The following is a 55,993-nucleotide window of genomic DNA, read 5'->3' as shown; positions in this document are numbered from 1 at the left end:
CGGAATGCCCGCCTCCAGCGCCAGCTCGCCCAGACGGTCGGCGGTCAGCGGCGAGAGTTCAGACATCTTCAGTACCGCGGTATTGCCCAGCGCCAGGCACGGCGCGACCTTCCAGGTGGCGGTCATAAACGGCACGTTCCACGGCGACACCAGCGCGCAGACGCCCACCGGCTGCACCAGCGTGTAGTTGAGCATTTTGTCGTCGACCGGGTAAGTTTTGCCGTTCATCTGCTGGCACACCTCGGCGAAGAACTCGAAGTTGTGCGAGGCGCGCGGGATGAGCACATTTTTGGTCTGGTGGATCGGCAGGCCGGTGTCGGCGGTTTCCATGGCGGCGATCTCGGGCACGTTCTGGTCGATCAGATCCCCCAGGCGACGCATCAGGCGCGCGCGCTCCTTCATCGGCAGGTTGGCCCATTTCGGGAACGCCTCTTTAGCGGCGGCAACGGCCTGATGAATTTCCGCTTCACCGCCGGAGGCGACTTCCGCTAATACCTCGCCGGAGGCCGGGTTAGTGGTATGGAAGTACTCGCTTCCGGCGACGTTTTTACCGTTGATCCAGTGGTTAATCTTTTTCATTTTGCAGTCTCCTCGCTGACAATCCGGTTCACCAGGCGGCCCACGCCTTCCACTTCCACCACCACTTCATCGCCCGGCACCACGTCGGACAGCCCCTTCGGCGTGCCGGTGGCGATCATGTCGCCCGGCTGTAGGGTCATAAAATCGCTCAGATACGCAATCAGGTTAGGAATGCTGAAAATGAGATCGGCGGTGGTGCCTTCCTGACGCAGTTCGCCGTTGACGAAGGTGCGCAGGGTTAAGTTATGCGGATCAGGAATGGCTTCTTTCGGCACGATGTTCGGGCTGATGGGGGTTAATCCGTCGCGGCTTTTGACCCGCAGGTTCGGGCGGTAGTAATTTTCCAGGTAGTCGCGGATGGCGTAGTCGTTGCAGACCGTGTAGCCCGCGACATACTCCATCGCCTCGGCTTCGCTCACCTTACGCGCGGTTTTACCGATGACCACCACCAGCTCCGCCTCGTAGTGCATGTATTCGATATTGTTCGGGCGCACCGAGGTCTGGTTGTCGCCATTGAAGGTGTTCGGCGCTTTGATAAACACCAGCGGCTCGGTGGGCGGCTTGAAGTCCAGCTCGCTGGCATGATCGGCGTAGTTAAGACCGAGGGCGAACAGCGTGGCGTGTTCAGGCGTGTGGTGGTAAAGGGCAACGTCGCGCTCGTTCACCACCGGGTTTTCCAGCGGCGGGAAACCTTCCGCCAGAATCCGCACGCGATCGCCCGGGCGGACCTCCACGCGGCTTTGCGGCGTGCCGAGCAGGATCGCATCGCCGGGATTGAGGGTGGCGAATTCGCTCAGGGCGCTCAGCAGTTCGGCGGCGCTGCGCTGCAGATCGGCGGTGTTCCAGTGGTCCGCTTCGCGGCCGTTGATCTCGGTGATGATGGTCAGGTTGTCGACGTTATCAACGGCGGCCAGCTCGCCAAGCGGGCAAAAGCCGTCCCGGCATTTGGCCTTAATGGCCGGGCGGTAGAAGCTCTCTTCCGGCAGGCTCACCTCGTTGGCCAGCGCGTACCCGGCGATGTAGGCCGCGGCGTCCTCTACGCGCACCCTGCTGGCGGTTTTACCCACAACCAGCGCCACCGTCGCGCCGCTTAACACCGTTTCCCCCTGCGGGAAAGGAATGGGCTCGCCCGCGCGAATCACCGTGTTGTGCGGTTTGATAAACCACACCGGCGTTTTTGGCGGCGTGTTGTAAGGGGCTTTTTCAAACGCCTCAGCCCAGGCTTCTTGCTGACTCTGGTGGTTCAGCGCGACGGCAAATACGGTACCTTTCATTCACCAACTCCTCATCCCGACGGTCCGGGTTATGATTTCATTAATATGTTAATGATCTGTTTTTATGCTTTTGCTGTTTATTTCGCAATCAGAAGTGAAGAATTTGTGATATGAATAACAATAAATTTACATGTTGGATTTCAATGCTATGTAAATCAGTTGCTTAATAAAACAGAATGGTTTCTGTTAGACTTTCTGGCAGGAAACGTGTTGTTTATAAAAACATCTTTTATGAATCGTTTACTTGTTAATGATGTGAAGGGGAGAGGCTATGCATGATTCATTAACCATCGCGCTTTTGCAGGCGCGGGAAGCGGCGATGTCGTACTTCCGTCCGATTGTGAAGCGGCATAACCTCACCGAGCAGCAGTGGCGCATCGTGCGCGTGCTGGCTGAACATCCGTCGATGGATTTTCACGATCTGGCGTTTCGCACCTGTATTCTGCGCCCGAGCCTGACCGGCATTCTGACGCGCATGGAGCGCGACGGCCTGGTGCTGCGCTTAAAGCCGGTAAACGACCAGCGCAAGCTGTACGTGTCGCTGACCAAAGAGGGAAATGCGCTGTACGAGCACGCCCAGGCGCAGGTGGAAGAGGCGTATCAGCAGATTGAGGCGGAATACACCCCGGAGAAGATGAAGCAGCTGACGGCGCTGCTGGAAGAGTTTATTGAACTCGGAAACCGGCATAACGCAGCGCGGGAAGAAGAGTAAAAACCACAAATTCCAGGATGATTTTCGTAAAGTTTTCCCTTTCCAGGCCGAAAATTCTGTATCTGTCTGAGGAAAGAGAAAACATGTTAAACCGTATCAAGATTGTCACCAGCTTAATGCTGGTTTTAGCGATATTTGGCCTTTTACAACTCACATCCGGTGGTCTTTTCTTTAATGCTCTGAAGAATGACAAAGAGAATTTCACCGTACTGCAAACCATTCGTCAGCAACAATCCACCCTTAACGGGAGCTGGGTTGCGCTGCTGCAAACCCGTAATACCCTGAACCGCGCGGGCATCCGCTACATGATGGATCAGAACAATATCGGCAGCGGCGCGACCGTTAACGATCTGATGCAGATTGCGTCTGCCTCGCTGAAACAGGCGGAAAAAAACTGGGCTGACTATGAAGCCCTGCCGCGCGACCCGCGTCAGAGCGACGCCGCTGCGCTGGAAATTAAACGTAACTACGATATCTACCACGGTGCGCTGGCTGAGCTGATTCAACTGCTGGGGGCGGGCAAAATCAACGCCTTCTTCGACCAGCCGACCCAGAGCTACCAGGATGGCTTCGAGAAGCAGTACGTGAGCTACCTGCAGCAGAACGACAAGCTGTACCAGATGGCGGTTGAAGACAGCAACAGCTCTTACACTCAGGCTATCTGGGTGCTGATCAGCGTGCTGGTTGCCGTGCTGGTGGTGATTGTGGCCGTCTGGCTGGGTATCAAGCAGGCGCTGATCTCTCCGCTGACGCGTCTCATTGACAATATCCGCCACATCGCCAGCGGCGACCTGGTGAAGCGCATCGACGTGGAAGGCTCTAACGAGATGGGCGAACTGGCCGACTCGCTGCGTCATATGCAGGGCGAGCTGGTGCGTACCGTGGGCGACGTGCGTAACGGCGCGAACGCTATCTATAGCGGCGCGAGCGAAATCGCGATGGGCAATAACGACCTCTCTTCCCGTACTGAACAGCAGGCCGCTTCCCTGGAAGAGACCGCTGCCAGCATGGAGCAGCTGACGGCGACCGTTAAGCAGAACGCCGAGAACGCCCGTCAGGCGAGCCACCTGGCGCTAAGCGCGTCTGAAACCGCGCAGAAGGGCGGCAAGGTGGTGGACAACGTGGTGCAAACCATGCGTGACATCGCGGGCAGTTCGCAGAAAATTGCCGATATCATCAGCGTGATCGACGGCATTGCCTTCCAGACCAACATCCTGGCGCTGAACGCGGCGGTAGAAGCGGCGCGTGCGGGCGAACAGGGTCGTGGATTTGCGGTGGTGGCAGGGGAAGTGCGTAACCTGGCCCAGCGCAGCGCTCAGGCAGCACGTGAAATCAAGAGCCTGATTGAAGACTCCGTGGGACGCGTGGAAGTGGGGTCAACGCTGGTGGAAAGCGCCGGTGAAACCATGGGTGAGATCGTGAACGCGGTGACCCGCGTGACCGATATCATGGGCGAGATTGCCTCTGCGTCCGACGAGCAGAGCCGCGGTATCGACCAGGTGGGCCTGGCGGTGGCAGAGATGGACCGCGTGACCCAGCAGAACGCCTCGCTGGTGGAAGAGTCAGCCGCAGCGGCGGCGGCGCTGGAAGAGCAGGCGAGCCGTCTGACGCAGGCCGTGGCAGTGTTCCGCATTCAGCAGGAGCAGATGAAGGCGCGCGAGTTCGCTTCGGCGAAAGCCGTTGCCGCACCGGTAATGACGCGTAAAACCGCGACTGCCGATGCAGGTGATAACTGGGAAACGTTCTAACGCCGTGCGTTGTGCCGGGTGGCGGCTGCGCCTTACCCGGCCCACTGTTCAGGGTTTTGTAGGCCCGGTAAGCGCAGCGCCACCGGGCGATATCAAAGCTGCAGGCGCATGGCGCAGCGGGAGTCATACGCTAAACCGTGCGCTGTCTCTTCTTCCCTTTTCCGACGCAGTTCAGGCGTCAGCGTCGTCATTTTTTCAAACCCCAGCCGCGCATAGAAGGGCGCATTCCACGGCACGTCCCGGAACGTCGTCAGAGTCAGCGCGGTCAGCCCCCTTTTACGGGCGCAATCTGCCACGCAGGCGATGAGCTGTCTGCCAATCCCTTTTCCCTGCCAGTCCAGATCAACCGAGAGTTCGACAATAAACAGTGATGACGGGTGGGCTTCGGCAAGGACAAACCCGACGGGCTGGTCGTTTGCCAGCGCCAGCCAGCTGAGCCCGCGTTCGGCATAGTCGAGGTGTTGCTCAGCGGGAATGACCTCGCCGTCGGCAAGCCAGGCGAGTTCCGGGATGTCGCGGAATCGCCCGGCCGCCGCGCGTTCAATGGCGGACAGGGCGGCAACGTCGCTGAGGGTGGTGGGGCGAATGCGAATAGTCATGGCGGCAAGTATAGCCTGACCCGTCGACATTATTCCGAGCAGATCAGCACCGGCGAATAAAAATTGCTGATCACCAGCGCGTCTTCCGGCGTGCGCTCTATCGTCAGAAGCCTTTTATTGCCCAGCGTCAGGCCGGCAACGTATTTTTCAAAGACCCCGGGCGGCATCGCGTCATGGCTAAAGCGCTCCACTTTTTGAATGACGATCTCATACAGTTCGTCCTCCACGTGACGCCATTTAAACATCTCCTGGCGAGAAACCTCCCAGCTGCGCGGGGCATTCACCACGTTGCCGTTAACCGTGATGTACCCCGTTTTGTCGGGGTGAAAGCGCATAATGACCTCACCGTCAAAGGTGAAATTGTGGCTGTCGCGCTCGTCGGTAAACGTCAGGTTTCCGTCGCAGGTTACCGACAGCGGAGGCGTGTGAAAATACCACGCCAGCGCGGTGCCCAGCAGCAGCAGGTTGAGGATCAGGATTAGCCAAACTTTTTTTTGTCTCATATCACCACTCGTAATAGTAAAGCGTACGACAGGCGCTGGCTTTACCCCGCGTGAGGGAGCATTGGGAGAGCACCAGCCGCCCTTCGTGGCCGTAGAAAAGCGTTCTCTGAATGTGCATGTAGAAAATCGAATTTTTCAGACACGGAAGGTGACCGTCCTTTTGAAGCGTTTGCGCGAGCGTAATCGCTTTCCCGTGAAACACGTCCGCCAGCGGCGTAAAGGTGTAAACCGGACAGGTGCCGATATGCGTCAGCAGATGGATCTCCCGCTGCGGGGCGTCTGGCTTGATGAGCACGATCCAGATGCTTAGCGCAACGACGACCAGCGTGAGCGCGCCGCAGAACAGCCATTCCGGGCGAACGCGCCATGCAGGTTTCACCGTTTTGGCGATCGGGGGGGCCTCCTCCAGCGGAGTGACCGTGACGTCTGCGCTGAGCATAAAGCCCGTTTTCGGTACGGTAACGATAAACAGCGCGTCGGGAAGCAGGGTCGCCAGCATCTTGCGCAGAATGCTGATGTACTGGTTTAAGGAGTTGTTAGACCCCTGGAGCCTTCGCCGATCCCAGACTTCCTGGAGAAAGGTTTCCCGTTCGACCACGTTCCCGTGATGCTGAACCAGCAGCCTCATGATGGTATTGGCCGTGCAGGTGAGGAGCTGCGCATCCTCATCCGGCGCATTGATAAGAGAAACAGAGCCGTCCTCGTCGTTATAGACGATGGCGTCAGCAAGCAGGTATTTCATAAGTTGTTGTAATAAAAACAGAGATAATGAATGAAAAAAGGCTTACGCCCTCAAGGCTGCATTGCTGGCTATTTTAACGCCACTGTTACCGATAACATTGATCCAGACAGGTTTTTGGGTGATTTAATAAGTCAGCGTGATAATCACGTCATCAATAAACTCCCCGGTACCGGTTAGCGGCTGTGCCGGGACCTCGCCGTAAACGGTGTAGTTCTGGGTGCCGCCTGCAGGGTTGGTGACCTGCAGCGCATCGCCGCTGCTTTGATCTCCCCAGCGTTGCGTGGCCGCCTCATCCTGCCAGAGACCGTAGCGCAGGCAATGACCCTCGCTGTTGCAGAGCTGCCGCTGGTTACCGCTGGCATGGTTGCCTTTTCCCATGGCAAGGGTGAACGCGGTTCCGGCTGGACAGCGCGTGGTGAGGGTGGCGGAGGATCGCGTCGGGCTCAGGGTAGCGGTGCTGGTCAGCGTGCCGAAGTTAAGCGGCGTCACGCGCTCGATGTAACACCCCTGGCTGATTTCGGCCTGCGCGCTGGTGCCGCCCTGCACCTGCTGCCCCTCTGCGGAACCGTCCGAGCAGTTTTGCAGCGCGTCCTGGCGCAGGGCGCTGTGCCAGGCGATGCGCAGATTCATGTTGTAGTTGTAATAGTGGTAGGCCGGAAGCTGGCTTTGCCCTGGCGGAATGGTAGCGATAAGCGGAAAGGTACCGCTGACGTTGGCATTGCTTTCCGCGGCGAGGGTCTGCTGAATCAGGTTCCCGTTGCTGGCAGGCCCCAGCTCCTGAGAGCGCGCTGCGCCGTTAAGCAGGCGGAAGAGAAGGGTGTACTGTTTCCCCTCCTGATCTCCCTGGGAGATCATCTCAAAGGGCGGGGCGTCTACGCTGCTCAGGCAGACGTTAATATATTCCGTCCTGCCCTCGTTGTCGGCCTGGCAGCTAAATTTGACCTCGGTGTTGACGGAGGTGGTATTGCCCGCCACGACGTTGCCAAAGTTAATGGCGGGCATGGAGGTTATCCAGCAGGCTGCCGCCATCGCCTTCACGGACAGGACGAGCAGCAATAATAACGGCGCTCTTAATGACACAGTTGTTCTCCGATATTCTGTATAGATGACGCGGTACGGGGCGCCGGAAGCGTGACCCGGCACTCTCCCTCACCGGTCTTCACCACCAGTTCGCCCGGCAGGGGCGGATCTTCAAGCCAGATAAAGCCGTCGCGTCCTACGATGGTGGCACCCTGCGGCGTTGACACGACGCTGCCCAGCGGGAGCGGCCTGCGGCGGCTGTCGACCAGCCGGGCCTGAACCGTGACGGCGTGATGGACGTTAAACTCGACTTTCACCGCGCTGCTGTTGCCCGGTCTGGCATGCATGTCGGTAACAGGGGCGATCACATCGGCGGGAAGATCGAGCGGGTTAATGCTGACTTTGCTGTTGTGGTAGCGCGGCAGGTCGGTCAGCAGGAGATAACCGTCTTCATCCGTTTCACCGGCCGGGCGGTTTTCCAGCATTACCGGTACGTGCCCAATGCCGTGGGTGGACACCAGCGCCATGCCCTGCTGGATGTAGCGCAGCGGGTACAGGCTGCCGTCCAGCAGCGTCAGGCTGCCTTCGGCGGAGGCGTACTGGTTGCCCTGGTTGGCACCTTGCTGCAGCCCAACGTGCCATTCGCCCGCTCGGCCTAGGTAGCCGAGGTCCGCATATCTTTCACGTCGTTCGCCGAAGCCCTGGCCCAGCTCCCATGACCAGCCGCCGGCCTCATCGTCCGGCTGGTGGCGGTAATCCATGCGCGGCGTATCCCGGCTGACCTGAGCGGAGAGCGTGTCCTCGCGACCCAATGGGACGGAAAGCAGCAACTGAACGTGGCTCGACGCGTCCGTAAACGAGCGGGTGTAGCTCAGCGTGGTGGAGATGTGTGCCGGCAGCGATACCGACCAGGAGGCGTTGAGGTAACGCTCTGTGCTGCCCTCAATGTTCTGCTGTACCCAGCCCGTGCCCACGGTACCGAAGTGGGGGATGGACTGGCTTACCCAGACGTTGTCGCTGCGTCTGACGGGCGCGGCACCGCTCATGCGGGCGTTGTCGGCGAAATCCGCCTCGGTACGGACGGTGCTGGCAGAAATGCTCGTTCCTCTGCCGTTCCACTGCCAGCCGAGGCCCCACTGAACGCCCTGCCCGTAAGGACTGTCGCTCACGGCAACGTGCTGGCTGACCACCCCCAAGGCGGGAGAGACCAGCCAGTCAGTGCCCATACCCACGTTGCGCAGCCTGCGCTGCTGTTCCGTATGCAGCGCTAGCGTCAGGCTATTATTCACCCCATAGCGCCAGCCCGCGTCCAGCAGCGGCGAGGCGGCATAGTCGTCGGAGCGCAGGGCGTAGTTTTCGCGCATCCAGCCGATGTCCAGCGAACCGCTGCTGAACCCTTCCGCCAGCATGCCCGGCGCGCCGTAGAGATCGAGCTGTACGGTGCGACGCTGGCCGTTGATATCGGTAATGACCACCTCCGCCTGTCCGCTTCCGGTGAAGGAGGGCAGGGTATCCAGCAGGAAGTCTCCCGGCGTGACGCGCTGGCTGCTCTGCTTAAGGCCGTCGATATACAAATCGACCGTGGAAGGCAGCACGGCCGTGTCGCTGTAGCGGCTGCGCGGTTCGGTATTGAGCTGGGGATTGAGCTCAAAGTTACGTGCCCAGTGCAGCCCGCCAAAGCGTACCTGTCGGCTCCAGCCGGTGCCGGTGGTGACGCTGTCGCCCAGCGCCAGCGTGGTCAGCGAGTCGGTGTTGTCCCACTGCCAGCGGGTTTCGAGACGCGTATGGGTCGGTCGACCGGCGCTGTTTTCCGCCCCGACATGGCTTGAAAAACTGCTGCTGAACGTTCCGGGTAGCCCACCGGACGCGGTCAGCATGGTCTGGGCGTTAAGCTGGCGCTTCCCTTGCACGTCGCTGGCGTAGAGCGCATATCCGAGCGTATAGGCGTTGACGGGCTGCGCATCAGGATAGCGGTACATCGGCGTGGGCCTTGAGACGGTCAGATGCTGCTGGCCCTCGAGCGCGTCTGCCTCTGCGGTAATCGACACCTGCTGGGACAGCACGTCGAGATTGACGTTCAGGCCCGGCAGGGAGGTCAGCTCAACCCACTCTGCGCGATCGTCCGGGGCGTGAAGCCCCAGCTTTTTCATGTCGCTGCGGCTTATCCATAGCGCATTATCCACCACCCGGCAGGCCCATAGCTCGCCTCGCGGGGCGTGGTTCACGGTGATGGCCAGCCATTGCACGGTGTCGGCGGGCTCAGTCCGGGCTGACAGCATGAGCGGTAGCCAAAACAGGAGCGCGAGAAGCGAGCGGGCGCAGGGGTATCTGGCTGGCATGATGGTCATCATTAAGATAGACGCGCAGCGAGCTGAGCGCGTAACGTGTGGGCTGCTTGAGCGATAAAAGGGCGGTTTGTCCCGGGAGCACATAGCCCGCCAGGCCTTTAATCGACCCGACAACCTTCCCATCGGCCGTCAGGGCCTCAAGGTGGCTCAGGCGGATGTGGCGGTTTCCGGCGTTAAAGCAGCGGAGAGTGGCCGGTATGTCTGCCTGCTCACAGCTCAGGGCATCGTGGCTGACGGGCGCGCTCTGGCTCCCGGCAATAAACACCGGAATCGAGTAGCGCAGCAGGAAGTGTACCGCGGAGGGGTTGGCGGCACGGGACGCGGCGTCCGGCAGTTCATCAATAACCAGCCGGTAACTTTGCTCCTGCGCACGGATGCCGGGCTGCATGACGATAATGCGCACCAGTTGCTGCTGGCCCGGCGCCAGTGAAGTCATCGCCGGGCTGGTGACCACCTCCCCGGTGGACACCAGCACATCTTTACCGTTTTTTTGCGTCCATTCGTATACCCGAATCTGCGCATTGATGGCCGCTCTCCCACTGTTTGTGAGATAGACCGCCGCTGCCCGCTGGTCGCTCTGCAGATCGAGCGTTACCGGGGCCACCTGAAGCGTGGCGGCCAGCGCGTAGCGCGACAGCAGCGCCAGCATCATGAGCCACAGAATGAAGCAGGGAAGGTAGCGACGCACGATCAGTACTCCAGGTTTAACGTGATATCGTCGCTGTAGTTCCCTGCCTGGGCGGTTGTCAGCGCCCCGGCGTCAATGACGCCATACAGCGTTTCTTCCTGTTCCGCACCGTTGCCGGTATCGTCCAGACCAGTCGTCTCGTTGATTTGCTTCTGTTTGCCTTCGTCAGCAAAGAGTTTCCACGCAATCTTCTGCGCCCCGGTTTCGCCGTTTTCAGGCTTCAGCCAGAAGGTGCCGCTTTCGCCGTCGGGGCTGGTGGCGGTGAGGGTGAACGGCGTGCCGTTGGTACAGACGATATCGACCTGCGTTTTGGCCAGGATTTCGCTCGACTCATCGGAGCCGTGACGCGAGAAGTTGAGGTCGTTGGCTTTGAGGGTGCACGACTTCACGACCTCAAGTGATACATGCATCGTCGCGCTTGCGGTACTGTCTGCGGCGATCGCAGCAGCAGGAAGCAGGAGAGCGGAACAACATACAGCGGTGGGAATAATTTTCATGATCTTATTTCCTGACGTGAGTAACAGTGCAATTACAAAGCGAATGACTGAGCGTCCAGCAGGCAGCGTTTTTGATGGCATTCTGCCAGGGTATGGCAGCAAAAGGTGGGGCAAGGCCATAAGCAGGCGTTGCCGCGCAGAACGATGACCCGATCGCCAGCATTCAAAATGAAAGGGGTCATTTTCTCCCCCACAGATAGCCCTGGCCGTAATCGGCCGCGCTCGCGCAGGCCAGCGCGAAATCACCCGCGGTTTCGATGCCTTCGATCAGCACCTTGCTGGCGACGCGCTTGCACTCGCGGGTGAGATGCAGAAACTTCGCCTGCTCGGTCCGTCCGTTCCAGAAGGTATGTTTGTCAATTTTGATGCCGCAGAAGCGGATCTGGCTGGTCAGCAGGTCGGGAAGTAGGTCTTCGCAGACATCGTCTGCCCACACTTCTATCCCCCACTGATGGAGCGTCGCGATGCATTTCCTCAGCGCCTGGCTTTGCGTATCGTCGAGTTGGACCATCGTATGGAGATCGGTGATCTCGATAGCAAGTTTCTCCGGGCACGGGGTTTCTTCTTTTAGCCTGTCGAGGAAGTCCGTTTCCAGCAGTAAATCCGATGTTGCATTGAGGTAATACTTGTCGCCATCCTTGCAAAACATGGCGTGACGAAGCTGCGCAAAGAAGTGCGCTTTACGCTGCGTCGCCGACAGCGAGCCAAAGTAATCTTCAAGATTGACGTTGGGCTTTGCCGTGGACAATACCTCCCAGGCAATCACATTTTCACTGCGCAGTGCCCGGATGGATTCGAACTTATAGCCGGTTAGCATGATAAACGTGCGTAACGCTCCGTGGTGATTTCAGGAGCTTGGAATTTTACGGATCTGGATTTTGGCGGGATATTTATAGATAAAAATGGCTTATATAAAGTGTTTTAATCTAATTTATAAGAATATTATAGGATTATTTATTTTCATAAGCGCCCGGCAGAACGCCGGGCGCGACGCGTCTTAACCCGCTTTGCTGACGATTTTGATTTCGACCATGCCGATCCCGAGCTGGCGCGGTGAATGGCCGAGAATATTTCCTTCATTGGTGGACTGCGGGTCCGGCGGTACGATCACCAGGGTATTGCTGCGCGAAGGATTCTCAAAGTGCAGCGTGTGCGTGCTCACGTCGTTTCCAAGCGTTAACGTCTGCTCCCGATCTCCCACGCGAACGGGGACGGGCTTGTTGGCATTGGGTCCATAAGCCCTGGCGGTGATCACCAGGTCGAACTGTTCCGGCAGCGGATGGGTGTACTCGATTTTCACCTCGTTGCCCAGCTGCGCGTTTGACCAGCGTCCCCACGACTCCGGACGGGAGATGCCGCTAAACTGCTTCACCTCTTCGGGCGCGCCGGCCACGTTAAAGATAAAGCTGTCCGCTTTATAGCGGATGTCGTTGTCGACGATTTTCAGCATGTCGATGTTGTGCTGATAGCGAGCCGTATCAATCACCGTATCTTTAAAGGCGGTTTTGCCTTTCCACTGGGCTTTGTCGACATGCTGCACGGTTTGCTCCCCGCCAAGCTGGCCCTGAGAGACGCACCAGTCCGTAGAGAGCGCCAGCGGCTGCGACCAGAGCTGACCCATTTTGTAACACCGGTCAATCCAGACGAAGTTATCGCGAGGGGCGAAATCGGCCAGCTGGAAGCGCAGCGGCGCGGAATACTCGCTTTCCGGCAGCGGTTCGACGCGACTATCCGACACGCGCACCAGCAGCGGCAGGCGGAAATTGCTGCCGGAGAAGGCAACGGTGTTTTTATCCCGATCGACGGTGAAGTCTTTCATCTCTTTCGGGAAATTCCACAGGCGGATGATGTCGGGCTTCCAGGCGAGAATTTTTTCCTTCATGTTGAGGAACACTTCCGACAGGGATTGCCCCGACAGCGTGCTGCGCCCGAGGCCAATAAAGTTGTCGCCCCCCAGAATGTCCAGCACGGTTGCGCCGTTATCCATGGAGTTGCGTTTGGTGGCGATTAACTCCTGCTGCGGCTGGTCGCCGCGCAGCACGAAGAAAAGATTGCTGCGATCCTGCTTGCTGAGCTGGTCCCACGCGCTGTTTTTCATTGCCAGATGGTCAGACGATACGACGATGACGGTGTTTTTAAACCAGGGCGAGGCTTTGATTTTCTCGACCAGCGCGGCGATGTGCTCCTGGCTACAGGTCACGGCGCTGAAAGACTTGTTGTTTTTGCCGTCCACGTCATAGCTTTTTCGCTTACAGGTGCGCGAGACGAACCCGTCCGGATGGTGCGTATCTACCGTCAGCGCAAAGAGAGAAAAACGCTTCCCGGCGCGGGAAAGTTCATCGAATTTCTTCCAGGTTTCGTCCAGCACCGTATCGTCATAGAAGCCCCAGTCGTTGCGGTAGGTGGGATCGGCAACCGTCGTTTTTAACTCTTCTGAGCCATACAGGTGGTCAAAACCGTGGGATTTCAGGAACACATCTTTTCCGGCAAAGCGCAGGTTTGCTCCCTGCATAAAGTAGTTTTCATAGCCGGAGTTTTTCAGGATATCGCCCAGGCAAATATTCTGCGGGAAGAACGTCGACATCGAGGCGGAGGCGTTACCTTCAAAAGGTGCGAACAGCGGGATACCGCACTGGGAGGCCACCATCCCGGCGATAGTGTAATCCGTGCCGGGTAACTGCATGGTGTGGCTGAAATCGAGACCTTCGTTTTTCAGCGCGCCCAGTTCCGGCGTGAGGTTCGGAAACGCATCGTTATCAAAGTAGGTGCGCTCCAGGCTTTCACCGTAGATGTAGACCAGATTGAGCTTCGGGTTGGCGATCGTTTTCGACGGCTCTTTATAGTAGGCCACGAAGTCCGGATCGCCGTCGCGCGACTGGGATTTTACAAGCTCGGTGATCTGATGAAACGCGGGGCTGGCGTCGACGGAGGCCAGCGCCAGGAAAAGCGCCAGCAGGCTGTAGCCATGATGGTGAGGAAGATGGCGACGGCGGCGCAGCACCCAGGCGAGCGCGCCGAAAATCGTCACCAGCGCCACGATCAGTCCCAGCCCCGGAAGGATGTATTTACCTACTCCCGCGCCCGTCAGGCTGTTCGTCAGGGTGTAGAGCACGGCATCGTTAATGCCGTCGCCGGTGAAGTAATCGCTGGCGTATAAGGTAATGTTTAAAACGATAAAAATGCCGAGCACCACCAGCGTGGCGATAAACCACCAGGTGTTACGGCCGGCTTTCCAGGCATAAACGCCGACGGAAGCCAGAAAAAGGATAAGAGAGATGAATTCTGACAACAGCATATCCTCATGACGCCAGGTGCTTCGCTGGCTAACTGTTTATTTTTGGTAAGACAATGTAATGGCGATGTCGTTTAGCTGCAATTTTAGTGTCACGAAAGTGTGCTGTTGTTAGGATTTGGTTTATAAAATCGTTTTTATGAGGATGGTCGCATCCTGACAAACGGACGCTGAGACGGTGGCAGGTAGGAAAAACGCTCGTTTAACGCCGCGATGCAAGCCTATCGCATTAAACGCGGCGTGTTGTGGCAGAAAATGGGGCGGATCAGGAGATGAAATTAACGCCTTGTTTCAGCACCAGATCGCAGGCTTTGGTTTTCACCTGTTTTGCCAGGGCGGAGTTGCCGAGGGTGCTCAGATTCAGCTGTTGGCCGTTTTGCGCGTTAAGCAGGCCCTGAATGCCGTCCATATAGCTGGTATCCGCTTTTTGCTCCTGCGTGTCGAGACCCAGTTTACCCAGCACCTGGTTTTTCACGTTTTGCGCGTCGGTCACCGAGGCCAGCTTTTGCTTAGCGCAATATTCCAGAATCCCCGCCGCGTTGTTCATCGTGCCCGCGCTCAGGCTCTGGGAACTGTTGCTCAGCAGGCTGGTGAGAGAAGAGGCCGAGAGCCCGCCCTGGGCGCTGCTGCTCTCTTTGGTCAGCTCATTCGCGGCGCTTGACAGGGACTCCTGCCACGAAGCCGCTTGTGCTGCGCCGGTAACCAGCAGCGCGCCTAAAAAGGTGCTGATAAGAATCTGTTTTTTCATAATGGCTTTCTCAAAAAGGTCCGTTTTGGGCCGGAAGGGGTTCCAGTATATACCTGCGCCCTGCTGGCGATTCCTGGAACTGTCTTAATACTCTTTGCCGGTGACGCGGCTGCGGTAACTGTCCCAGTCGAAAATGACATACAGACTGTTGCCCAGCTTCATGCGGTCCATGACGCGTTCGCCCAGTAAGCGGGTCATCTCGTCAATGTTGTGGTTCGTCAGCATCCCGGTGGGACGTTTGGACGAAGAGCGGCGATCGACTATCTGGTTAATGATGACCTTTTCATAACGGGATTCCGTCTGAACGCCAATCTCGTCGATGACCAGTAGATCGACATTGCTCAGATCGTTAAGAAGCTGCTCTTCGCTGGTTTCACGGTTACTGAAGGTGTCTTTCATGGCGGACATGATATCGGCCACGGTGATGATGAGGACCGATTTACCGCGCAGAAGCAGTTCGTTGCAGATGGCGGCCGCGAGGTGGTTTTTACCTGTGCCCGGCTTGCCGCTAAAAATGAAGCTGGCGATATTGCCGTCAAATTCATCCACGTACTGACGCGCGGCGGCGAGCGCGTTCATCTGCCCGCTGGTCTCAACTTTATAATTATCGAACGAGCAGTTCTGGTGCAGGGGGCGAATACCGGAGCGGTTAAAGGTGCGCTGCATTTTCATCGCCCGGTTTTCGCGGGCGAGCGCGGCGGCACGAATTTTACCTTGCTCCTTTTGCCACGCCAGCAGCTCTTCACCCGTGGTGAAGGCGGGCTTCACGTTGGCTGGCATCATTTTTTGCAGACGTTTCATCAGGTCGCCGACGTTCTTCATTTCGCACCTCGGAATCCACTCGGGATCTGTTTATCCGGTTCTGAAAACGTGTTGATATCGCGCTTAGGCTGGCCATTGTTACTGGCGCGGGTAATTTGAAGATGACGCGCGAGCTTTTGCTGCCACTGAATGTGGGTGAACACTTTGCCTTCCGCCTGCCACCAGGCGATAAACGCGGCGAGCTCTTCCGCGGTGGCTGGCTGAGTTAACGCAATGCCCCACAATGCTGCCTGCCGCTGAAAATCTGCGTCAGGCTGCCAGCCCGCGTACAGGACAAATTTGCCCATCGGAACGGTTAGCGGGGTATTAACCGGTTCTTCAAAAAACTGGTTATCCAGCGTGACGTCGCTTGCCGGACGTGACATCTGCGCTTCGATCTCCAGAAGCTGCGCCAGACGTTCCGGCGTGATTGCGTAAAACGCCGGCGCGTTGTCGGCAAAAACCGCAATCGTGCCACCTTCGGCGTGGGTCAACACACCGCGTGGGTCGCGCATAAAGGCATCAATGCCAGCAATGCTGGTGGTCAGAATTCTGGAGGACATAACGCTTACTCAACTGATTACTACGGGCGTGATATGGGCTTATGGTAGCACAGAGAGGGGAAGGGATGGAGGGGATTTCCCCGGTGGCGCTGCGCTTACCGGGGCTACAGTCGTAGGCCTGAAAAGCGCAGCGCCATCAGGCAGTTATCACGCGATGATATTCAGCGTCACGTCGATGTTGCCGCGGGTCGCGTTAGAGTACGGGCAAACGATATGCGCCGCATCGACCAGCTTTTTGGCTTCCGCAGGATCCATCCCTTCAACGTGGATATTCAGTTTTGCTTCGATACCAAAACCGGTCGGCAGCGGGCCGATACCCACTTCGCCTTCAATAAACGCCTCTTTTGGCAGGGTAAATTTGTCGCGAGCCGCCACAAACTTCATCGCGCCCAGGAAGCAGGCAGAGTAACCCGCAGCAAACAGCTGCTCAGGGTTCGTGACTTCTCCACCCATACCGCCCATCTCTTTGGGCACGCCCAGTTTAACGTCCAGAACTCCATCGGAAGAGGTCGCGCGGCCGTCACGGCCCCCGGTTGCTTTTGCTTTGGCGGTATAAACAACTTTTTCTAAAGACATGGCAGGTTCCTCATCTTGCTTTAATGTGTGCTATTAAATAGCGTGCGATATATATGGTTAAATAATAACGCGTAAAGTATAGCCTTACGCGCGTTGAATCTGTTGTCGCAAAAGTTCCAACTGCTGCTTGAGCGCCAGCATGGTGTCGGTATCACACTGTGCGGCGCACCCCACCGCGTGTGGGATACCCAGTGCCTGCTGCTGAAGTTCACGTCCGGCTTCAGTCAGCGTGACGGCGACCTGACGCTCATCTTTACGCGAGCGGTGGCGGTTGATTAGCCCTGCGCTTTCCAGACGCTTCAGAAGCGGCGTCAGCGTTGCGGAGTCAAGGAACAGCCGTTCACCGATGTCCGACACCGTCACGTCATCCTGCTCCCACAGCACCAGCATCACCAGATATTGCGGGTAAGTCAGGTTTAGCGGCGCCAGCAGTTGCCGGTACAGCTTATTAAGCGCCAGATTTGCCGAATAGAGGGCAAAACAGAGCTGGTTATCCAGCAGGAGCGCAGCGGTCGTGTCGTTCGTTTTTGCGTTCATGAAATGAATATAGATTGTGCGCGATTTAATTGCAAGCAATTTTAGGGGCAGGTATAACGCAGCGCCACCTGAACGGCCATTTTACGGTAGTGCTGGCGCTGGGCCTGCTCGTCTGCACCCTCTTCAAACAGCAGGGTGAAGGTGTAGCTGTTGGCAACGTAGTGAAAGCTGAAGCTGCTGATCAGACGGTGAAGGTCGCGGGCGTCAACCGTCTGGCTGAAAAGCTGTTTTTCTTTGCCCCGGCGCAGGATGCCTTCCAGCAGGTCGAGCGCGCTGCGGTTGACCTGACGCAGATAGTTTGACTGCTGCATAAAACGGCCGCGCTGCATGTTTTCCATGCAGATAATGCGGATGTAATCCGGGTGGTCGGCATGATAGTCAAAGGTGGCTTCAACCAGATGGACCAGCGCTTCGACCGGGGGCATTCCCGTCAGGCTTAGCGCTTTTTCGCTGGCGCGAATCTGGGTGTAAACATGTTCAAGTACGAGGAGATAGAGGTTCTCTTTATTCTTGAAATGGTAAACCACCATGCGTTTGGTGGTGCCCGCTTTCTCTGCGATCTGCTCCATCCGTGCACCGTTCAATCCATACTCGGCAAAAAGCGCGATGGCGCTCTGAAAGATTTTCTCTTTCAGGCTGGATTCTTCACTGTGCTCGGGGTGTTCGCTGCCAGGGTTAGCCACATCCTTTCCTTATTTTCACCAAACGGACCAGAAAGATTATCTCCACGGTAGCGAAATAACACAAATATCAAACGCGCGGGCGTTTGCGGTAGAGCCATAGCCCGGGTATCGACAGCCCGATAGAGAGCGCACCGACGATGGAGGACGCCTTAAGAAAGTTGCTCAGGAGAAGGATCATCTGCGGCTCGGTGTAGCCAAAATGGCTGATTTTCACCGCGGAAATCATCGCCGTATAGGCAGATATGCCGGGGAACATCGGGATAACGGCGGCGACGGTGAACACTTTCGGATGCGCCAGATACCAGCGCGACCACTGAATACCGATGCTGCCGACCAGCATAGAGGCGATAAACGTCGACCATTCGATGTTAAAGCCCGCCGTCATCATCACCATTCGCGAGCCGTGGCCAATTGCGCCCAGCAGCGCACACCACGGCAGAGCGCGTTGCGGAACGTTAAATACCATCGCAAAGCCGACGGCAGGAATGGCCGCCAGGGCCATGTCCTGTGCCAGCGCCAGCAGAAAATCTATCACGCCCATCCTCGTAACCCCCACAGCGTCATCGCCATCACCACGCCGATGCAGGTTGCCAGCGTCAGCAGGCTGGCGATAGCCCAGCGTGCCAGCCCGGTATTGATGTGCCCTTTAAACATGTCGGCAACGGCGTTAATTAGCGGGAAGCCCGGCACCAGCAGAAGCACGCTGGCGGCCATCGCAATCGTCGGGGTAGCGGCAAACTGCGGCAGGCGCAGCAGCAGGCCAGACACCGTAGTGGCAACAAACGCGGTAATGCAGAAGTTAATTTGTGGGTGCAGCTGCCGGTGCGTCAGCAGCTGGCGCACGTACATGGCGATGCTGCTGGCGAAAAAGGTGACGATCGCGCCGTCCCAGCCGCCTTTATTGAGCTTACAAAAACAGGCGCATGACAGCCCCACCATGAGCACGACCAGCCAGCGTGGATAACGTAATGGCTTGATTTGGTTAAAACGTTTTTCAATCTCCTTGAGATCGAGAAGCTTATGCTCAGCCAGGATGACGATGTGCTGGACCTCGGTTACAACGTGCATATTAATGCCGCGGTCGTGGTTTTTACGGGTGGACGTAAGACACTGCCCGTCTTTAATGGTGGTCAGCACAATGGCGTTGGACGAGATAGCGCTCTCGACGCTGTCCATCCCCAGCGCCAGCCCCAGCCGGGTTGAAAGCTCCTCGACCAGCGCGCTTTCCGCGCCGTGCTGGAGCAGAAAAAGACCGCACTGAATACAGAGCCGCGTGATAGCACGTTGCGTTGACCGATCTGCCTGCATGTATTGTCCCGAAGATAAGGTGAATAGTTGCCGGTTGGCCCGTAATGCCTACTTTTAGCACAAAGTGCAGTGGCTCTTGCTGTGGGTCAGATCAAGGTTTATGCAAACAGTTCCCCCCCTCGTCACGACGACTTACAGGATTAATTTATTAATATGATGAATTATTAATTTGAAATAATAAAATATTTGTATTTAGAAATTCTAATTTTATTTTGTTGTTATTTTAATGTCTGCACAATTAAATTGATTTGCGCTTTGTGAGATATTAGCGCTGTTTTAGGCATTTCCTAAACTAAGAACATATCTCATCTTCTGCTTGTATTAATCTTTTTATACTCAGGGAAGAAAATATTTATACCTTGGTGCGTTTTACATGACGCACCGAAGGAAAATGGACACGGAGGGTCTATGTTGTCGTTGCCTGGTAAGCATGGCGTTGTCATTAGCCGGATACCCGTCATGCAGAATGGGTTAGGGGACGTGATGGCACGTCATTTCCCCGATTTTGAATTGACCTACTGCCGCTCACTGCAGGAGTTAACCCTGCTTCAGTTGCGCCGCGCAGATGTGATTATCGCCGACGTTTCAGGCGAATACAGGAACCCACGGGGTACGCTCGAAGAGTATTACCGCTTACTGAACCAGTACCGGGAAATCCACTGGATCTTTTTGGTCTCCCGGCCGTTTTATCCTATTGCCGTTGAGCTGCTTATGCGGCCGGAAAGCACGCTGCTTTCTGATATGGAACCTATCGAAGGTGTCGTTAACGCTATCCGGGCAGGGAGTGAACGCGCAGAACGGATAAGCCAGACGTTATTAACCCCAGAACCTGAGGAAAGTGAGGATGACGACGAACACTTTATTGCGCTCACGCACTCAGAACGTAAGGTGCTTCGCCTGTTAGGTAAAGGGTGGGGGATTAACCAAATCGCTACGTTGCTTAAAAAGAGCAATAAAACGATCAGTGCGCAGAAAAACAGTGCGATGCGAAGGCTCTCATTGCGGAGTAATGCCGATATGTACGCCTGGATCAACAGTACACAGGGAATGAGAGAGCTGAGTTTAATGTCAGCCTATGGAGAGTTCGAGGAATGGAAAAAACCGATTCAACAAGACATATCGCCATCATCGAAAATTGCTCGATGAGTGCGGTCGGGCTGCAGCATCTTTTTACGCAGCCTGAACTCAGCCAATATCAACTGCACCTGTTTAATGATTTTGATGGCTTTAAGAAAGCACTGCAACACGTGAATTTTTTCTCGCTGATCTATTCGCTTTCCGATGCGCGAGAAGAACGACGTAACTGCCTGGCGCATCTGCGGGATCTCGCGTTTACGCATAGCCTTATTCAGCGCATTATCCTGGTCTCGGATGAGATGGAGGCGAGATTGATTAGCCATCTTTCGCCTTCACGTCTTCACGGTGTGGTCAGTAAATCGGTGACCCTTGAACACCTGCTGAAGGAGTTAGTGGTATTGTTGAGCGAAACGCTGCGCATTAATGACAATATGCTTAACCACTGGTACTGCAGTCAGAACCGGATGTTAAGCCCAACGGAAAGAGCAATTTTACGTTATATGTCATGCGGATATTCCATTCCCGAAATCGCGGCGCAGCTTGAACGCAATATCAAGACTATTCGCGCGCATAAGTTTAATGCGATGGTGAAGCTAGGGGTGAATTCTGACGTAGGATTGCTTGATGCAGCGGATATTCTTACCCATCTTCCGGTTAGAGAACCGCGAACTGTGGGGCTAAGCAAACCGACATTTTTGTAACTTGTGCCTTTTGCGCGCCAGATGTGCTCTGGCGCGTCATTCAGATGCACACATCAACCCACTTTGCTGAAGTCAGCTCTGCCATTCTGTCCGGAGAAATACGTACGGCACTATGGATAGCGCCAGCGGCGGGGAGCACTTCAGCGTATTGTTTTAAAGAGATATCGCAGTAAACCGCAAGTGGGTTTTCAAGCCCAAACGGGCAGACGCCACCAACGGGATGACCCGTCACGGTAACCACTTCATCACTGCTGAGCATGCGTGCTTTCGCGCCAAACGTGTCTTTCAGTTTTTTGTTATCCAGACGCGCATCACCCTTCGCCACCACCAGAATCACCTCATTTTTAACCTTCAACGATAGGGTTTTGGCGATTTGTCCCGGCTCTACACGGTGGGCGGCAGCAGCCAGCGCAACGGTAGCCGTACTCTGGCTAAGTTCTATTACCTCTATTTCCGGCGCGTTGTCGGCAAAAAACTGCTGTACGGACTGCAAACTCATTGTTTCCTCCTGACAAATATCCTGCGTAATCTGTCATAAGAATTTATGCTCTGTAAATATCTCTTAAGTAACAAATATCCAGGATGGCTGATTTCTGGATCCTCTTCACAATCACAGAAACCGGTTACAGTAACCGGTTGCAGAGCGTGATGCGTAGATTAATACTGAGTATGTAACGTCCCCTGTATCCAATAATAAGAGCCAATTATGAAACCATTTCGTCTGAGCAGTACCGCTGGTACGCAAGCCAGCAAGGTTGTGAAGCTGATTTATGGAACAACGTGCGGCGCGAGCGCGCCTGTAATAAACGTCTGACAGGAGATCAACCATGTCTGCCAACCATGCTGCGTTTAATCTGATATTCCGTTTCGTTGAAAATTACGTGAGCCCGATTGCCGGGCGGATCTCGTCCCAGCGTCATGTCATGGCTATCCGTGATGGGTTCATCTCTGCGATGCCGTTCATGATTGTGGGTTCATTTTTATTAGTGTTTGCTTACCCACCGTTTTCGCCTGATACCACCTGGGGTTTCGCGCGCGCCTGGCTGGATATGGCGAAGCAGTTTGAAGGCCAGATCCTGACGCCGTTTGATATGACCATGGGCATTATGTCCATTTATATCTGCGCGGCCATCGCCTATAACCTTGGCAAACATTATGTCAAAACGCACCAGCTGGATCCGTTCATGTGCGCCATGCTGTCGCTGATGGCGTTTCTGCTGGTTGCCGCCCCGAAAACCAAAGGCACGCTTCCCGTCGATAGCCTGGGTGGAACGGGTATTTTTACCGCCATTCTGGTGGCGATTTACTGCGTTGAAATGATGCGTTTCCTGAAGGCGCATAACATCGGTATTCGCCTGCCGGACCAGGTGCCGCCGATGATCAAAAACTCCTTTGACCTGCTGATCCCGGTGCTGGTGGTGGTGTTAACGCTTTATCCGCTGAGCCTGGTGATTCAGTCTCAGTTTGACATGCTGATCCCGCAGGCAATTATGTCCATCTTCAAGCCCCTTGTTTCCGCGGCGGATTCACTGCCCGCGATCCTGCTGGCGGTGTTGATTGGCCACCTGCTGTGGTTCGCCGGGATCCACGGGGCGGCTATTGTCTCCGGGATGCTGCAGATGTTCTGGCTGACTAACCTCGGAGCGAACCAGACCGCGCTGGCCGCCGGCCATCCTCTGCCACATATTTTTATGGAAGCTTTCTGGACGTTCTTCATCGTGATTGGCGGGTCGGGTGCAACGATGGGTCTGGTGATTTGCTATCTGCGCAGCCGTTCAGCGCATTTACGCTCTATTGGCCGATTGAGCGTGGTGCCCAGCTTCTTCAACATCAACGAACCCGTTATCTTCGGTACGCCGATCGTAATGAACCCGGTGTTCTTTATTCCGTTCCTGCTAGCCCCGATGGTTAACGCCGTGCTGGCCTGGGCGGCGATGACGTTTGATCTGATTGGTCGTGTTATTTCAGTGGTTCCCTGGACGGCACCGGCGCCGATAGGCGCAGCATGGGCCCTGGGCTGGGATTTCCGCGCGGCTATCCTGGTTGTGGTTCTCGCCTGCGTGTCGGCAATCATCTACTACCCGTTCTTCAAAGTGTACGAGAAGCAGCTGCTGGAGCAGGAAGCGGAAGAAGCACAGCGTAATGGGGAAGAGGACAATCAGCAGGTGGCTTAAAGACGTTGTGCCGGGTGGTGGCTGCGCCTTACCCGGCCTACGAGTCGAGGTTTTTGTAGGCCCGGTAAGCGAAGCGTCACCGGGCAATTCACTGCACTACTTTAGCGTGCAATCCCCGCACTGCTTAACGTCCGGCAGGCGATAGCGCTGGCAGCAGGTACGACGCACCAGAAGCCCGTCACGGAGCACAACGGTACGGAATAACGGATTATCGCGACCATCGGAAAGCTGTTTGGCAAAGAAGCAGGACTGGCGCAGGGCCTCCACTTTCTCATCGCCAAGCAGCGGCTTCATTTCTGTTAAATACCAGTGAATTAAATACCCGGTATTACTCCAGATAAGCTTCCCGTTGATCTCGCCCGTTGCTTCAAGTGCCTCTACCACTGGGATCAGGGCCTGGATGACAAGCTGTTCCAGACGTTCCTGAGCAGAGAACTGCTCTGCGCCGCGATCTTCGTGCAGATCAATCCAGAAGCAGGCTGCTCGGCCAGTTTCGTGGAACTCGACGTGAAAATGATCCGGGGAGAGCGCCAGCATGCTCTTTTGGGTTAATACCGCCAGCATGAGTGGGGGAACCATCAGCCCGATATACCACTGTGCCCACAGGGAAAGCAGAGGTTTATTTTCCCGCGTTAGGGTCGGCTGATTGCGATAGATATGGTCGGAATAGGTTGCAAGCAGCGACTGCAGCGTAGAGGGCTGCTGCCACTCAGCGAGCGTCATGGCGTGGTGCGGGGGCGCTTCATCAAGCCTGATAAAGTCCAGCAGGTGGGCGCGCGTCTTAGCAATCTTGTCCCGTATGGCATCCGCAAGCGACGCATTCCCGCTGGTGAGGGGCGCTCGCCAGAGGAGTGGTTCAACGATGTGTGCGGTATGCGTAGCCATAGTTAAGATAGAAATCTAAATGATAATGATTGCCAATCCTAACTATTGCTCATACCAATGGCAAGACTTTTGTCCTGATTAACCGAAGACGCGCTTAAGCGGTTTGTAGCTCTTCACTCAGCAGAATGTTATTGCGACCTAAATGCTTTGCTTCATAGAGGGCTCTGTCCGCTCTCTCCAGAGCGCTTTCCACGTCCTCGTTTTCGAAAATGGCAATACCGATGCTGATGGTGACATTGGTGGCGACGCTTTCGTTGAACAGATGGGGGATTTTCAAATCATAGACTTTCTGACGGATCCGCTCTGCCGTATGGCGGGCGTGTTCAAGTGAAATATTCGTCAGCAGCACCATGAACTCTTCCCCACCGAAACGCGCCACAATATCGCGCGAACGGACGGCATCACGAATTGCCGCCGAGACGCGCTTCAGCGCCTGGTCACCCATCATATGGCCATAATGGTCGTTATAGGCTTTGAAGTGGTCGATATCCATCAAAAGAACAAAATGTTCGCCGTTTTCTACCGCCGGCAGGTTCTCCAGACGGCTCTGCAGGCCGCGACGATTATAGAGCCCGGTTAGCGGGTCCATCATACTGAGATCGGTCAGAGTTTCCCGTTCTTCCAGCAGGCGAGAGAGCAGCTCCTGGGCGAAGCGATCGTTGCGCCGTTGCAAAATGTTATGAATAGCAATAGCCACCACAGGAAGTGCGAAAGAATAGGACATTCTTAGCCATATATCCTGGTCACTTAACCACAGGCAGACAATAAAGGCGGGGAGCGAGTGCAGCGTAAATGCTTTGATATTACTGGCGAAGGCCAGCGTTCCGATAAAAAGCACCGTGAGTAAAGCTATTATCAAATACATCGCCTGGTCATGGGTAATTAGCGAAAATTTCGAATCTATTTGCCAGGCCCACAAAATACCAAAGATTGCTGAAACGGCAGGAATATTTATCTTCCGCGCGCGCTTTTTCCAGTGCCAGACGAACAGGCCAGTACTGATCGCGAAAATAGCAATCAGAGGGGCAGAAAACACGCGTACAGAATAGAGCGGGTTTGTTACCGAGAACACGGCTGACGTTGCGTTCAGAAATAAAAATAAACGTAACGATAATTGATATTTTCTTTGAACCAAAGACCGCCAGGATTGTGATGTCATAGTCGTGCGTTTTTATTAAAACTTAATTAAAACAGATGAATAGGTGTGGTTTCGCACTTAATTATGCAAAAAACTCAAAGCGTAATTATAAGAAAAAGTTTATGTGTAGTTAACAGGTGAGCAATTTATCACCTTAGGAAATTTCTGTCATTCTACATAAGGAGAAAGGGCGATTTTTTTTGCTTCACCGCGCTGACAAATGATAATTTTTATCATATGATATTGTTTATCATTATCGTTATGAAAGGGCGATGTATGTTGAACAGGGCGCTGGGAAGTGCATGGGGAGTATTGCTGCCGGGCGTAATCCTTGGCGGTTTGATGTTTGCCGATCTCTCCATCGAAAGCTGGAAGGCCATCATTGTGTCAGGGCTGCTGATGACGTCAGGCATGATCTGGCATAAGCACCTACGCCATTATGTGTTACTGCCATCATGCGTCGCATTAGTCAGCGCAATTCTGGTGATAATGATGAGTTTGAAATAACAGGGAAAATAAGAGGTATTACAGAAGGGAGATAAGATAATTGGTGCGAGGGGGGGGACTCGAACCCCCACATCCGTAAGGACACTAACACCTGAAGCTAGCGCGTCTACCAATTCCGCCACCTTCGCACAGTCATCTTACTATTTTTGATATCGCCTCGTTGGTGCGAGGGGGGGGACTCGAACCCCCACATCCGTAAGGACACTAACACCTGAAGCTAGCGCGTCTACCAATTCCGCCACCTTCGCCCAGTGCGAGCAATATCAACGTGATTTATGGTGCGAGGGGGGGGACTCGAACCCCCACATCCGTAAGGACACTAACACCTGAAGCTAGCGCGTCTACCAATTCCGCCACCTTCGCATACCATCGATACTGTAAAAGTATCGTAACCACGGAGGCGCATTCTAGATGTTTTCAGCTTTACGTCAACAGAAAAGTGCGCGCCTTTTATTGATTGCTGCAAAAATGGACGGAATTGCGACGCCTGCTTGCCGGATGGCGCTGGCGCTTATCCGGCCTGCATTGTATGGCGAATTATTTTTTTGCCTGACGCGTCATCACGGTGCGGTAGACCTTAAAGCGGCCCGTCTGGGCGATCACTTCGTGGAAGCCGAAGGTTTCGTCCAGCACTTTCGGGTACGCCAGGAAGGCGTTCGCCACGATGCGCAGCTCGCCGCCGCTGTTGAGGTGACGAGTCGCGCCACGGATCAGGGTTTGCGCAGCTTCGAGGCTGGTTTCCATCCCGTCGTGGAACGGCGGGTTAGAGATGATCATGTCAAAGCGGCCGGTGACGTCAGAGAAGACGTTGCTGGCAATCACATCGCCTTCAATGCCGTTGGCCGCAAGCGTTGCGCGGCTGGCTTCTACCGCCGGGGCGCTCACGTCACACAGGGTTAAACGCACTTTTGGTGAATGGCTGGCAAGCACTGTTGAAAGCACGCCCGCGCCGCAGCCCACGTCCAGCACTTTTCCTTTGGTGTGCGGCGTCAGGGTGGAGAGCAGCAGCTTGCTGCCCGTATCCAGCGCGTCACGGCTGAAGACACCCGGCAGGGTTTTGATGGTCAGGCCGTCAAGCTGGTACTCGTCCCAGTATGCCTGCGCATCAAAGGTTGTCTGTTTTTCCAGACGGCCATGATACAGACCGCAGCGACGTGCGCTGTCAACTTTGGTCAGCGGCGCGTAGGCTTCCAGCATCTGCTCGGCGCTACGGACACCGCTGCGGTTTTCACCGACCACGAAAATATCGCAGCCAACCGGCAGCAGGGAGAGCAGGTTCATCAGCTGGAACTGGGCTTCCGGCTTGTTCTTCGGCCAGTAGTAGATCAGCGTATCGCAGTCGGCAATATCGCTCTGCTCCGCCACCAGGCTGAAGCGTGCGCGCTCGCCCATCTGGCGGCTCAGCACCTGCCAGTGGTGGTAGTATTGGGTGTGGGCACGGCTTTCAGCACAGTCGAAACGCGCGGGCAGGTCATCCTGCATATCTCCGGCAAACAGAATACGGCTTTCTTCGAAATCATCACTGTGACGCAGCAAGACTTCACTTGCCGGGGTAAATGCAGACATGAATTGTTCCTCAATAAACTCAGGCGGGGATTATAGTAGGTAGATGGCGCACTTTCGACACATTTGCTATATTTGCGCGCCTGAGAGACAGGAGTTATCCCTATGACATCCCGACGAGACTGGCAGTTGCAGCAGCTGGGCATCACCCAGTGGGCTTTGCGTCGCCCGACGGCGTTGCAGGGCGAAATCGCCATCTCCATCCCCGCGCACGTTCGGTTGGTGATGGTGGCGGAAGAACTGCCTGCCCTGAATGAGCCCCTGATCGGTGATGTCCTTCGCAGCCTGAAGCTGACGCCCGACCAGGTCTTACAGCTGACGCCGGAACGGGTTGCCATGCTTCCTCCTGATAGCCGCTGTAACAGCTGGCGCATCGGAGAGACAAACGACATCTCTCTTCAGGGGAGCCAAATCAGCTCACCAGCGCTGGACGAGCTGAAAGCCAATCCAAAGGCGCGCAGCGCGCTATGGCAACAAATCTGCGAATATGAACACGATTTCTTCCCTCACGACGCCTGACCTGACCGCAGCGTTCGCGATTGAAACACGCGCCCACGCCTTTCCGTGGAGCGAAAAAACGTTTGCCAGCAATCAGGGCGAGCGCTATCTGAACTACCGTCTGGACGTTGACGGCACCCTGGCCGCGTTTGCCATCACGCAGGTGGTTCTTGACGAGGCGACGCTGTTTAACATCGCCGTCGACCCGGCGTTTCAGCGCCGTGGGCTGGGCAGAGAACTGCTTGAGCATCTCATTCGTGAGCTCGAAACCCGCGACGTTTTCACCCTGTGGCTGGAGGTGCGCGCGTCGAATGTCGCCGCCATCGCGCTCTATGAAAGCTTAGGCTTTAACGAGGCGACAGTCCGACGTAACTACTACCCCACCGCAGAGGGACGTGAAGACGCCATTATCATGGCTCTGCCAATTGGATAACGAATATAAGGTTGTAACGATGAAATGGGACTGGATTTTCTTTGATGCCGACGAAACGCTGTTTACGTTTGACTCGTTCGGCGGCCTACAGCGGATGTTTCTCGACTATAGCGTGACCTTCACCGCCGAAGATTTTCAGGACTATCAGGCGGTGAACAAGCCGCTGTGGGTGGATTACCAGAACGGTGCCATCACCGCGTTACAGCTTCAGCACCAGCGATTTGACGTCTGGGCGGAACGCTTAAAGGTCAGTCCGGGGACGCTGAACGAGGCTTTCCTTAACGCCATGGCCGATATCTGTGCGCCCCTGCCGGGCGCGGTTTCCCTGCTGAATGCATTGAAAGGCAAGGTGAAACTGGGGATCATCACTAACGGCTTCACCGCGCTGCAGCAAATCCGCCTGGAGCGCACCGGCCTGCGCGATCATTTCGATGCGCTGGTGATCTCCGAAGAGGTCGGCGTGCCGAAACCAGATCCGCGAATTTTCGATTATGCGCTGGCGCAGGCCGGTAATCCCGACCGCGATCGCGTGCTGATGGTGGGTGATACCGCAGAGTCTGATATTCTTGGCGGTATGAAGTCAGGTTTGTCGACCGTCTGGCTGAATGCGCATGGCCGCGTGAAGCCTGAAGGCATCGAGCCAACCTGGACCGTCACGTCATTGACCGAACTGGAGCAACTCCTGTGTAAACAATGATTGCCTGCCCCCCGTTGATGGGTAAAATAGCCGCAATTTTGTATTCCATGATGCGTGGCGTGCTGCCGCGCTTATAAAAGAAGATTTAATTATGACGTTGTCTCCTTATCTGCAAGAGGTGGCCAAGCGCCGTACTTTTGCCATTATCTCGCACCCGGATGCCGGTAAAACGACCATCACCGAGAAGGTGTTGCTGTTCGGACAGGCGATCCAGACTGCGGGTACCGTTAAAGGCCGTGGCTCCAGCCAGCATGCAAAATCCGACTGGATGGAGATGGAAAAGCAGCGTGGTATTTCGATTACCACCTCCGTGATGCAGTTCCCGTATCACGACTGCCTGGTGAACCTGCTGGACACCCCGGGCCACGAAGACTTCTCCGAAGATACCTACCGTACCCTGACGGCAGTGGACTGCTGTCTGATGGTGATCGACGCCGCGAAAGGTGTAGAAGATCGTACCCGTAAGCTGATGGAAGTCACCCGTCTGCGCGATACGCCGATCCTCACCTTTATGAACAAACTCGACCGTGACATCCGTGACCCGATGGAGCTGATGGATGAAGTGGAAAACGAGCTGAAGATCGCCTGTGCGCCAATCACCTGGCCAATTGGCTGCGGTAAGCTGTTCAAAGGGGTTTATCACCTCTATAAAGACGAAACTTACCTGTATCAGACCGGTAAAGGCCACACCATTCAGGAAGTGCGCATTGTGAAAGGTCTGGACAACCCGGATCTCGATGCCGCCGTTGGCGAAGAGCTGGCCGCGCAGCTGCGCGACGAGCTGGAACTGGTGAAGGGTGCGTCTCACGAGTTCGACAAAGAACTGTTCCTGAGCGGCGAAATTACCCCGGTCTTCTTCGGTACCGCGCTGGGTAACTTCGGCGTTGACCACATGCTGGACGGTCTGGTGGAGTGGGCACCTCAGCCGATGCCGCGTAAAACCGACACCCGCGAAGTGGAAGCGAAAGAAGAGAAGTTCACCGGCTTCGTCTTTAAAATTCAGGCCAACATGGACCCGAAACACCGCGACCGCGTGGCCTTCATGCGCGTGGTGTCCGGTAAGTATGAGAAGGGCATGAAGCTGCGCCAGGTGCGCATCGGTAAAGATGTCGTGATTTCCGACGCGCTGACCTTTATGGCGGGCGACCGTTCGCACGTTGAAGAGGCGTATCCGGGCGACATCATCGGTCTGCACAACCACGGTACGATCCAGATCGGCGATACCTTCACCCAGGGCGAGATGATGAAGTTCACGGGTATTCCGAACTTCGCACCGGAGCTGTTCCGTCGCATTCGTCTGCGCGATCCGCTGAAGCAGAAACAGCTGCTGAAAGGCCTTGTTCAGCTCTCTGAAGAGGGCGCCGTGCAGGTGTTCCGTCCAATCGCCAACAACGATCTGATTGTTGGCGCGGTCGGTGTGCTGCAGTTCGACGTGGTGGTTGCGCGCCTGAAGAGCGAATACAACGTGGAAGCGATTTACGAATCGGTCAACGTGGCGACCGCGCGCTGGGTTGAGTGTTCTGACGTGAAGAAATTCGAAGAATTTAAGCGTAAGAACGAAATTCAGCTGGCGCTCGATGGCGGCGACAACCTGACCTATATCGCGCCAACGATGGTCAACCTGAACCTGACGCAGGAACGTTATCCAGACGTTCAGTTCCGCAAAACGCGCGAACACTAATCCCCTCCCGGAGCACGGCAATCGCCGTGCTCTTCTTTTATTCCTGTCTTATTAGTCCCTTGCGGAATGTTCTTAATTCACCGCAAATTCACGCTATTCGCGCGTTTTTTACGCAATTCTGAAAGCGGCATTGTGAGAGTGATCTATATTTAACTCAGTGTTTAGCACCGGGCATGGATGAATTAACTGTTCAATGCATGTCGATTGGTTCTCCATTTCACCCGTGTGTTTATTCGCGATATATAAAACTACTAAGGAAGTATTTAGCCCGAATAACGGGTAAAACACAGGAATACATCGATGAATATGACAAGACTGAAGATTTCTAAAACTCTGCTGGCTGTAACACTGGGTAGCGTTCTGGTTAGCGGTTCCGCCCTGGCGGAAAGCAGCACCATGGATAAAGCACAGTCCACGGCCGACACCGCAGGGCAAAAAATCGATAGCTCTATGAATAAAGTCGGTAATTTCATGGACGACAGCTCTATCACAGCAAAAGTGAAAGCCGCACTGGTGGATGATGAAGCCATCAAGAGCACCGATATTTCCGTTAAGACCGACAAAAAGGTCGTTACCCTGAGTGGCTTTGTTGAAAGCCAGGCCCAAGCCGAACAGGCTGTGAAGGTGGCGAAGGGTGTCGAAGGTGTCGCATCCGTGAGCGATAAACTGCACGTTCGCGACGGTAAAAACGCCTCGGTGAAAGGTTATGCCGGTGATGCCGCTACTACCAGCGAAATCAAAGCTAAACTGTTAGCAGATGACATCGTGCCGTCTCGTAAGGTGAAAGTGGAAACCACCGATGGCGTGGTTCAGCTTTCCGGTACGGTTGATTCACAGGCGCAAAGTGAACGCGCCGAGTCAATTGCGAAAGCCATTGATGGTGTTAAAAGCGTTAAAAACGATCTGAAAACGAAGTAATTCTGGACCATTCGCCCGTAAGGTTTAACCCTGCGGGCGAAATAAGAACGACTCTGGAAAAACGCCGGTGAGTGACCTGAGCGCTCACGTTTAGCGGCCGACATTAACTATGGTAAAGGAGAAGCTTATGTTTCGTTGGGGCATTATATTTCTGGTTATCGCGTTAATTGCCGCCGCATTGGGCTTTGGTGGTCTGGCAGGTACAGCGGCATGGGCAGCTAAAATTGTCTTCGTCGTCGGTATTATTCTGTTCCTGGTCAGCCTGTTTACGGGTCGTAGACGCCCGTAGCAAACGCAATATTCCTTCAACAAAATAAAGCCAGTCACTGCGACTGGCTTTTTCTTATTTGCGTTACAGGTCGGGTGCGTTACTGTGGAGTGATAAAATAATCAAAACAGGAAAGCAGAGGTGGGGCAACGAATTCCCGTTACGCTCGGCAATATTGCGCCGCTGACGTTAAAACCGTTTAGGGCGGGTCAACTCGCACTGGTCTGCGAGGGGGGAGGACAGCGCGGCATTTTCACCGCCGGCGTGCTGGATGAATTTATGCGCGCGCAGTTCAACCCGTTTGACCTCTACTTCGGCACGTCCGCCGGGGCGCAGAATCTCTCTGCGTATGTCTGTAACCAGCCCGGCTACGCGCGAAAAGTGATCATGCGCTTCACCACGGCGAAAGAATTTTTTAACCCGGTGCGCTTCGTGCGCGGCGGCAACCTGATCGATCTCGACTGGCTGCTGGAGTCGACCTCCAGCCAGATGCCGCTGGCCATGGATACCGCTGCCCGCCTGTTTGATAGCGGCAAAGAATTCTGGATGTGCGCCAGCCGGGGGGATGACTATTCGCCGGGCTATTTCTCACCACAGAAGGAGAACTGGCTCGACATCATCCGCGCCTCCAGCGCTATTCCCGGTTTTTATCGTACCGGCGCGCTGCTGGATGGCATCAGCTATCTGGACGGCGGCATCAGCGACGCGGTGCCGGTGCAGGAAGCCGCGCGACGCGGGGCGAAAACTATCGTGGTGATCCGTACCGTTCCATCGCAAATGTATTACACCCCCCAGTGGTTTAAGCGGATGGAGCGCTGGCTGGGCGACAGCAGCCTGCAGCCGCTGGTTAACATCGCGAAGCAGCATGAAACCACCTACGGCGCGATGCAGCGCTTTATTGAAAAACCCCCGGGCAAGCTGCGCATCTTTGAAATTTATCCGCCTAAGCCGCTGCTGAGCATGGCGTTGGGCAGCCGGTTGCCTGCGTTGCGTATGGATTACAAAACGGGGCGGCTGTGCGGGCGTTACTTCCTGGCGACCGTCGGGAAAATGCTGGCCGAGCAACCGCCTCTGCATCGGCATAAACGCATTATTACGCCACCTGCAATTGTCGCCAATGACGCCCTGACCATGCCGCTGGTGGACATTCCGCAGGCGAATGACGCTTTACTGGATAATGAGGATCTGGCGTGACGCACCGCTTTGTTGATACCCACTGCCACTTTGATTTCCCGCCGTTTACGGGGAATGAAGCGCAAAGCATTGCGAAAGCTGCCGAAGCCGGCGTGCAGGCCATCATTGTGCCGTCGGTTGAAGCGGCCTATTTTACCCGCGTGCTGGAGCTTTCCGCGCGATACTCCGCGCTTTATGCCGCGCTCGGCCTGCATCCGATTGTGATTGAGCGCCATCGTGATGAGCATCTTGAAGAGCTGGATCGGGTGCTGCAACGTGCAGGAGAGAAACTTGTCGCCATCGGCGAGATCGGCCTCGATCTCTATCGCGAAGATCCGCAGTTTGAACGCCAGCAGACGATCCTGGACGCGCAGCTTCGGCTGGCAAAACGTCACGATCTGCCGGTGATCCTCCACTCCCGACGCACTCATGACAAACTGGCGATGCACCTGAAGCGCATCGACCTGCCGCGAAGAGGCGTAGTGCATGGTTTTTCCGGCAGCCTGCAGCAGGCGCAGCGTTTTATTGAACTGGGCTATAAAATTGGCGTCGGTGGCACCATCACCTATCCGCGCGCCAGTAAAACCCGTGACGTAATGGCGCAGCTGCCTCTCTCTGCGCTGTTACTGGAAACGGATGCCCCCGATATGCCGCTGAGTGGGTTTCAGGGGCAGCCGAATCGCCCGGAACAGGCGGCGCGGGTATTTGACGTGCTGTGCGAATTGCGTCAGGAACCTGAAGAGGTCATTGCCAGCGCGCTGCTCGAAAATACCCGTTCGGTTTTTGGTATCACGCTATAGATAAAGCGCCGGACGAATCACCGTTATCTTCTGTTTTTCCAGCGCCCGCGCCAGCGGTTCAATATCCTCCTGCGTGGCGCTGCGCCATGACGCCGCCTCGCCGTAAACTCCGTGTGCATGAAACGCGTTAATACGCACCGGAACATTCCCCAGCCCGTGGATGAACGCGATCAACGGTTTGATATGTTCCAGATAATCACACTGTTCCGGGATGACCAGCAAGCGGAGCTCCGTCAAACGGTGACGGTCTGCCAGCCAGCGAATACTCTCCTTAATCTGCGGATTCTCGCGTCCGGTCAGGAAGCGGTGATGTTCATTCCCCCACGCTTTGAGGTCCAGCATTGCGCCATCCAGCACCGGCAGCAGTTTTTGCCAGCCGGTTTCGCTTAGCAGACCGTTGCTGTCTACCAGGCAGGTTAAATGATGTAGCTCAGGATCGGTTTTGATCGCGGTAAACAGGGCGATCAAAAACGGCAGTTGGATTGTGGCTTCGCCGCCGCTCACGGTGATCCCTTCGATAAAGGGCGCGGATTTACGGACCTGAACGAGGATCTCGTCGACGCTCAGGCGGTGCGCCATGGGCGTGGCCTGCTGCTGGCACAGGCGCAGGCAGGTGTCGCACTGCTGGCAGTGACTCTCCTGCCACCAGACGCGTCCGGCCTGAATGGTCAGCGCGTCGTGCGGGCAGTGGGGCACGCAGTCCCCGCAGTCGTTGCAGCGCCCGATGGTCCACGGGTTGTGGCAGGTTTTGCAGCGCAGGTTACAGCCCTGCAGGAACAGCGCCAGGCGGCTGCCCGGCCCGTCCACGCAGGAGAAGGGGATGACCTGACTAACTAAAGCGCATCTGCTGTTCATGGCTTATCACGCGCGGCTGACGTTCCAGAATACGGGTATTGCGTGCGGCCTCTTCCCCCAGCCACGTGGTGTTCGTTCTTGAACCCGCTTCCCGGTATTTCTCCAGATCCGACAAGCGAACCATATAGCCGGTCACGCGTACCAGATCGTTACCGGCCACATTCGCGGTGAACTCACGCATACCGGCCCTGAACGCCCCCAGGCAAAGCTGAACCACCGCCTGCGGATTGCGTTTTACCGTCTCATCCAGCGTTAAAATATCGCTGATCCCGGAATGATAGTGTTTATGGTGCGGCGCTACGGCCAGCAGATGACTGACAGGATCCGGCTCGTCACCGTACGGCAGACGCGCCCCCGGCGTGGTGCCCGAATCGGAGCTGATGCCTGACTGGGCGTGCAGCATCGCGCGATGCTTCCAGCCGTGCTTCACCGGCGTATTTTCAACAAACGCCGCAAGCTGTTCGCTGATGCGATAACCCAGCGCGTTGGCCTGCTCGTCTTTCCCGTAACGCCCCGCCATGCCTGCTTTCTCACACAGTCCGTTCACCGCTTCGGCAAGACCGTACATGCCAAACATCGGCACAAACCGATCGGCATCAATCAGTCCCTCTTTCACCAGGAAGCTATTCTCAAAGAAGCCGGATTGCCCGTACAGAAAATCGCAGCGCGCATCGATGATGGCGATTTGCTGCTGACAGTAGTGCGGTAGCGTGCGGGTGAAGAAGTCGTCAATGGATGTGCTGTGTTCGGCGATTGCCTTGAGGTTAAGGCGCACCAGGGTGCTGCCACCGCCCGCCAGCGGCAGAGAGTTGTAACAGCTCACCACTCCAAAACGGCCTTTTGTGAAAATTTTATCATTCACCGGACCGTTTGAAATATGCGGTTTGCTGCATTCACAAATGTTTTTTGCCACCTCAAGCAGTAAATCGTCTGGGGTGATCTCAGGATCGTAGATAAAGGTCAGATTGGGCGCAACCTGCTTCAGTTCAGCATCTGCACGCAGAATGGCACGGGTGACAGGGCCGTCGGCGGGCCCGATGTTGGCGTGCATAAACGCATCGGGCAGCGTTCTGTCGAGATAGCGCCAGAAACGTTTTATTCGGCTATCGATTTCTTCTTGTGTTAGAATTCTAACATACGGGTTCAGTAGCGCATCAAGCTGCCCCAGATAGACCGGCATTGATGTCACTGAAGGAACATGGTGATAGAGAATAGTTAAGAGAGAGAGGGCGTCATCAAGATCTTTCGCGCCTTCCAGCTCCAGCCATTCCGAACCGTTAGCCAGGAATTTTTCATAATCCGGCAGCACGTAACGCGGTTTGTAGGGGGCATGACCTTCGTACATGTCGCAGATAAACCCCTCGTCCAGCGCGGCGCGGGCGGCCGGAGATAGCGTCGGGTAGGGCAGGTAATTTTCCGCTTCCAGCGCCAGAAAATGACGTTTTTGCTCCGGGGTTAACACCGGGCTTGTCACAATGTGCTGGCAACGTTGTTGCAGGGCGTCGGGCATGTTCACTTCCTTGAATGTTCTGCGGATGATGAACGGATTGTAGGAAGCCAGCCTGCCGGCGCTTTTGATCCAACAAGGGGTATCGCTGCTTTAGTCAGCAACTTGCACGCTAAAGTTTGAAGAAGATCTCATTACAGTAATGCAAATTTGTACGCAGTTTTCATTAACTGTGATGAATGTCGAAGTGTGGATGCGGGTGAATGTTAGAATACTCACAGACCCGCAAGGTAAAATTTATACGGCACTGCCGTTGGAGAATGTTATGACCGATTTAACTGCAAGCAGCCTGCGCGCGTTGAAGCTGATGGACCTGACCACCCTGAACGATGACGACACCAATGAAAAAGTCATCGCCCTGTGCCATCAGGCAAAAACGCCAGTGGGTAACACCGCCGCCGTCTGTATCTACCCGCGCTTTATACCGATTGCCCGCAAAACGCTGAAAGAGCAGGGCACGCCGGACGTGCGCATTGCAACCGTGACTAACTTCCCGCACGGCAATGACGACATTGAGATTGCGCTGGCGGAAACCCGCGCGGCAATTGCCTACGGCGCAGACGAAGTTGACGTGGTGTTCCCGTACCGCGCGCTGATTGCCGGCAACGAGCAGGTCGGTTTTGACCTGGTGAAAGCCTGTAAAGACGCGTGTGCGGCGGCAAACGTGCTGCTGAAAGTGATCATCGAAACCGGCGAGCTGAAAGAAGAGGCGCTGATTCGTAAGGCGTCAGAAATCTCCATCAAAGCCGGTGCGGATTTCATCAAAACCTCTACCGGTAAAGTGCCGGTCAATGCGACCCCGGAAAGCGCGCGCATCATGATGGAAGTTATCCGCGATATGGGCGTATCCAAAACCGTGGGCTTCAAACCTGCGGGCGGCGTCCGTACCGCGGAAGACGCGCAGCAGTTCCTGGCGATTGCCGACGAACTGTTTGGCGCTGAGTGGGCTGACTCCCGCCACTACCGCTTCGGCGCGTCCAGCCTGCTGGCCAGCCTGCTGAAGGCGCTGGGTCACGGCGACGGTAAGAGCGCAAGCAGCTACTGATTGCCAGACAATGCCGGATGGCGCTTCGCTTATCCGGCCTACAGGATCGCAGGGCGGGTAAGCGTACCCGCCGCCATTCACCCAATTCCGCATGGGGGTTACCGTGTTTCTCGCACAAGAAATTATTCGTAAAAAACGTGATGGTCTTGCTTTAAGCGACGAAGAAATTCGCTTCTTCATCAACGGCATTCGTGACAACACCGTTTCAGAAGGGCAGATTGCGGCTCTGGCGATGACCATTTTCTTCCACGATATGTCGATGCCTGAGCGCGTGTCGCTGACCATGGCGATGCGAGATTCAGGAACCGTTCTGGACTGGAAAAGCCTCAACCTCAACGGCCCGATTGTGGACAAACACTCCACCGGCGGCGTGGGTGATGTGACTTCGCTGATGCTTGGCCCAATGGTGGCAGCCTGTGGCGGTTACGTTCCCATGATCTCCGGGCGCGGCCTGGGCCACACCGGCGGCACGCTCGACAAACTGGAAGCCATTCCGGGCTTCGATATCTTCCCGGATGACAATCGCTTCCGCGATATTATTAAAGACGTTGGGGTGGCGATTATCGGCCAGACCAGCTCTCTTGCTCCGGCAGACAAGCGTTTTTACGCGACGCGTGATATTACCGCCACCGTAGACTCCATCCCGCTGATCACCGCCTCTATCCTCGCCAAAAAACTGGCGGAAGGGCTGGACGCGCTGGTGATGGACGTGAAGGTGGGCAGCGGCGCGTTTATGCCGACCTATGAACTCTCTGCTCAGCTTGCCGAAGCGATCGTTGGCGTCTCCAACGGCGCGGGCGTGCGCACCACCGCGCTGCTGACCGACATGAACCAGGTGCTGGCCTCCAGCGCCGGTAACGCGGTTGAAGTCCGCGAAGCCGTGCAGTTCCTCACAGGCGAATACCGTAACCCGCGCCTGTTCGATGTCACCATGGCGCTGTGCGTTGAGATGCTCATCTCCGGCAAGCTGGCCAAAGACGACGCGGAAGCCCGCGCGAAGCTTCAGGCGGTGCTGGACAACGGCAAAGCCGCGGAGATCTTTGGCCGCATGGTGGCGGCGCAGAAAGGCCCGACCGACTTCGTGGAAAACTACGCGAAATACCTGCCGACCGCGATGCTCAGCAAAGCTGTTTATGCGGATGGCGAAGGTTTTGTCTCCGCCATGGACACCCGCGCGCTTGGCATGGCTGTTGTATCTATGGGCGGCGGTCGTCGTCAGGCATCGGACACCATTGATTACAGCGTCGGCTTTACCGACATGGCCCGTTTGGGCGACAACGTCGACGGCCAACGTCCGCTGGCGGTGATCCACGCGAAAGACGAAGCCAGCTGGCAGGACGCGGCGAAAGCGGTGAAAGCGGCAATATCTCTTGACGATAAAGCACCGGAAACCACACCGACGGTCTATCGTCGTATCACTGAATAGCGGTATACTGATCTGATCGCATTTTTATGAAGCACTAAGTACGGAGAACAATTATGAAACGTGCATTTATTATGGTGCTGGACTCATTCGGCATCGGCGCAACCGAAGATGCAGAACGTTTTGGTGACGTGGGTTCCGATACCATGGGTCACATCGCGGAAGCCTGTGCAAAAGGCGAAGCGGACAATGGTCGTAAAGGCCCTCTGACTCTACCTAATCTGACCCGCCTCGGGCTGGTAAAAGCGCATGAAGGCTCTACCGGTAAAATCGCAGCCGGTATGGACGGCAACGCGGAAGTGGTGGGCGCCTACGCCTGGGCGCACGAGCTCTCTTCCGGGAAAGATACCCCATCCGGTCACTGGGAAATCGCCGGTGTGCCGGTGCTGTTTGACTGGGGCTACTTCTCCGATCACGAGAACAGTTTCCCGCAGGAGCTGCTCGATAAGCTGGTGAAGCGTGCCAACCTGCCGGGCTACCTCGGTAACTGCCACTCTTCCGGCACCGTGATTCTGGATCAGCTCGGCGAAGAGCACATGAAAACCGGCAAGCCGATTTTCTACACCTCTGCTGACTCCGTGTTCCAGATTGCCTGCCACGAAGAGACGTTTGGCCTGGATAAACTCTACGAGCTGTGCGAAATCGCCCGTGAAGAGCTGACCGAAGGCGGCTACAACATTGGCCGCGTTATCGCGCGTCCGTTTATCGGCGACAAAGCGGGTAACTTCCAGCGTACCGGTAACCGTCACGACCTGGCCGTTGAGCCACCGGCGCCAACCGTGCTGCAGAAGCTGGTTGACGAGAAGGGCGGTCACGTGGTGTCCGTGGGCAAAATAGCGGATATCTACGCCAACTGCGGTATCACCAAAAAAGTGAAAGCGACCGGTCTGGATGCGCTGTTCGATGCCACTATCAAAGAGATGAAAGAAGCAGGCGATAAGACCATTGTCTTCACCAACTTCGTGGACTTCGACTCCTCCTGGGGCCACCGTCGCGATGTAGCCGGTTATGCTGCGGGCCTGGAGCTGTTTGACCGCCGTCTGCCGGAGCTGATGGAGCTGGTGGGGGAAGATGACATTCTGATCCTGACCGCAGACCACGGCTGTGACCCAACCTGGACCGGTACCGACCACACCCGTGAGCACATTCCGGTATTGGTGTACGGCCCGAAAGTGAAGCCGGGCTCGCTGGGTCACCGTGAAACCTTCGCGGACATCGGCCAGACCCTGGCGAAATACTTTGGTACGTCTGACATGGAATATGGCAAGGCCATGTTCTAAACGGATTGGGTGCGGCCTGATGCCCTCACCCCGGCCCTCTCCCACAGGGAGAGGGAGAACAGAATGTAGGCCGGGTAAGGCGTAGCCGCCACCCGGCAAAAACAACAATGTAAAAGGAACTGAAGATGGCAACTCCTCACATTAATGCAGAAATGGGTGATTTCGCTGACGTCGTATTGATGCCGGGCGACCCGCTGCGCGCGAAGCACATTGCAGAAACCTTCCTCGAAGACGTGCGTGAAGTGAACAACGTTCGCGGCATGCTGGGCTTCACCGGTACCTATAAAGGCCGCAAAATCTCCGTTATGGGCCACGGCATGGGTATCCCGTCCTGCTCCATCTACACCAAAGAGCTGATCACCGATTTCGGCGTGAAGAAAATCATCCGCGTAGGCTCCTGCGGTGCGGTGCGTATGGACGTTAAGCTGCGTGACGTGGTGATCGGCATGGGCGCATGTACCGACTCTAAAGTTAACCGCATCCGCTTTAAGGATCATGACTTTGCGGCAATCGCTGACTTTGACATGGTGCGTAACGCGGTTGACGCGGCAAAAGCGCTGGGCGTTGACGCGCGCGTGGGCAACCTGTTCTCTGCCGATCTGTTCTACTCGCCAGAAGGCGACATGTTCGACGTGATGGAAAAATATGGCATCCTGGGCGTGGAAATGGAAGCGGCGGGTATCTACGGCGTAGCGGCTGAGTTTGGTGCGAAAGCGCTGACCATCTGCACCGTGTCTGACCACATCCGTACCCACGAGCAGACCACCGCTGCCGAGCGTCAGACCACCTTCAATGACATGATCAAAATCGCGCTGGAATCCGTTCTGCTGGGCGATAAAGAGTAAGAGCTGTTGTGCCGGGTGGCGGCTTCGCCTGACCCGGCCTACGGTTTTCCAGGCCCGCTAAGCGCAGCGCCAGCGGGCTTTTTTACTAGCGTACTGCCTGCGCAATCCATGCCGATAAGTCCCGCAACTCTTGTTCCTGCTCCGGGAAATCCCCCATTAACGCGTCGCACTCCTGCTGCAGCATATCCGCCCGATACAAACAGCCCTGCAAGCGGGCCGCCAGCGCTTCCAGCGGTGCCGGGTTGAGGCTGTCCGTAAACACCTGCGTGCGGGTAATGTGGCCTTTCTCCACGTCAAAGTGCAGCTCCACGCCGCCCCAGGTAAAACGTTCGTCCAGCAGGTGTGAAAACGCCGGAGCCTGGCCGAAGTTCCATTCCCAGCTGCTCTGGCGTGCAAAGGTTTCGGCGAAGTTGGGCAGATCCGGGGTCTTATCCGGCGAAATCACTTCCGCATCCACGCGCTCGCCGTAATGTTCAAAGAACGCTTCACGGATCGCGTCGCAAATCTGCTCGTGCGTAATCCCCGGCAGCAGCTCCACCAGATTCGCCACGCGTCCGCGCACGGAGGTAATGCCCTTAGCCTGGAGCTTTTTCTTATCAGGATTAAGGTAGTTCGCCAGACGGCTCAGGTCGGCGTTCAGCAGCAGGGTGCCGTGGTGGAAACCGCGATCCATCGTTTCGCGGTAGGCGGAGCCGGAGATCTTGCGGTCGCCCTCGGGCGTTTTGACCACGAGATCGTTCCGCCCCGAGGCTTCAGCCGTCACGCCGAGCGCATTGAGCGCGTTGAGCACAATAGACGTAGAGATAGTTTTGTCGTATTCCGGTTTTCCCGCCATAAAGGTAAAGCAGGTATTGCCCAGATCGTGAAACACCGCGCCGCCGCCGCTGCTTCTGCGTGCGAGACGGACGTTGTCCTCTTCCATACGCCGGGTGTTGCACTCTTTCCACGGGTTTTGCGCGCGGCCGATGACCACCGTATCGGCGTTACGCCAGAGAAACAGGACGCGCTGGGTGGCGGGCATCTGGCGGAAGATGCACTCTTCAACCGCGAGATTAAACCAGGGATCGTGAGAGTCAGAGATAAGCAGGCGTAACGTCGTCATGGCAGAGTTCCTTTTCCATATCTTTCGCCTACTTTATCACTATTCCTTCTTCTCGCTCTCTTCGTCTTCGGGAACCGACCTGCTGGCGGTCAGCAGGAACGGCGACTGCTGCCAGCGGGTACGCTTGCCCTGAAGCAACGTGCGCGCCAGCACGACGCCAATCGCCAGCGAGAGTAACAGCATCAGGCGCAGAATATTGGTGGTGTTATCCACCTGCTTAGCTTCTGTTGGCAGGGTGTGGGTATCCAGCGTCAGGCGCAGATACCCCAGCGGGCCATTTTTACCCTGAACGGGTTCGACAATCTGCTGGTTGAAATAGCCTCCGGCTTTTTTGCCGTCCAGCGCCAGCCTGTCGCGCACGTCGACGTGCTCACCGGCGCGGGCAATCAGGTCGCCTTTTTCATCGTACACGCCCGCATCCAGAATGCGGCTGTTTTCCGTGAGCTGACGCAAGACCTGGCCTATCCGCTTATCGTCCGGCGTTTCATTGCGCATCAGGGGCGCAACGTTGAGCGTCACCTGACGCGCCAGGGTACGGGCCAGCTCTTCAAACTGCGGGTTGCGCTGCCGCTGATGATTCTGGCTAAACCACGATGCCCCTTGCATCAATGCGACTAACAGTGCGAGACAGATCAGGACAATCACGGCGCGATGAAGCCGGAATTTCAGTTTTGCGCGAGCCATATTCCACCTGCTGAAAATTTAGGGCTTAATGTTGCCAGAAGTGATGGTTACAGGGTAGCCTCATGCGTTATTTTCCCTCTGGAACCTTCCGGCGCGAACAAAATTACAGGAGCTTTAATGCCGAACATTACCTGGTGTGACCTGCCAACGGATGTCTCTTTATGGCCAGGATTGCCGCTCTCGTTAAGTGGCGATGAGGTGATGCCTCTGGATTACCACGCTGGCCGTAGCGGCTGGCTCCTCTATGGACGCGGTCTGGATAAGCAACGCCTGACCCAGTATCAAACCAAACTGGGCGCGGCGATGGTCATTGTTGCAGCCTGGTGCGTGGAAGATTACCAGGTCATTCGCCTCGCGGGTTCCCTGACGCAGCGCGCCACGCGTCTGGCGCATGACGCCGGGCTGGACGTTGCGCCTCTCGGCAAAATTCCGCACCTGAAAACGCCGGGTCTGCTGGTGATGGACATGGACTCCACCGCTATTCAGATCGAATGTATTGACGAGATTGCTAAACTGGCAGGCAGCGGTGAGCTGGTGGCGGAAGTCACCGAGCGTGCGATGCGCGGCGAGCTGGACTTCACCGCCAGCCTGCGCCAGCGCGTGGCGACCCTGAAAGGGGCCGATGCTAACATCCTGCGCCAGGTGCGCGACGTGCTGCCGCTGATGCCGGGGCTGACGCAGCTGGTGCTGAAGCTCCAGTCCCTCGGCTGGAAAGTGGCGATCGCCTCCGGTGGCTTTACCTTCTTTGCGGATTATCTACGCGAGAAACTGCATCTGACCACGGTGGTCGCTAACGAGCTGGAAATCATGGACGGCAAGCTGACCGGCCAGGTGATCGGCGATATCGTGGATGCCCAGTACAAAGCCAATACCCTGATGCGCCTGGCGGAAAAGTATGAGATTCCGGTCGAGCAGACCGTCGGCATTGGTGACGGCGCGAACGATCTGCCAATGATCAAAGTGGCTGGCCTTGGCATTGCCTACCATGCCAAACCAAAAGTGAATGAAAAGACGGAAGTCACTATCCGTCACGCTGACCTGATGGGGGTGTTCTGCATTCTCTCCGGCAGCCTTAATCAGAAATAACGAGGTAAACCGTGGCGAAAGCTCCAAAACGCGCATTTGTCTGTAATGAATGTGGTGCGGATTATCCGCGCTGGCAGGGGCAATGCAGCGCCTGTCATGCCTGGAACACCATCACCGAAGTGCGTGGTGTGGCGGCTTCGCCGAGCGTGGCCCGCAATGAGCGCCTGAGCGGATATGCGGGCAATGCAGGCGTGTCGAAGGTGCAAAAGCTTTCTGATATCAGCCTGGAAGCGCTGCCGCGCTTTTCCACCGGCTTCAAAGAGTTTGACCGCGTGCTCGGCGGCGGCGTGGTGCCGGGCAGCGCGATTCTGATCGGCGGTAACCCGGGGGCGGGGAAATCGACCCTGCTGCTGCAAACGCTCTGCAAGCTCGCCGAACAGATGAAAACCCTGTACGTGACGGGTGAAGAATCCCTCCAGCAGGTGGCGATGCGCGCTCACCGTCTCGGCCTGCCGACCGGTAACCTGAACATGCTGTCGGAAACCAGCATCGAGCAGATCTGCATGATCGCCGAAGAAGAGCAGCCGAAGCTGATGGTGATCGACTCCATCCAGGTAATGCACATGGCGGACATTCAGTCCTCGCCGGGCAGCGTGGCGCAGGTGCGTGAGACCGCCGCTTACCTGACGCGCTTTGCCAAAACGCGCGGCGTGGCGATTGTGATGGTCGGCCACGTTACCAAAGATGGCTCTCTGGCGGGTCCGAAGGTGCTCGAACACTGTATCGACTGCTCGGTGATGCTCGACGGCGACGCGGATTCCCGCTTCCGCACCCTGCGCAGCCACAAGAACCGCTTTGGCGCGGTGAACGAACTGGGCGTGTTTGCCATGACCGAGCAGGGGCTGCGCGAGGTCAGCAACCCGTCGGCCATCTTCCTGAGCCGCGGCGATGAGATCACCTCCGGCAGTTCGGTAATGGTGCTGTGGGAAGGGACGCGCCCGCTGTTGGTTGAAATTCAGGCGCTGGTGGATCACTCGATGATGGGTAACCCGCGGCGCGTGGCGGTCGGTCTGGAGCAGAACCGCCTGGCGATCCTGCTGGCGGTGCTGCACCGTCACGGCGGGCTGCAGATGGCGGATCAGGATGTGTTCGTCAACGTGGTTGGCGGGGTGAAAGTCACTGAGACCAGTGCAGACCTGGCGCTGCTGCTGGCGATGGTCTCCAGCCTGCGCGACAGACCGCTGCCGCAGGATCTGGTCGTCTTCGGTGAAGTGGGTCTGGCCGGGGAAATCCGTCCGGTGCCTAGCGGCCAGGAGCGTATCTCCGAGGCGGCAAAGCACGGCTTCCGTCGGGCGATCGTTCCGGCAGCTAACGTGCCGAAAAAAATCCCGGAAGGGATGCAGGTCTTTGGCGTTAAGAAACTCGCAGATGCGTTAAATGTCTTTGACGACTTATAATTACGTATTCGATTTTGCAGGAGGCACCGTAATTTATGTCATCATTTGACTACATCAAGACCGCGATCCGCCAGAAGGGCTGCACGCTGCAGCAGGTGGCGGACGCCAGCGGCATGACAAAAGGCTACCTGAGCCAGTTGCTGAACGCCAAAATCAAAAGCCCCAGCGCGCAGAAGCTTGAAGCGCTGCACCGCTTTCTGGGGCTGGAGTTCCCGCGAATGCAAAAGAACATCGGCGTGGTGTTCGGCAAGTTTTATCCGCTGCATACCGGGCATATCTATCTGATCCAGCGCGCCTGTAGCCAGGTGGACGAGCTGCACATCATCATGGGCTACGACGAAACGCGCGATCGCCAGCTCTTTGAAGACAGCGCCATGTCGCAGCAGCCCACCGTGCCTGACCGTCTGCGCTGGCTGCTTCAGACCTTTAAGTACCAGAAAAACATTCGCATTCATGCCTTTAACGAAGAGGGCATGGAGCCGTACCCGCACGGCTGGGACGTGTGGAGCAACGGCATCAAAGCGTTTATGGAAGAGAAGGGCATTGCACCTAACTGGATCTACACCTCTGAAGAGTCCGACGCGCCGCAGTTCCGCGAGCATCTGGGCATCGAGACGGTGCTGATCGACCCGAAACGCACCTTTATGAACATCAGCGGGGCGCAGATCCGCGAGAACCCGTTCCGCTACTGGGATTATATTCCGACCGAAGTGAAGCCGTTCTTCGTGCGTACGGTGGCTATTCTGGGCGGCGAGTCGAGCGGTAAATCAACGCTGGTCAACAAGCTGGCGAACATCTTCAACACCACCAGCGCGTGGGAGTATGGACGCGATTACGTCTTCTCTCACCTCGGCGGCGACGAGATGGCACTGCAGTATTCCGACTACGATAAAATCGCGCTCGGGCACGCCCAGTACATTGATTTCGCGGTGAAATACGCTAACAAAGTGGCGTTTATTGATACCGATTTCGTCACCACGCAGGCGTTCTGTAAAAAGTACGAGGGGCGCGAGCACCCGTTCGTGCAGGCGCTGATTGACGAATACCGCTTTGACCTGGTGATCCTGCTGGAAAACAACACCCCGTGGGTGGCCGACGGCATGCGCAGCCTGGGCAGCTCGGTGGACAGGCGCGAGTTCCAGACCATGCTGGTGGAGATGCTCAATGAGAACAACGTTGAGTTTGTGCATGTGGAAGAGTCGGATTATGACACCCGCTTCCTGCGCTGCGTCGAGCTGGTGAAGGAGATGATGGGGGAGCAGGGGTAATAACTTCCCCCTCGCCCTTTTGGGGTGAGGGGGAATACCTCAGAACTCAACCACCACCTTCCCGCGCATATGCCCCTCCAGCACCTTACGGTGCGCTTCGGTAATGCTTTCCACGCTCAGCCCGTGCAGCGTTTCGCTGAGCGAGCTTTCCACCACGCCGTTATCCACCAGCTTCGCCACCTCATTTAAGATCTCACCCTGACGCGCCATATCAGCCGTCTTGTACATGCTGCGGGTGTACATAAACTCCCAGTGCAGGGCGGCGGATTTGGACTTCAGCTTGTCCTGGTTCAGCGGATGTTCATTCTCAACGATGGAACAAATATGCCCCTGCGGCGCAATCAGTTCACTGACCGCATCCCAATGCCCGTCGGTGTCGTTGAGGATGAAAATATAATCCACGAAGGTAAGTCCCTGCTTCGCCAGCTCGCCTTTTAGATCGCGGTAGTTGACCACTACGTCAGCACCGCGATCGCGGCACCACCGGGCGGAATCTTCTCGTGAAGCGGTTGCGATAATCTTCACCTTGCTGTTGTGCTTCGCAAACGGGATCGCCAGCGATCCCACGCCGCCCGCGCCGCCGATGATCAGCAGGGTTTTGTCCGCTTCGGCGTCCTGAATATTCAGCCGTTCAAACAGACCTTCCCACGCGGTGAGCGCAGTTAAGGGTAGCGCAGCGGCTGCCGCCCAGCCGAGGCTGGCAGGTTTGTGGCCGACAATGCGCGCATCTATCAGCTGATGAGTGGTATTGCTGCCCGGGCGGGTGATGTCGCCCGCGTACCACACCTCATCACCTGGTTTGAAACCGGTGACGCCAGCTCCAGCGGCTTTGATGACCCCGCTGGCATCCCACCCCAGAATTCGCGGCTCGTTCAGCCCATTTTTGGCGATGCCTGCATGCACTTTGGTATCAACCGGGTTAATAGATACGGCTTTCACCTCTACCAGCAGATCGTGTTCGCCAGGCGTCGGCATTGGCGGTGTGATTTCAATGAAGGTGGACGGATTTTCTGGGTTAACGGCAATGGCTTTCACTGACATGGTGTGCTCCTCAATGGAATGCGTTTTGTTGAGGCTAGTCTATTAAGTGGCCAGCCGCATGATAAGATGGACAATCATGAACTCAGCGTTCGTACAGGGTGAACAATCATGTTTAAACAGCTGCAGGATATGGCGCTGTTTGCGCTGGTGGCGGAGATGGGCAGTTTTACCGCGGCGGCGCAGAAAGCCGAACTGCCGAAATCCAGCGTCAGCCAGCGGATCAGCCAGCTGGAGCAGCAGGTGGGGATCCGTCTGCTGAATCGCACCACACGCAGGATCAGCCTGACGTTCGCGGGCGAGCACTATCTGGTGCATTGTCGGGAGATGCTGGCGGCCAGCGAGCGGGCGGAGTACGCCATTCAGCGCCTGCGTGAAAACCCCAGCGGCCGGCTGCGTATTACCTGTCCGGCGGGGATTGGCGCGACCCTGCTGGCGCATATGAATGCCGAGTTTCAGCTTCGCTATCCTGACGTGTCGCTCGATGTATCGATCTCTGACGACGTGGTGGACCTGGTCGAGTCCGGTTTTGACGTGGCGCTGCGCACCGGCAAGCCGCAGGACTCCTCTCTGATAGGCAGAATGATCGGGCACTGCCCGCGCTACATGCTGGCCTCGCCGGATTATCTGGCACGCCGGGAGCCGTTAATCCATCCCCGACAGCTGGTGGAGCACCGCTGTATTACGCACCGGGCGTGGTCGGAGTGGCTGCTGCGAAGCGAGGGTGAGGATTACCGCTACCTGCCGGACAACGGCCACATGACCGATAATCTGGTGTACGCCCGCGAATGCGCGATTGCCGGGGCGGGGATCACGCTGTTACCCGCATTTCTGCTGGAAGATAAGATCGAAAAGGGGGCGTTGGTTCAGGTGCTGCCGGAATGGCGCGTTGAAGGTAACGATCTCTGGCTGGCCTATCCGAGCCGGAAGCTGAATTCGCCCGCGCTGATGAGCTATATCGAGTTTGCGATGCAGTTTGATGAGGTGAAGCGGTATTACGTGGGGGGGTGATGTTGTGCGGCCTGATGCCCTCACCCTGAATAAAAAACGGCAACCGAGGTTGCCGTTTTGCTTTTATTTCGCAATACGCTTGTACTTAATACGCTTCGGCTCCAGCGCGTCTGCGCCCAGCGTGCGTTTCTTGTACTCTTCGTATTCGGTGAAGTTACCTTCGAAGAACTCCACTTTACCTTCGTCCTGGTAGTCCAGGATGTGGGTCGCGATACGGTCCAGGAACCAGCGGTCGTGCGAGATAACCATGGCGCAGCCCGGGAACTCCAGCAGGGCGTTTTCCAGTGCGCGCAGGGTTTCGATATCCAGGTCGTTGGTCGGTTCATCGAGCAACAGAACGTTACCGCCCACCTGCAACAGCTTCGCCAGGTGCAGACGTCCGCGCTCACCGCCTGACAGCTCGCCCACGCGTTTGCCCTGGTCGGTGCCCTTAAAGTTAAAGCGGCCAACGTAGGCGCGGCTTGGCATCTCGGTGTTGCCGATACGCATGATATCCAGACCGCCGGAGACTTCTTCCCACACGGTTTTGCTGTTATCCATCGCGTCACGGAACTGGTCTACGGAGGCCAGCTTCACGGTTTCACCCAGGGTGATAGAGCCGCTGTCTGGCTGTTCCTGACCGGACATCATACGGAACAGGGTCGATTTACCCGCGCCGTTCGGACCGATGATGCCAACGATAGCGCCTTTCGGTACGGAGAAGGTCAGATCGTCGATCAGCACGCGGTCACCGTAGGACTTACGCAGGTTGGTCACTTCAACCACTTTATCCCCCAGACGTGCTCCAGGTGGAATAAACAGTTCGTTGGTTTCGTTACGTTTCTGGTATTCGGTGTTGTTCAGCTCTTCAAAGCGTGCCAGACGGGCTTTGCCCTTAGACTGACGGCCTTTCGCGCCCTGACGAACCCACTCCAGCTCTTTCTCGATAGACTTGCGACGGGCCGCTTCCTGAGACGCTTCCTGCGCCAGACGCTGATCTTTCTGCTCCAGCCAGGAAGAGTAGTTGCCTTCCCACGGAATACCTTCACCGCGGTCCAGCTCCAGGATCCAGCCGGCGACGTTGTCGAGGAAGTAACGGTCGTGGGTAATTGCCACCACGGTGCCTTCGAAGTCGTGCAGGAAGCGCTCCAGCCACGCCACGGATTCCGCATCCAGGTGGTTGGTCGGTTCGTCGAGCAGCAGCATGTCTGGTTTTTCCAGCAGCAGGCGGCACAGCGCCACGCGGCGGCGTTCACCACCGGAGAGATTCGCGATTTTCGCATCCCAGTCCGGCAGACGCAGGGCATCCGCCGCGCGCTCCAGCTGCACGTTCAGGTTGTGACCGTCATGCGCCTGGATGATCTCTTCATATTTGCCCTGCTGAGCAGCCAGTTTGTCGAAGTCCGCATCCGGCTCGGCGTATTTGGCATACACTTCATCCAGACCTTTCAGCGCGTTAACCACTTCGGATACCGCTTCTTCAACGGATTCACGTACGGTGTGTTCCGGGTTCAGCTGAGGTTCCTGCGGCAGGTAGCCGATCTTGATGCCTGGTTGCGGACGGGCTTCACCTTCGATGTCTGTATCGATGCCGGCCATGATGCGCAGCAGGGTGGACTTACCGGCACCGTTGAGACCCAGCACACCAATTTTTGCGCCCGGGAAGAAGCTCAGCGAGATATTTTTAAGAATATGACGTTTCGGCGGGACAACTTTGCCGACACGATGCATGGTATAAACGAATTGAGCCACGTGGACTTCGCCTCTTTTATCGTAAATGAGAAGGAATTTCAGCCTCGAAGTGTAGCCTTTTTCACGCCCTAATCCCAGCCAGGAACGTCGGGAGTGTTAAAACGCGCAAGAAAGGTAAAAAAGTGTCCATGACGTGGCGCGTTGCTGGATGCCTGGTTAGCATAAGTTGTTGTGACTTTGACGTGGCAAGACGCTGCAATTGACGAAAAAACAATGAGGAAGAGCTTGTGGAAAAAGCCAAACGGGTGGTCTGGCGTCTGCTGGCTGCCAGCGTATGCGTAATGGCGGTAAGCCAGGCGGTGCATGCCGATTCACTGGATGAACAACGTAACCGCTACGCCCAGATTAAACAGGCGTGGGACAACAAGCAGATGGATACCGTGCAGGCGCTGATGCCGACGCTCAAGGATTATCCGCTGTATCCGTATCTGGAGTATCGCCAGATTACCGACGATCTGATGAACCAGCCGACCGTCACCGTGAATAATTTCATTCAGGCGAACCCGACCCTACCGCCTGCCCGAAATCTCCAGTCTCGTTTTGTGAATGAGCTGGCGCGTCGTGAAGACTGGCGCGGCCTGCTGGCGTTTAGCCCTGACAAGCCGAATACCACCGAAGCGCAGTGTAATTACTACTATGCGAAATGGGCGACCGGGCAGCAGGAAGAGGCCTGGGCCGGGGCGAAAGATCTGTGGCTGACCGGCAAAAGCCAGCCGAACGCCTGTGATTCCCTGTTCGGCGCATGGCGCGCTTCCGGCAAGCAGGATCCGCTGGCCTACCTTGAGCGCATCCGCCTGGCGATGAAAGCCGGCAACACGCGTCTGGTAACCGCGCTGGCAGGGCAGATGCCGTCCGATTACCAGACGATCTCCTCGGCGGTTATCGCGCTGGCAAACGATCCGAACAGCGTCCTGACCTTTTCCCGCAGCACGGGCTCGACCGATTTTACCCGCCAGATGGCGGCGGTAGCTTTTGCCAGCGTGGCGCGTGACGATGTCGAAAACGCGCGGCTGATGATCCCGCAGCTGGTGCAGGCGCAGCAGCTGAATGAAGATCAAACCCAGGAGCTGCGCGACATCGTGGCCTGGCGACTGATGGGCACGGACGTGACCGACGAACAGGCGCGCTGGCGTGACGATGCGATCATGCGCTCAAACTCGACCTCGCTTGTCGAGCGCCGCGTGCGCATGGCGCTGGGCACCGGCGACCGCCGTGGCCTCAACACCTGGCTCGCGCGTTTGCCGATGGAAGCCAAAGAGAAGGACGAATGGCGCTACTGGCAGGCCGATCTGCTGATGGAGCGCGGTCGTGAAGACGAAGCCAAAGAGATTCTTCACTCGCTGATGCAGCAGCGCGGGTTCTACCCGATGGCGGCGGCGCAACGGCTGGGCGAGGAGTACACGCTTAAGATCGACAAAGCGCCCGCTAACGCGAACCCCGCTCTGACGCAGGGGCCAGAGATGGCGCGCGTGCGCGAGCTGATGTACTGGAACATGGATAACACCGCGCGCAGCGAGTGGGCCAACCTGGTGACCAGCCGCACCACGGATGAAAAAGCGCAGCTTGCCCGCTATGCGTTTGATAATCGCTGGTGGGATCTGAGCGTGCAGGCGACGATTTCAGGCAAGCTGTGGGACCATCTCGAAGAGCGTTTCCCGCTGGCGTATAAAGATCTGTTTGACCGCTACACCAGCGGCAAAGATATCCCGCAAAGCTACGCCATGGCGATCGCCCGTCAGGAGAGCGCCTGGAACCCGAAAGTTCGTTCACCGGTGGGTGCCAGCGGGCTGATGCAAATTATGCCGGGGACGGCGACGCATACGGTGAAAATGTTCAACATTCCAGGTTACAGCAGCCCGTCACAGCTTCTCGATCCGGATACCAACATCAACATCGGCACCAGCTATTTGCAGTATGTCTATCAGCAGTTTGGCAATAACCGCATCTTCGCGTCGGCGGCGTATAACGCCGGTCCGGGCCGCGTGCGCACCTGGCTTGGCAACAGTGCAGGACGCATTGACGCAGTGGCGTTCGTGGAGAGCATTCCGTTCTCGGAAACGCGCGGCTACGTGAAGAACGTGCTGGCCTATGACGCCTACTATCGCTACTTCATGGGGCAGAAAGATACCCTGATGAGCGATGCCGAGTGGCAGAGACGTTACTGATCGGCATGGGTTGTGTTATGCTGTACTCGCTAAAGAGTACAAGAGGCAGCATAACATGACCCAGCATTCCCCGTATTCCTCGGCAATGGCCGAACAGCGTCACCAGGAGTGGCTTCGTTTTGTGGAGCTGCTTCGCCAGTCTTACGAGCAGGATTTGCACCTACCCCTCATGCAACTGATGCTTACGCCGGACGAGCGTGAGGCGCTGGGCACGCGCGTGCGGATTATTGAAGAGCTATTGCGCGGTGAGATGAGCCAGCGCGAGCTGAAAAACGAGCTGGGCGCGGGCATCGCGACGATCACCCGTGGATCGAACAGCCTGAAGTCTGCGCCGGTTGAGCTGCGCCAGTGGCTCGAGTCGGTCTTATTGAGCGATCAACGATAAATGGCGTTATGAAACGGGCTCAGCGCCAGGATCACCGCCTGATGGTAAACCCCTGAACGCGTGAGCTTACCCGCCGTAAAGACGCCAATCGCCCCTTCTTTACGCCCAATCTCATCAATGCCGGTGTACTGTGACATCACCGGCCCGAGCGCTTCACCTGCACGGACTTTTTCCAGAATGATCTCCGGCAGCGGCAGGGTGGCTGAGCGCGCTTCGCCGCGCTGCTCACGGCTTTCAATCACCACCCAGCTAAAGGTTGCACCTTCGTCGATGCCTGCTTCAATGGCGACCCAGAAGTCAGCCTTCGGGGCCGCGGCTTTTGCATTTGCCACGCGATTTCGTGCGCCAGCGCGCGTTTCCTCGCTGCCAAACGGCTGTTCAGGTACGCCACTCTCGACGCCGATGGCCTCAATATGGCAGGATCCTTCGCCGAAAATCTCTTCAAAAGCCTTTAGAATTGCCTGAATTTTGGCAGGATTGGTGGTAGCAGAGACAACATGGTGCATAATTAAGCTCGATTCAAAAAAAACTCATCGCAGTATAACGGAAAAAAAGCATGTTACAGGTATACCTTGTTCGCCACGGTGAAACGCAGTGGAACGCCGAGCGACGTATTCAAGGCCAGTCAGACAGTCCTCTCACCGAGAAGGGTGTGCAGCAAGCGTGGCAGGTGGCGGAACGCGCCAGAACGCTGGGCATTACCCACGTTATTACCAGCGATTTAGGTCGCACACAGCAGACGGCGCGCATCATTGCCGACGCCTGCGGCTGCGATGTGATGCTTGAGCCGCGCCTGCGCGAGCTGGATATGGGCGTGCTTGAAAAGCGCCATATTGATACGCTGACGGAAACGGAGGAAGGCTGGCGCCGCACGCTGGTGAACGGTACCGAAGATGGTCGTATTCCTGAAGGGGAATCCATGCAGGAGCTGAGCGTGCGTATGCATGCCGCGCTGGCGGAATGCCTCAAGCTTCCGGCAGGCAGCCGTCCGCTGCTGGTGAGTCACGGTATCGCGCTCGGCTGCCTGGTGAGCACCATTCTGGGGTTACCGGCTTACGCCGAGCGTCGGTTACGCCTGCGTAACTGCTCCATTTCCCGGATTGATTATCAGGAAAGCGCGTGGCTGGCGTCGGGCTGGGTCGTGGAGATGGCAGGGGACATTTCGCATCTCGATGCCCCTGCGCTTGATGAACTGCAGCGTTAACGACGGACAGGAATCAAGAATTCCATACGCAGATTGATTGGGCCTTCTTCCGGTTTGGCATCCTGCGCCGGGTAGTAGCGCTCGATATCCTGACCTTTACGGCGATTCAGATTCAGCATTGGCATGCACGTCCCGTAAACGGTCAGGATAAACTCCTGGACGCCCGTACCCAGTCCTTCATACGAGAACATCACGTACTCGCCGCCTTCCAGCACGACCGGCTTCGAACCCTGAATGTAGCCATTCGCCAGCTCCGGCGTCAGCGCGGTGGTGTAAAACACCTCCTGCTCGTCGTCTTTTTCCTGGCTTGGGTGCGTTTCGTTGAGGCCATACAGGATCGGCGGAATGGCCGGCGCATGGCTCAGGAAATCGCGCCAGAACTGGACGCGCATCTGATGGCGGAACTCAGAAATCTGCTCCAGAGAGCACGAGTAGCTCTGGGTTGTACCGATCAGATGGGTTTCCGGCAGAGTGACCATTTCGTATTTCGGCATCGCGAACTCGCCCAGACGCAGCGGCGGACGCATGCCAAACGAGCTCCAGTCAGGCGAGCGGCGATAGAGCGCTGGCGTCAACGAGAACTGTTTTTTAAAGGCGCGGGTGAAGGTCTGCTGCGAATCAAAACGGTACTGCAGGGCAATATCCAGAATTGGCCGCGCGGTCAGGCGCAATGCCACCGCAGATTTCGATAAACGACGTGCGCGAATATAGGCACCGATAGCATGACCGGTGACATCCTTGAACATCCTTTGCAGATGCCACTTGGAATAGCCCGCTTTAGCCGCCACATTATCCAGTGACAAAGGCTGGTCGAGATGACCTTCCAGCCAGGTGAGCAGGTCGCGAATAATTCCAGCCTGATCCATATACTATCCTCATCCTTAAAACAGCAGGTGCCTGATAACAGGTTAGCGGATAATAGCATTTTTTGATGTTTTAGCATTCAGTGTTTTTTTTGCGCATTAATGCCTTTTCTCTCTCATTTTGGGTGAATATATTCTAATCCTGTGATCTTGCTACATTTTTGACTAACGTGTTGAATAATCGCTCAATGCAATTTTAAAGAATGGTAACAATATGAAATACAAGACTTTGCTTCTTACTGCCCTGTTACTGGTAGCGGGCCGTGCGGCGCAGGCGGAACAGATTGGTTCTGTCGATACCGTGTTCAAAATGTTCGGTCCGGACCACAAAATTGTGGTGGAGGCGTTTGACGATCCGGACGTGAAAAACGTCACCTGCTACGTCAGCCGCGCGAAGACGGGCGGTATTAAAGGCGGCCTGGGGCTGGCGGAAGACACTTCCGATGCGGCGATCTCCTGTCAGCAGGTGGGACCGGTTGAGCTGAGCGATAAAATCAAAAACGGCAAAGCGCAGGGCGATGTGGTGTTCCAGAAACGGACCTCGCTGGTGTTTAAAAAGCTGCAGGTGGTGCGTTTCTATGATGCAAAACGCAACACCCTGGCCTACCTGGCATATTCCGATAAAGTGGTGGAAGGGTCACCGAAAAACGCCATTAGTGCGGTGCCGATTATGCCGTGGCATTAATTCAGGGATGAACCATGCAACAACCTGTAGTCTGGCTGGTTGAAGACGAAACCAGTATCGCCGATACGCTTATCTACATGCTTCAGCAGGAAGGATTTGCAGTAAAAGCGTTTGAGCGCGGTTTACCGGTGCTGGAGGCGGCGCGCCAGCAGGCTCCGGCGCTCGCCATTCTTGACGTCGGGCTGCCGGACATCAGCGGCTTTGAGCTCTGTCGCCAGCTTCTGGCGCAGCATCCGTCACTGCCCGTGCTGTTTCTGACGGCACGCAGTGACGAAGTGGATAAACTCCTCGGCCTGGAAATGGGCGCAGACGACTACGTCGCCAAGCCTTTCTCCCCGCGTGAGGTGTGCGCCCGGGTAAGGACCATTTTACGGCGGATGCAAAAATCCGCCGCGCCAGCGGAGACGGTGCGTATCGGACAGTTTGAGCTGAACGAAGCTGCCGCGCGAATTAGCTGGTGCGGTGAAGCATTACCGCTCACGCGCTATGAGTTTTTGCTGCTTAAAACGTTACTACAGGCTCCGGGAAGGGTTTTCTCTCGGCAACAGTTAATGGACAAGGTGTGGGGTGAAGACGGCGACAGTTACGATCGTACCGTGGACACTCACATCAAGACCCTGCGCGCCAAGCTGCGGGCAGTGAATGAGGAACTGTCACCCATCAGCACCCATCGCGGTATGGGCTATAG

At 56.3% G+C, this 55,993-nt stretch carries 58 protein-coding genes and 3 tRNA genes (2 of these 61 cut by a window edge); 27 read left to right on the top strand and 34 right to left on the bottom strand.

From position 1 onward, the window contains the following. On the bottom strand, window positions 1-579 hold the beginning of the coding sequence (gene hpaE / locus INF77_RS02610) for a 5-carboxymethyl-2-hydroxymuconate semialdehyde dehydrogenase (protein ID WP_063438162.1). The gene continues 888 nt to the left of window position 1, outside the view; 579 of the gene's 1,467 nt are visible here — the first part of the coding sequence; it begins with the start codon at window positions 577-579; its stop codon lies off the left edge, out of view. After that, on the bottom strand, window positions 576-1,853 hold the full coding sequence (hpaG, locus tag INF77_RS02605; protein WP_193532411.1) for a 4-hydroxyphenylacetate degradation bifunctional isomerase/decarboxylase: 1,278 nt from the start codon (window positions 1,851-1,853) through the stop codon (window positions 576-578). The genes hpaE and hpaG overlap by 4 nt, the downstream gene beginning before the upstream one ends. A gap of 271 nt (window positions 1,854-2,124) precedes the next feature. On the opposite strand from hpaG, the gene hpaR reads away from it, so the two are divergent. Next, a complete protein-coding gene (hpaR, locus tag INF77_RS02600; RefSeq protein WP_023334396.1) occupies window positions 2,125-2,565 on the top strand; it encodes a homoprotocatechuate degradation operon regulator HpaR in 441 nt (146 codons plus the stop codon). Between the two features lie 83 nt (window positions 2,566-2,648). After that, complete coding sequence (gene tsr, locus INF77_RS02595; protein ID WP_045259638.1) at window positions 2,649-4,313, top strand: methyl-accepting chemotaxis protein; 1,665 nt, start codon at window positions 2,649-2,651, stop codon at window positions 4,311-4,313. A gap of 92 nt (window positions 4,314-4,405) precedes the next feature. On the opposite strand, the gene INF77_RS02590 is transcribed toward tsr, so the two are convergent. The 17 genes from INF77_RS02590 to INF77_RS02510 all read right to left on the bottom strand — a co-directional run bounded on the left by INF77_RS02590 (window position 4,406) and on the right by INF77_RS02510 (window position 19,218). Beyond that, complete coding sequence (locus tag INF77_RS02590) at window positions 4,406-4,912, bottom strand: GNAT family N-acetyltransferase (protein WP_063942916.1); 507 nt, start codon at window positions 4,910-4,912, stop codon at window positions 4,406-4,408. A 29-nt stretch (window positions 4,913-4,941) separates the two neighbouring features. Further along, window positions 4,942-5,415, bottom strand: a complete 474-nt coding sequence (locus tag INF77_RS02585) for a hypothetical protein (protein ID WP_041911308.1) — start codon at window positions 5,413-5,415, stop codon at window positions 4,942-4,944. Between the two features lies 1 nt (window position 5,416). Further along, window positions 5,417-6,157: a winged helix-turn-helix domain-containing protein gene (locus tag INF77_RS02580; RefSeq protein ID WP_193532410.1), complete on the bottom strand. Its 741-nt coding sequence runs from the start codon at window positions 6,155-6,157 to the stop codon at window positions 5,417-5,419. A gap of 123 nt (window positions 6,158-6,280) precedes the next feature. Further along, window positions 6,281-7,237 (bottom strand): spore coat U domain-containing protein, encoded by a 957-nt coding sequence (locus INF77_RS02575; protein WP_193532409.1) that lies wholly within the window; start codon window positions 7,235-7,237, stop codon window positions 6,281-6,283. Next, window positions 7,228-9,456 carry a fimbria/pilus outer membrane usher protein gene (locus tag INF77_RS02570; RefSeq protein ID WP_193532408.1) on the bottom strand — a complete coding sequence of 743 codons (2,229 nt, stop codon included), beginning with the start codon at window positions 9,454-9,456 and terminating at the stop codon, window positions 7,228-7,230. Before INF77_RS02570 ends, INF77_RS02575 begins: the two co-directional genes overlap by 10 nt. After that, window positions 9,437-10,213, bottom strand: coding sequence for a molecular chaperone (locus tag INF77_RS02565; RefSeq protein WP_088204603.1), 777 nt, complete (start codon window positions 10,211-10,213; stop codon window positions 9,437-9,439). The genes INF77_RS02570 and INF77_RS02565 overlap by 20 nt, the downstream gene beginning before the upstream one ends. 2 nt (window positions 10,214-10,215) lie before the next feature. Then, window positions 10,216-10,710 (bottom strand): spore coat protein U domain-containing protein, encoded by a 495-nt coding sequence (locus INF77_RS02560; RefSeq protein ID WP_088204602.1) that lies wholly within the window; start codon window positions 10,708-10,710, stop codon window positions 10,216-10,218. Between the two features lie 178 nt (window positions 10,711-10,888). Then, window positions 10,889-11,527 carry an EAL domain-containing protein gene (locus INF77_RS02555; protein ID WP_028015414.1) on the bottom strand — a complete coding sequence of 213 codons (639 nt, stop codon included), beginning with the start codon at window positions 11,525-11,527 and terminating at the stop codon, window positions 10,889-10,891. A 180-nt stretch (window positions 11,528-11,707) separates the two neighbouring features. Then, window positions 11,708-13,999, bottom strand: coding sequence for a phosphatidylglycerol--membrane-oligosaccharide glycerophosphotransferase (opgB, locus tag INF77_RS02550; RefSeq protein ID WP_193532407.1), 2,292 nt, complete (start codon window positions 13,997-13,999; stop codon window positions 11,708-11,710). A gap of 268 nt (window positions 14,000-14,267) precedes the next feature. Then, window positions 14,268-14,750, bottom strand: a complete 483-nt coding sequence (locus INF77_RS02545) for a DUF2501 domain-containing protein (protein WP_048959799.1) — start codon at window positions 14,748-14,750, stop codon at window positions 14,268-14,270. Between the two features lie 84 nt (window positions 14,751-14,834). Further along, window positions 14,835-15,572, bottom strand: coding sequence for a DNA replication protein DnaC (gene dnaC / locus INF77_RS02540; RefSeq protein WP_014882432.1), 738 nt, complete (start codon window positions 15,570-15,572; stop codon window positions 14,835-14,837). Beyond that, window positions 15,569-16,114 carry a primosomal protein DnaT gene (gene dnaT / locus INF77_RS02535; protein WP_100171033.1) on the bottom strand — a complete coding sequence of 182 codons (546 nt, stop codon included), beginning with the start codon at window positions 16,112-16,114 and terminating at the stop codon, window positions 15,569-15,571. Before dnaT ends, dnaC begins: the two co-directional genes overlap by 4 nt. Window positions 16,115-16,261: 147 nt before the next feature. Beyond that, window positions 16,262-16,690 (bottom strand): organic hydroperoxide resistance protein, encoded by a 429-nt coding sequence (locus INF77_RS02530; protein ID WP_013095463.1) that lies wholly within the window; start codon window positions 16,688-16,690, stop codon window positions 16,262-16,264. 84 nt (window positions 16,691-16,774) lie between these two features. Continuing rightward, window positions 16,775-17,227 (bottom strand): MarR family winged helix-turn-helix transcriptional regulator, encoded by a 453-nt coding sequence (locus INF77_RS02525; protein ID WP_028015419.1) that lies wholly within the window; start codon window positions 17,225-17,227, stop codon window positions 16,775-16,777. 41 nt (window positions 17,228-17,268) lie between these two features. Beyond that, on the bottom strand, window positions 17,269-17,910 hold the full coding sequence (locus INF77_RS02520; protein WP_193532406.1) for a TetR family transcriptional regulator: 642 nt from the start codon (window positions 17,908-17,910) through the stop codon (window positions 17,269-17,271). Window positions 17,911-17,977: 67 nt separating this feature from the next. Next, window positions 17,978-18,451, bottom strand: coding sequence for a threonine/serine exporter (locus INF77_RS02515; protein ID WP_041911301.1), 474 nt, complete (start codon window positions 18,449-18,451; stop codon window positions 17,978-17,980). Then, window positions 18,442-19,218, bottom strand: coding sequence for a threonine/serine exporter ThrE family protein (locus INF77_RS02510; protein WP_028015422.1), 777 nt, complete (start codon window positions 19,216-19,218; stop codon window positions 18,442-18,444). Before INF77_RS02510 ends, INF77_RS02515 begins: the two co-directional genes overlap by 10 nt. A gap of 408 nt (window positions 19,219-19,626) precedes the next feature. On the opposite strand from INF77_RS02510, the gene INF77_RS02505 reads away from it, so the two are divergent. Beyond that, window positions 19,627-20,364 carry a LuxR C-terminal-related transcriptional regulator gene (locus tag INF77_RS02505; RefSeq protein WP_041911300.1) on the top strand — a complete coding sequence of 246 codons (738 nt, stop codon included), beginning with the start codon at window positions 19,627-19,629 and terminating at the stop codon, window positions 20,362-20,364. Then, window positions 20,361-20,996: a DNA-binding transcriptional activator BglJ gene (gene bglJ / locus INF77_RS02500; RefSeq protein ID WP_136343988.1), complete on the top strand. Its 636-nt coding sequence runs from the start codon at window positions 20,361-20,363 to the stop codon at window positions 20,994-20,996. The genes INF77_RS02505 and bglJ overlap by 4 nt, the downstream gene beginning before the upstream one ends. 40 nt (window positions 20,997-21,036) lie before the next feature. Here the strand turns inward: bglJ and INF77_RS02495 are convergent, their stop codons facing one another. Further along, complete coding sequence (locus tag INF77_RS02495) at window positions 21,037-21,495, bottom strand: YbaK/EbsC family protein (protein WP_023331967.1); 459 nt, start codon at window positions 21,493-21,495, stop codon at window positions 21,037-21,039. A 328-nt stretch (window positions 21,496-21,823) separates the two neighbouring features. Here INF77_RS02495 and INF77_RS02490 point away from each other — a divergent pair, with 328 nt between their 5' ends. Next, a complete protein-coding gene (locus tag INF77_RS02490) occupies window positions 21,824-23,170 on the top strand; it encodes a PTS sugar transporter subunit IIC (protein ID WP_028015425.1) in 1,347 nt (448 codons plus the stop codon). A 96-nt stretch (window positions 23,171-23,266) separates the two neighbouring features. Here the strand turns inward: INF77_RS02490 and fhuF are convergent, their stop codons facing one another. After that, on the bottom strand, window positions 23,267-24,055 hold the full coding sequence (gene fhuF, locus INF77_RS02485; protein WP_028015426.1) for a siderophore-iron reductase FhuF: 789 nt from the start codon (window positions 24,053-24,055) through the stop codon (window positions 23,267-23,269). 94 nt (window positions 24,056-24,149) lie between these two features. Then, complete coding sequence (locus tag INF77_RS02480; protein WP_045631112.1) at window positions 24,150-25,214, bottom strand: GGDEF domain-containing protein; 1,065 nt, start codon at window positions 25,212-25,214, stop codon at window positions 24,150-24,152. A gap of 216 nt (window positions 25,215-25,430) precedes the next feature. Here INF77_RS02480 and INF77_RS02475 point away from each other — a divergent pair, with 216 nt between their 5' ends. Next, window positions 25,431-25,700 carry a DUF1435 domain-containing protein gene (locus INF77_RS02475; RefSeq protein ID WP_032644970.1) on the top strand — a complete coding sequence of 90 codons (270 nt, stop codon included), beginning with the start codon at window positions 25,431-25,433 and terminating at the stop codon, window positions 25,698-25,700. A 41-nt stretch (window positions 25,701-25,741) separates the two neighbouring features. On the opposite strand, the gene INF77_RS02470 is transcribed toward INF77_RS02475, so the two are convergent. The 4 genes from INF77_RS02470 to rsmC all read right to left on the bottom strand — a co-directional run bounded on the left by INF77_RS02470 (window position 25,742) and on the right by rsmC (window position 27,266). Beyond that, window positions 25,742-25,828 (bottom strand) — tRNA-Leu (locus INF77_RS02470). Between the two features lie 33 nt (window positions 25,829-25,861). Further along, window positions 25,862-25,948: transfer RNA gene (locus INF77_RS02465), tRNA-Leu, on the bottom strand. A 28-nt stretch (window positions 25,949-25,976) separates the two neighbouring features. Then, a tRNA-Leu gene (locus INF77_RS02460) sits at window positions 25,977-26,063 on the bottom strand. A 174-nt stretch (window positions 26,064-26,237) separates the two neighbouring features. Further along, window positions 26,238-27,266, bottom strand: coding sequence for a 16S rRNA (guanine(1207)-N(2))-methyltransferase RsmC (gene rsmC, locus INF77_RS02455; protein WP_047367286.1), 1,029 nt, complete (start codon window positions 27,264-27,266; stop codon window positions 26,238-26,240). 102 nt (window positions 27,267-27,368) lie between these two features. On the opposite strand from rsmC, the gene INF77_RS02450 reads away from it, so the two are divergent. The 8 genes from INF77_RS02450 to INF77_RS02415 all read left to right on the top strand — a co-directional run bounded on the left by INF77_RS02450 (window position 27,369) and on the right by INF77_RS02415 (window position 33,731). Further along, window positions 27,369-27,782 carry a DNA polymerase III subunit psi gene (locus INF77_RS02450; protein ID WP_041911296.1) on the top strand — a complete coding sequence of 138 codons (414 nt, stop codon included), beginning with the start codon at window positions 27,369-27,371 and terminating at the stop codon, window positions 27,780-27,782. Further along, window positions 27,751-28,194, top strand: a complete 444-nt coding sequence (gene rimI, locus INF77_RS02445; RefSeq protein ID WP_028015431.1) for a ribosomal protein S18-alanine N-acetyltransferase — start codon at window positions 27,751-27,753, stop codon at window positions 28,192-28,194. The genes INF77_RS02450 and rimI overlap by 32 nt, the downstream gene beginning before the upstream one ends. A 19-nt stretch (window positions 28,195-28,213) precedes the next feature. Further along, a complete protein-coding gene (gene yjjG / locus INF77_RS02440) occupies window positions 28,214-28,891 on the top strand; it encodes a pyrimidine 5'-nucleotidase (RefSeq protein WP_041911295.1) in 678 nt (225 codons plus the stop codon). A 91-nt stretch (window positions 28,892-28,982) separates the two neighbouring features. Further along, window positions 28,983-30,572: a peptide chain release factor 3 gene (gene prfC / locus INF77_RS02435; protein WP_028015433.1), complete on the top strand. Its 1,590-nt coding sequence runs from the start codon at window positions 28,983-28,985 to the stop codon at window positions 30,570-30,572. A gap of 300 nt (window positions 30,573-30,872) precedes the next feature. Continuing rightward, the gene (gene osmY, locus INF77_RS02430; RefSeq protein ID WP_028015434.1) at window positions 30,873-31,490 is read left to right on the top strand and encodes a molecular chaperone OsmY; all 618 of its coding nucleotides are present in this window, start codon (window positions 30,873-30,875) and stop codon (window positions 31,488-31,490) included. Between the two features lie 127 nt (window positions 31,491-31,617). After that, complete coding sequence (locus INF77_RS02425) at window positions 31,618-31,779, top strand: DUF1328 domain-containing protein (RefSeq protein ID WP_003856556.1); 162 nt, start codon at window positions 31,618-31,620, stop codon at window positions 31,777-31,779. A gap of 120 nt (window positions 31,780-31,899) precedes the next feature. After that, window positions 31,900-32,952, top strand: a complete 1,053-nt coding sequence (locus INF77_RS02420; RefSeq protein ID WP_048958876.1) for a patatin family protein — start codon at window positions 31,900-31,902, stop codon at window positions 32,950-32,952. Next, a complete protein-coding gene (locus INF77_RS02415; RefSeq protein WP_193532405.1) occupies window positions 32,949-33,731 on the top strand; it encodes a TatD family hydrolase in 783 nt (260 codons plus the stop codon). The genes INF77_RS02420 and INF77_RS02415 overlap by 4 nt, the downstream gene beginning before the upstream one ends. On the opposite strand, the gene INF77_RS02410 is transcribed toward INF77_RS02415, so the two are convergent. Beyond that, window positions 33,726-34,586, bottom strand: coding sequence for a YjjW family glycine radical enzyme activase (locus INF77_RS02410; protein WP_193532404.1), 861 nt, complete (start codon window positions 34,584-34,586; stop codon window positions 33,726-33,728). The genes INF77_RS02415 and INF77_RS02410 overlap by 6 nt on opposite strands. Continuing rightward, entirely contained in the window at window positions 34,561-36,096 is a 1,536-nt protein-coding gene (locus tag INF77_RS02405; RefSeq protein ID WP_193532403.1) for a YjjI family glycine radical enzyme, read from the bottom strand. Before INF77_RS02405 ends, INF77_RS02410 begins: the two co-directional genes overlap by 26 nt. 262 nt (window positions 36,097-36,358) lie before the next feature. On the opposite strand from INF77_RS02405, the gene deoC reads away from it, so the two are divergent. From deoC to deoD, 4 genes are all read left to right on the top strand, one after another. Continuing rightward, window positions 36,359-37,138: a deoxyribose-phosphate aldolase gene (deoC, locus tag INF77_RS02400; RefSeq protein WP_032644972.1), complete on the top strand. Its 780-nt coding sequence runs from the start codon at window positions 36,359-36,361 to the stop codon at window positions 37,136-37,138. Window positions 37,139-37,241: 103 nt separating this feature from the next. Further along, window positions 37,242-38,564: a thymidine phosphorylase gene (deoA, locus tag INF77_RS02395; RefSeq protein ID WP_193532402.1), complete on the top strand. Its 1,323-nt coding sequence runs from the start codon at window positions 37,242-37,244 to the stop codon at window positions 38,562-38,564. Window positions 38,565-38,617: 53 nt separating this feature from the next. Further along, a complete protein-coding gene (deoB, locus tag INF77_RS02390; protein ID WP_025912138.1) occupies window positions 38,618-39,841 on the top strand; it encodes a phosphopentomutase in 1,224 nt (407 codons plus the stop codon). Window positions 39,842-39,966: 125 nt separating this feature from the next. Continuing rightward, on the top strand, window positions 39,967-40,686 hold the full coding sequence (gene deoD, locus INF77_RS02385; protein ID WP_003856538.1) for a purine-nucleoside phosphorylase: 720 nt from the start codon (window positions 39,967-39,969) through the stop codon (window positions 40,684-40,686). A gap of 85 nt (window positions 40,687-40,771) precedes the next feature. Here deoD and lplA read toward each other — a convergent pair whose 3' ends face one another. Next, the gene (gene lplA / locus INF77_RS02380) at window positions 40,772-41,788 is read right to left on the bottom strand and encodes a lipoate--protein ligase LplA (protein WP_028015442.1); all 1,017 of its coding nucleotides are present in this window, start codon (window positions 41,786-41,788) and stop codon (window positions 40,772-40,774) included. A gap of 39 nt (window positions 41,789-41,827) precedes the next feature. After that, window positions 41,828-42,472: a YtjB family periplasmic protein gene (locus INF77_RS02375; protein WP_028015443.1), complete on the bottom strand. Its 645-nt coding sequence runs from the start codon at window positions 42,470-42,472 to the stop codon at window positions 41,828-41,830. Between the two features lie 117 nt (window positions 42,473-42,589). Here INF77_RS02375 and serB point away from each other — a divergent pair, with 117 nt between their 5' ends. Genes serB through nadR form a run of 3 tightly spaced genes read left to right on the top strand, consistent with a single transcriptional unit; the run spans window position 42,590 to window position 46,223 of the window. Next, window positions 42,590-43,558, top strand: a complete 969-nt coding sequence (gene serB, locus INF77_RS02370; RefSeq protein WP_193532401.1) for a phosphoserine phosphatase — start codon at window positions 42,590-42,592, stop codon at window positions 43,556-43,558. 11 nt (window positions 43,559-43,569) lie between these two features. Next, window positions 43,570-44,955 carry a DNA repair protein RadA gene (gene radA / locus INF77_RS02365; protein ID WP_003856523.1) on the top strand — a complete coding sequence of 462 codons (1,386 nt, stop codon included), beginning with the start codon at window positions 43,570-43,572 and terminating at the stop codon, window positions 44,953-44,955. Between the two features lie 35 nt (window positions 44,956-44,990). Beyond that, complete coding sequence (gene nadR, locus INF77_RS02360; RefSeq protein ID WP_003856522.1) at window positions 44,991-46,223, top strand: multifunctional transcriptional regulator/nicotinamide-nucleotide adenylyltransferase/ribosylnicotinamide kinase NadR; 1,233 nt, start codon at window positions 44,991-44,993, stop codon at window positions 46,221-46,223. Between the two features lie 39 nt (window positions 46,224-46,262). Here the strand turns inward: nadR and INF77_RS02355 are convergent, their stop codons facing one another. Beyond that, the gene (locus INF77_RS02355) at window positions 46,263-47,264 is read right to left on the bottom strand and encodes a zinc-binding alcohol dehydrogenase family protein (protein ID WP_193532400.1); all 1,002 of its coding nucleotides are present in this window, start codon (window positions 47,262-47,264) and stop codon (window positions 46,263-46,265) included. Between the two features lie 108 nt (window positions 47,265-47,372). Here INF77_RS02355 and INF77_RS02350 point away from each other — a divergent pair, with 108 nt between their 5' ends. Then, window positions 47,373-48,272, top strand: a complete 900-nt coding sequence (locus INF77_RS02350) for a LysR family transcriptional regulator (protein WP_047367295.1) — start codon at window positions 47,373-47,375, stop codon at window positions 48,270-48,272. 63 nt (window positions 48,273-48,335) lie between these two features. Here INF77_RS02350 and ettA read toward each other — a convergent pair whose 3' ends face one another. Continuing rightward, window positions 48,336-50,003, bottom strand: a complete 1,668-nt coding sequence (gene ettA, locus INF77_RS02345; RefSeq protein ID WP_003856515.1) for an energy-dependent translational throttle protein EttA — start codon at window positions 50,001-50,003, stop codon at window positions 48,336-48,338. A gap of 227 nt (window positions 50,004-50,230) precedes the next feature. Between ettA and sltY the strand changes: the two genes are divergently transcribed. Both sltY and trpR read left to right on the top strand, forming a co-directional pair. Further along, window positions 50,231-52,168, top strand: a complete 1,938-nt coding sequence (gene sltY, locus INF77_RS02340) for a murein transglycosylase (RefSeq protein WP_193532399.1) — start codon at window positions 50,231-50,233, stop codon at window positions 52,166-52,168. Window positions 52,169-52,223: 55 nt separating this feature from the next. Then, window positions 52,224-52,553 (top strand): trp operon repressor, encoded by a 330-nt coding sequence (gene trpR / locus INF77_RS02335; RefSeq protein WP_024907404.1) that lies wholly within the window; start codon window positions 52,224-52,226, stop codon window positions 52,551-52,553. On the opposite strand, the gene yjjX is transcribed toward trpR, so the two are convergent. Next, window positions 52,544-53,059, bottom strand: coding sequence for an inosine/xanthosine triphosphatase (gene yjjX, locus INF77_RS02330; protein WP_041911281.1), 516 nt, complete (start codon window positions 53,057-53,059; stop codon window positions 52,544-52,546). The two genes, trpR and yjjX, sit on opposite strands and share 10 nt — an antisense overlap. Window positions 53,060-53,109: 50 nt before the next feature. Between yjjX and gpmB the strand changes: the two genes are divergently transcribed. Next, a complete protein-coding gene (gene gpmB / locus INF77_RS02325; RefSeq protein WP_008502057.1) occupies window positions 53,110-53,757 on the top strand; it encodes a 2,3-diphosphoglycerate-dependent phosphoglycerate mutase GpmB in 648 nt (215 codons plus the stop codon). Here the strand turns inward: gpmB and robA are convergent. Then, window positions 53,754-54,623, bottom strand: coding sequence for an MDR efflux pump AcrAB transcriptional activator RobA (gene robA, locus INF77_RS02320; protein ID WP_028015450.1), 870 nt, complete (start codon window positions 54,621-54,623; stop codon window positions 53,754-53,756). The genes gpmB and robA overlap by 4 nt on opposite strands. A 211-nt stretch (window positions 54,624-54,834) precedes the next feature. On the opposite strand from robA, the gene creA reads away from it, so the two are divergent. Further along, entirely contained in the window at window positions 54,835-55,305 is a 471-nt protein-coding gene (gene creA / locus INF77_RS02315) for a protein CreA (RefSeq protein ID WP_014882476.1), read from the top strand. Between the two features lie 14 nt (window positions 55,306-55,319). After that, window positions 55,320-55,993, top strand: the 5' portion of a protein-coding gene (creB, locus tag INF77_RS02310) for a two-component system response regulator CreB (RefSeq protein WP_049137697.1). 16 nt of this gene lie beyond the right edge of the window; 674 of the gene's 690 nt are visible here — the first part of the coding sequence; the start codon lies at window positions 55,320-55,322; its stop codon lies beyond the right edge, outside the window.

The organism is Enterobacter cloacae complex sp. P1B, from assembly GCF_014982345.1.
GTDB classification, from domain to species: domain Bacteria; phylum Pseudomonadota; class Gammaproteobacteria; order Enterobacterales; family Enterobacteriaceae; genus Enterobacter; species Enterobacter bugandensis.
This window is presented reverse-complemented; position numbering and strand designations above follow the sequence as displayed.

Excerpts from the sequence above, each read along its gene's own strand:
- hpaG (WP_193532411.1), bottom strand. The coding sequence starts at position 1,853 with ATGAAAGGTACCGTATTTGCCGTCGCGCTGAACCACCAGAGTCAGCAA.
- hpaR (WP_023334396.1), top strand. The coding sequence starts at position 2,125 with ATGCATGATTCATTAACCATCGCGCTTTTGCAGGCGCGGGAAGCGGCG.
- tsr (WP_045259638.1), top strand. The coding sequence starts at position 2,649 with ATGTTAAACCGTATCAAGATTGTCACCAGCTTAATGCTGGTTTTAGCG.
- INF77_RS02590 (WP_063942916.1), bottom strand. The coding sequence starts at position 4,912 with ATGACTATTCGCATTCGCCCCACCACCCTCAGCGACGTTGCCGCCCTG.
- INF77_RS02585 (WP_041911308.1), bottom strand. The coding sequence starts at position 5,415 with ATGAGACAAAAAAAAGTTTGGCTAATCCTGATCCTCAACCTGCTGCTG.
- INF77_RS02580 (WP_193532410.1), bottom strand. The coding sequence starts at position 6,157 with ATGAAATACCTGCTTGCTGACGCCATCGTCTATAACGACGAGGACGGC.
- INF77_RS02570 (WP_193532408.1), bottom strand. The coding sequence starts at position 9,456 with ATGCTGTCAGCCCGGACTGAGCCCGCCGACACCGTGCAATGGCTGGCC.
- INF77_RS02560 (WP_088204602.1), bottom strand. The coding sequence starts at position 10,710 with ATGAAAATTATTCCCACCGCTGTATGTTGTTCCGCTCTCCTGCTTCCT.
- INF77_RS02555 (WP_028015414.1), bottom strand. The coding sequence starts at position 11,527 with ATGCTAACCGGCTATAAGTTCGAATCCATCCGGGCACTGCGCAGTGAA.
- INF77_RS02545 (WP_048959799.1), bottom strand. The coding sequence starts at position 14,750 with ATGAAAAAACAGATTCTTATCAGCACCTTTTTAGGCGCGCTGCTGGTT.
- dnaC (WP_014882432.1), bottom strand. The coding sequence starts at position 15,572 with ATGAAGAACGTCGGCGACCTGATGAAACGTCTGCAAAAAATGATGCCA.
- dnaT (WP_100171033.1), bottom strand. The coding sequence starts at position 16,114 with ATGTCCTCCAGAATTCTGACCACCAGCATTGCTGGCATTGATGCCTTT.
- INF77_RS02530 (WP_013095463.1), bottom strand. The coding sequence starts at position 16,690 with ATGTCTTTAGAAAAAGTTGTTTATACCGCCAAAGCAAAAGCAACCGGG.
- INF77_RS02525 (WP_028015419.1), bottom strand. The coding sequence starts at position 17,227 with ATGAACGCAAAAACGAACGACACGACCGCTGCGCTCCTGCTGGATAAC.
- INF77_RS02515 (WP_041911301.1), bottom strand. The coding sequence starts at position 18,451 with ATGGGCGTGATAGATTTTCTGCTGGCGCTGGCACAGGACATGGCCCTG.
- INF77_RS02510 (WP_028015422.1), bottom strand. The coding sequence starts at position 19,218 with ATGCAGGCAGATCGGTCAACGCAACGTGCTATCACGCGGCTCTGTATT.
- INF77_RS02505 (WP_041911300.1), top strand. The coding sequence starts at position 19,627 with ATGTTGTCGTTGCCTGGTAAGCATGGCGTTGTCATTAGCCGGATACCC.
- bglJ (WP_136343988.1), top strand. The coding sequence starts at position 20,361 with ATGAGTGCGGTCGGGCTGCAGCATCTTTTTACGCAGCCTGAACTCAGC.
- INF77_RS02495 (WP_023331967.1), bottom strand. The coding sequence starts at position 21,495 with ATGAGTTTGCAGTCCGTACAGCAGTTTTTTGCCGACAACGCGCCGGAA.
- INF77_RS02490 (WP_028015425.1), top strand. The coding sequence starts at position 21,824 with ATGTCTGCCAACCATGCTGCGTTTAATCTGATATTCCGTTTCGTTGAA.
- fhuF (WP_028015426.1), bottom strand. The coding sequence starts at position 24,055 with ATGGCTACGCATACCGCACACATCGTTGAACCACTCCTCTGGCGAGCG.
- INF77_RS02480 (WP_045631112.1), bottom strand. The coding sequence starts at position 25,214 with ATGACATCACAATCCTGGCGGTCTTTGGTTCAAAGAAAATATCAATTA.
- INF77_RS02475 (WP_032644970.1), top strand. The coding sequence starts at position 25,431 with ATGATATTGTTTATCATTATCGTTATGAAAGGGCGATGTATGTTGAAC.
- rsmC (WP_047367286.1), bottom strand. The coding sequence starts at position 27,266 with ATGTCTGCATTTACCCCGGCAAGTGAAGTCTTGCTGCGTCACAGTGAT.
- INF77_RS02450 (WP_041911296.1), top strand. The coding sequence starts at position 27,369 with ATGACATCCCGACGAGACTGGCAGTTGCAGCAGCTGGGCATCACCCAG.
- rimI (WP_028015431.1), top strand. The coding sequence starts at position 27,751 with ATGAACACGATTTCTTCCCTCACGACGCCTGACCTGACCGCAGCGTTC.
- yjjG (WP_041911295.1), top strand. The coding sequence starts at position 28,214 with ATGAAATGGGACTGGATTTTCTTTGATGCCGACGAAACGCTGTTTACG.
- prfC (WP_028015433.1), top strand. The coding sequence starts at position 28,983 with ATGACGTTGTCTCCTTATCTGCAAGAGGTGGCCAAGCGCCGTACTTTT.
- osmY (WP_028015434.1), top strand. The coding sequence starts at position 30,873 with ATGAATATGACAAGACTGAAGATTTCTAAAACTCTGCTGGCTGTAACA.
- INF77_RS02425 (WP_003856556.1), top strand. The coding sequence starts at position 31,618 with ATGTTTCGTTGGGGCATTATATTTCTGGTTATCGCGTTAATTGCCGCC.
- INF77_RS02410 (WP_193532404.1), bottom strand. The coding sequence starts at position 34,586 with ATGAACAGCAGATGCGCTTTAGTTAGTCAGGTCATCCCCTTCTCCTGC.
- INF77_RS02405 (WP_193532403.1), bottom strand. The coding sequence starts at position 36,096 with ATGCCCGACGCCCTGCAACAACGTTGCCAGCACATTGTGACAAGCCCG.
- deoC (WP_032644972.1), top strand. The coding sequence starts at position 36,359 with ATGACCGATTTAACTGCAAGCAGCCTGCGCGCGTTGAAGCTGATGGAC.
- deoB (WP_025912138.1), top strand. The coding sequence starts at position 38,618 with ATGAAACGTGCATTTATTATGGTGCTGGACTCATTCGGCATCGGCGCA.
- deoD (WP_003856538.1), top strand. The coding sequence starts at position 39,967 with ATGGCAACTCCTCACATTAATGCAGAAATGGGTGATTTCGCTGACGTC.
- lplA (WP_028015442.1), bottom strand. The coding sequence starts at position 41,788 with ATGACGACGTTACGCCTGCTTATCTCTGACTCTCACGATCCCTGGTTT.
- INF77_RS02375 (WP_028015443.1), bottom strand. The coding sequence starts at position 42,472 with ATGGCTCGCGCAAAACTGAAATTCCGGCTTCATCGCGCCGTGATTGTC.
- serB (WP_193532401.1), top strand. The coding sequence starts at position 42,590 with ATGCCGAACATTACCTGGTGTGACCTGCCAACGGATGTCTCTTTATGG.
- nadR (WP_003856522.1), top strand. The coding sequence starts at position 44,991 with ATGTCATCATTTGACTACATCAAGACCGCGATCCGCCAGAAGGGCTGC.
- INF77_RS02355 (WP_193532400.1), bottom strand. The coding sequence starts at position 47,264 with ATGTCAGTGAAAGCCATTGCCGTTAACCCAGAAAATCCGTCCACCTTC.
- INF77_RS02350 (WP_047367295.1), top strand. The coding sequence starts at position 47,373 with ATGTTTAAACAGCTGCAGGATATGGCGCTGTTTGCGCTGGTGGCGGAG.
- trpR (WP_024907404.1), top strand. The coding sequence starts at position 52,224 with ATGACCCAGCATTCCCCGTATTCCTCGGCAATGGCCGAACAGCGTCAC.
- yjjX (WP_041911281.1), bottom strand. The coding sequence starts at position 53,059 with ATGCACCATGTTGTCTCTGCTACCACCAATCCTGCCAAAATTCAGGCA.
- gpmB (WP_008502057.1), top strand. The coding sequence starts at position 53,110 with ATGTTACAGGTATACCTTGTTCGCCACGGTGAAACGCAGTGGAACGCC.
- robA (WP_028015450.1), bottom strand. The coding sequence starts at position 54,623 with ATGGATCAGGCTGGAATTATTCGCGACCTGCTCACCTGGCTGGAAGGT.
- creA (WP_014882476.1), top strand. The coding sequence starts at position 54,835 with ATGAAATACAAGACTTTGCTTCTTACTGCCCTGTTACTGGTAGCGGGC.